Below are 56,030 nucleotides of genomic sequence, written 5' to 3'. Positions count from 1 at the left end.
TGGAGTAATCATGATGGCTATCGTCATTGCTACTTTGCCAACGGCTTTCGTTTTCTTTTTAATGCAAAAGCATTTCGTGGCAGGCATGATGGGGTCAGTTAAATAAAATGAAGTTAGGAGAATGAATAAATGAACTCACCGGAACTAAAATGGCTGAGTGATACATCTGTTTTTGAAGTCAACCGGCTTCCAGCACACTCAGATCACACATACTATGCAACGATGGAAGAAGCACGCCGTGAAGAAGCAATGGACTGGCGTTATTCATTGAACGGGAGCTGGAAATTTCACTATGCGGCAAATGTAGAAAGCCGTCCGCAGTCTTTTTACGAAATGGACACGGACTGTTCCGGATGGGATACAATTCAAGTGCCGGGGCATATTCAGCTGCAAGGATACGGGAAACCGCAATATGTGAATACGATGTATCCCTGGGATGGAATTTCTCCTGTTCGTCCACCTGAAATTCCACAAGACAGCAATCCGGTAGGCAGCTACGTAAAAACGTTTACTAAACCGGAGAAGATGAAAGGACAACCGCTCTTTATTTCATTTCAAGGCGTCGAATCAGCCCTTTATGTTTGGCTGAATGGTCAATTTGTCGGCTATAGTGAAGACAGTTTTACACCGGCTGAATTCGATTTAACATCGTTTGTTACCGACGGAGAAAACAAGCTGGCTGTTGAAGTGTATCAAAGAAGCACAGGCAGCTGGCTGGAAGATCAGGATTTCTGGCGGTTTTCGGGTATTTTTCGCGACGTTTATCTATACACAATGCCGGAAGTTCACATCTCTGATTTAAAAGTAAGAACAGAACTGGACGAATCCTTTGAAACAGGCGTCCTTCATGTAGATGCTGAAACAGAAGCGGATCTCCATTTTATTTTGGAAAATCGGAACGGGCAGGTTGTCGCGGAAGGAGCGTCGCCATTAACGATTAAGCGTCCTCATTTATGGAGCGCAGAATCACCATATTTATATCAATTGTTTATTCAAGTACGTAATTCCTCTGGAGAGCTCGTTGAAGTTATCCCGCAAAAAGTCGGGTTCCGGCGATTTGAAATGAAGAACAAAATCATGCATTTAAACGGTAAGCGAATCGTGTTTAAAGGTGTCAACCGCCATGAATTTAACTGCCGGAGCGGTCGTGCTATAACAAAAGAAGACATGATTTGGGATATTAAAACGATGAAGCAGAATAATATAAATGCGGTACGCACCTCTCATTATCCGAATCAGACAGAATGGTACAACCTTTGTGATGAATACGGCTTGTACGTTATCGATGAAATGAACCTTGAAACCCATGGATCGTGGCAGAAGATGGGGAAAGTAGATACAGCTTGGACGATACCGGGAAATAAGCCAGAATGGCAGGACATTGTTCTCGATCGTGCCAAATCAATGTATGAGCGGGATAAAAACCATCCGTCTATTTTAATTTGGTCGTGCGGCAACGAGTCGCATGCCGGAGAAGTTATTTTGAACATATCCAAGTATTTCAAACAGCAGGATCCATCCCGTCTTGTTCATTACGAAGGTGTTTTTTATGACCGTGAGTATAATGCAACAAGCGATATGGAAAGCCGGATGTACGCGAAGCCGGCTGATATTGAAGAATACTTATTCAGCGATCCTGACAAACCTTACATCAGCTGTGAGTATATTCATGCGATGGGCAATTCTCTTGGAGGCATGTATAAGTATACAGATTTAGAAGAAAAGTATCCGATGTATCAAGGCGGATTCATTTGGGATTTCATTGATCAGGCTTTGGTAAAAAAAGATCGTTTTGGCCAGGAATTTTTAGCATACGGTGGTGATTTCGACGATCGGCCGACCGACTATAATTTTTGTGGAAATGGCATTGTCACATCGGACCGGAAGCTATCACCGAAAATGCAGGAAGTAAAGTTTCTTTATCAAAATATAAAGCTGTTTCCTGATCAAAAAGGTGTGCTCGTGAAGAATGATCAGTTGTTTGAGGGAACTGAAGCTTACGAACTGGGATGGACTATTTTAAAAAATGGCCTTCCACAACAGGGGAATGTGGCAGATGTTCAATTAAATCCATTAAGTGAACAATACATTTCATTGGATATCCCCCATTTCGAAGAGCCGGGCGAATATGCAATTCATGCTTCACTTTGTTTAAAAGAAAAAACTATTTGGGCAGAGGCTGGACATGAAGTGGCGTTTGGACAGTACATTTATACGATTGAGCAAAAAGCAGCAGAGCCAGCAGGAAACGTAACCGTAGTGGAAGGAGATGTGATCATCGGTGTTCATGGCGACGACTTTCATGTTCTTTTTTCAAAAGCATCCGGCACTCTCATCTCGCTTCAGTATGCCGGCAGTGAAATGATTGCCGCGCCCCCGTACCCGTTGTTCTGGCGTGCTAGGACGGATAATGACAAAGGGAATCAGTTCGCGTTTAAATCGAGCGGATGGTATACATCAAGTCTCGTCAGAAAATGCACAAATGTTGAACTTACAACAGGAGAACACAGTGCTGCGATCGCTTTTGACTATGTGCTTCCAATAAGCGAAGCGGTTCAAGCGACGGTTACGTATACTGTCTACGGAGATGGCTCGGTGCATGTGAAAAACGACTACAAAGGAGCGGGACAGCTGCCGGATATGCCGATCCATGCCTTGTCTTTTAAAGTGCCAGCTGATTATAGCCAGCTGGATTGGTACGCAATGGGTCCAGAGGAAAACTACGAAGACCGTGCAAAAGGTGCTCGGCTTTGCCGGTTTCAAAACGCAGCGTCAGACAATGTTTCACCTTATCTTGCCCCGCAGGAGTCAGGCGCACGCACCGGTGTCCGATTTGTGAAAATAAGCAATGAAAACAAAAAGGGACTAGCCATTCACTTTATAAATGATCCGTTAACATGTACAATTTCCCCATACACCGCATTTGAGCTTGAAAACGCTGCTCACCACTATGAACTGCCGCCTGTTCACTATACAGTTGTAACAGTGGCGGGCCGTCAAATGGGTGTCGGCGGCGATGACAGCTGGGGTGCGCCTGTACACGATGAACACCGAATTCATTCAGAGAACGAGATGACATTCGAATTCATGGTGCAGCCGTTATAACAAGGGGGATGTAAAATGGTTAAAACAGCAGATTTGTGTGATGATCACGCGGATAAGCTGACGCTTGTCCGATTGGAGCTGAAATCGTATGGGGGAAAGAAACAGTTTGACGGTCCGATTTCAACGGTGAAGGTGTTTGAAGACAATGTGCTTGTGAAAAAAGCGCTGCAAACGATTCCGGAAGGGCATGTGCTCGTTGTGGACGGGGACGGATCGGAAAATTGTGCGCTTGTCGGGGATTTGCTTGGCGCGATTGCGGAAGAACGAAAACTTGCCGGCATTATTGTGAACGGCTGCGTGCGCGATACAGCGGAACTTGGTGCGCAGAATATCGGTGTACTGGCACTCGGCAGCAATCCATTTAAAAGCATAAAAAAAGGTGAAGGGGAAACGAATATTCCGGTTACCTTTGGCGATGCGGAGTTTGTGCCAGGTCATTACGTATATGCAGATGAAGACGGGATTGTCTTGTCAGTGGAAAAAATAAATTAACAAAAAGCACGCGGAGCCTCCGCGTGCTCATTTTTTATAATTTTTCGTCATGCGATGAGTCACGTGGATTTAAAAAGCTGTCATGATTATCTGGTACATTATCAATACGATGTGAATCAGTAGAATTAAAAGAGCCGCGAATAAAGTAAATGAAAATTAAGCCGATCACAACAATAATGGCAAAAAGCAAAAAGACTGTTAAACCTTCCACTTGAATCGCCTCCTTTATTAGTTTCCTTCCACTAATACTATACGATAAACTTGCTTTTAACCCCTTTTTAAAAACTGAATTTTCTAAAAAAACATTTTCTTTCTATTTTCGTGTATAATGAGCCCTGACGGAAAACATACATATTGAACGATCCGGGTGAAGCCGCTGTGTGCGGTTTCTTAAAAGGGAAGCTGGTGAAAATCCAGTGCGGTCCCGCCACTGTAAATGGGAGTAAACGACAGACTTGCCACTGTACGCTACGTGCGGGAAGGCGTCGTTTGCGATGAACATGAGCCAGGAGACCTGCCCGGACAATGCACCAAAAACCTGCGCGGATAGGTGGTGTGACAGACCGGATTTCCCTGTCTTTCACGCGCCTTTACTCCTGTAGAGGTGTTTTTTTATGTTCCGAAAAAAGGAGGAAATACATATGAAAAAAACATGGATGACGCTTGGATTATCGGCGGCGCTGCTTGCGGGCTGCGGGTCAGAGGAAGCAGATGCACCGGAAACAACAAACGAAGAGAACGCAACGGAAGAAACAGCAACAGAAAAAACAGCGGCTTTTCCGGTAACCGTAACGGGAGCAGACGATCAGGAAGTAGAGGTTGAAGCGGTCCCGAAGCGTATTGTGACGCTTGCACCGAGCAATACAGAGATCGCATATGAATTAGGGCTTGGCGAAGAAATCGTCGGTGTATCGGATAACGATACATACCCGGAAGATGTACAGAACAAAGAAAAAGTGGGCGGTATGGAATTTAACGTTGAAAAAATCATCAGCCTTGAGCCCGATTTGGTCTTGGCACATGATTCTGCCGGCGCCGCCGCAGAAACAGGTGTTCAGCAGCTGCGCGATGCAGGCATCGATGTTCTTATTATTAACAACGCTGACAGCATTGATCAAATGTACAAGTCGGTTGAATTAATTGGTGAAGCAACAGGTACAACAGCGGAAGCGGAAACAGAAGTAGAAGAATTGAAAGCCGGTTTTGCGGCGCTTGAAGAAAAAGCAGCATCGATTAAAGATGAAGACGTGAAAAGTGTGTTCTTTGAAGTCGATCCAACGCTTTACACAGCAGGAAATGGCACATTCTTAAATGAAATTTTTGATCTTGTAAACGTTGAAAATACAATGGCAGACCAGGAAGGCTGGCCACAAGTAACTGAAGAAGCGGTGATTGAAAAAAATCCGGATGTGATTTTGCTGAACTACGGTTCTTATGTGGAAAATGCGGTTGACGGCGTGTTGACGCGTGAAGGCTGGGAAAATGTTAATGCGGTGAAAAATAAAGAAGTTGTTGAAGTGAATGCGGATATTACGAGCCGAACTGGCCCGCGTCTTGTAGAAGGAGCTGAATCCATTGCGGAAGCGGTCTACCCGGACGTTTTTGCCCAATAAAAAAACGGCATACGCTTTTGCATTAGTGTTTCTGTTTGCCGCTGGCTTTATCGGGACAGCAGTAGGAACCATTCACGTTCCGTTCAGCCACATTGCCGCGATTTTAGCGCATCACTTATTCGGCATGAGTCTTGATCTTGATGCGTCGATTGACAACATCGTCTGGAAAATCCGTTTTCCGCGTGTTGTTCTGGCTGGATTGATCGGGGCGTCACTGGCAATTGCGGGAGCCGCTTTTCAAGGGCTTCTCCGCAATCCGCTGGCTGATCCGTATACACTCGGTGTTTCCTCCGGGGCATCAGTTGGCGCAGTGCTTGTGCTGTTTTTTCACGTGTCGATTCCATTTCTCGGCGGATTTACGCTGCCGGTTATCAGTGTGGCAGCAGCCATTTTAACAATTTTTTGCGTGCTGCTGTTTGCCCAGACCATTGAGCGGTCGATGAAGCTTGAAACGATTATTTTAACAGGCATTATTTTCAGTTCGTTTCTCGGTTCGTTTATTTCATTGATGATCGCGCTCACCGGGGAAGAGCTGCGGCAGATTATTAATTGGCTGCTTGGCAGTGTTTCAATGCGAGGCTGGCCTTATGTACAGCTAATGACGCCATTTTTCATCGCTGGCGCACTTATGCTCCTGTATATGGCACCGGAATTAAACGCGATGTCCTTTGGCGAAGAAAAAGCGAAGCATCTCGGCGTGAATGTCCAGCGAAAAAAAATGATGGTGCTCATTGCAGGCTCCGTGTTAACAGGTGCGGCGGTTGCGGTGTCCGGCACGATCGGTTTTGTCGGTCTTGTCGTCCCGCATTTTGTTCGTCTTTTGATCGGACCGGATCACAGGCACCTGCTGCCGTTGTCGATGATTACGGGCGCTGGTTTTTTGATTTTGGCGGATTTAACGGCGCGTACGATTATTTCACCGACAGAGCTTCCGATTGGTGTCATTACGTCATTAGTTGGGGCACCAGTGTTTGCGATTATTTTATTGAATAAAAAACGAAAAGGGAGCGTCGCGTGATGCTGCAAGTAAACGAGCTTTCAGGAGGATACGGAAGCGGACTTATTGTCCGTGGCGTATCCTTTTCTGTTAAACAGGGAGAACTATTCGGTATTCTCGGTCCAAACGGAAGCGGAAAAACGACTTTGCTGAATATGATCAGCGGGTTAACGAAACAAGAATCCGGCACGATTTTTGTGAAAGAAAAGCAGATCTCCACTTATACACCAAAAGAGCTGGCGCGTGTTGTGGCGGTTCTGCCGCAAATGACCTCAAGCCAGTTTGCGTATACCGTGAAAGAAACCGTATCACTTGGTCGGTACGCGCACCAAACCGGTTTTTTTAAATCATGGACAGATAAAGATGAAACGGCTGTACAGGAAGCGATGAATCAAACGGGTACGTCCTCATTTGCGGAAAAGCCGCTGTCTGCCCTATCCGGCGGCGAGCGGCAGCGCGTGTTTTTAGCTCAGGCACTGGCACAGGAGCCGGAAATTTTATTATTGGATGAGCCAACAAACCATTTAGATTTATCGTATCAAAAAGAGCTGCTTGATTTGCTGAAAAAAATGACAGCAGACGGCTTAACGGTTATTTCGATTTTTCACGATCTGAATTTATCTTCATTATATTGCGACCGGCTTTTATTGATGGATAAAGGCCAAATCCATACGATCGGCCAGCCTGCTGATATTATGATTGAGCAGCATATCCACGACGTATACGACACAGACGTTCAAAAGCAGCCGCATCCGGAAGTGCCAAAACCACAAATGAGCCTTCTGCCGGAAATGTCTTTGCAGGCAGAAGTCGACATTAATGAGGATTTAATAGAGCGTCACAGCGATTATATCGCGATCCGTCCGCCGGTGCCGCTTAAATCCCTGTCATCCGGGGTCATTGGTGCTGGTTGGGGGTGGCGGAGCGCTTTTGTGAACCGTCATGTCGATAAAAATTACAATATGGATAACTTTGAAGAAGAAGCTGCAGCTTATTTTTTGAAAAACGGTTTTGATTTGCATGAAACGGTCGGGATGATGACTGCGGTGAAGATAGAGGATGCTGCCTGGCGAAAAGAAGCGCAGGAAGATGTGTCGGTGTTTGTTGTGGCAACAGCGGGTGTTGGTAACGCAGTCGATGTGACACAGCCCCGCAGCAGCTGGAAGGAGAATCTCACACCGGGAACAATCAACATTTGGGTATTTGCGAACGGAAAGTTATCGGAAGAAGCTTTTGTACAAGGATTGATGACCGCAACAGAAGCGAAAGTAAAAGCGCTCGCGGATGCGGGCGTACAAGATCCGGAAACGGGCACAATCGCAACCGGCACATCGACTGACAGCATGTTGATTGCTGCCACACAGCGCGGTGCGTATCAGCAGTTCGCCGGTTCGATTACACCGCTCGGCATTGCGATCGGACGGGCAGTTTATGAATCCGTTACAGAATCACTTCAAAAGACGGCCCGCAGAAAGGCGCTTTTATGATTGTGCAAGCTGTGGCGATCACCGCTGCACTTTTTCTCGATCGGCTTATTGGAGATCCAAGGAATTGGCCGCATCCGGTTAAATGGTTCGGGTCTTTGATCGCATTTCTCGATAAAAAGTGGAACAAAGGCCGCCGGCGGTTTGAAAAAGGGCTGGCGATGCTTTGTGTGGTGCTTCTCGTCACAGGCACGTGTTCAGCTGGCCTTATTTTAATTGCATCCCGTATTCATCCGCTTCTTGCCGTGTTGATAGAAGCGATCATGATCTGGGCTGCTATTGCGCCAAGAAGCTTAAAAGAAGCGGGCATGGATGTGTACCAGCCGCTGATCGAGGGTGACCTAAAAGAAGCGCGTAAAAAGCTTTCATGGATTGTTGGACGGGATACTGAACGGCTGGACGAAAGCGAAATTACCCGCGGCGCGGTTGAAACCGTCGCGGAAAATACATCAGACGGAGTCATCGCGCCGCTGTTTTGGGCGGTAATTGGCGGCGGTCCAGCCGCACTTTTGTACCGTGCTGTCAATACGTGTGATTCAATGGTGGGCTACCGGAATGAACAATACAGCCAATTTGGCAAGGCATCGGCCCGGCTTGATGACATCGTCAATTTTGTTCCCGCCCGGATGACCGCGCTGCTGCTTATGGCAGCCGCGAAAAAGCCGGCAGCTGATCGCCGCTTCGCCTGGAGCATTGTACGCCGTGATGCAAAAAAACATCCGTCTCCAAACAGCGGATGGTGTGAAGCGGCAGTGGCCGGTCTTTTAAAAATTGAATTAGGCGGTTTGAATACATATAAAGGTGTTGTATCGGACCGGGCACGAATGGGTGACCCTATCCATTCGCGCCGGGCTGAACATATTATTGAAGCAGCTAAACTAATGGAACGGGCCACATATTTGTTTGTGCTGCTGTTCCTTGCAGGAGTGATTGTTTATGAATTTTCCATCGCATGGAGCCAATCCATCTCATTTATATAAAGCTTCTGGAGTGGTAAAGCCGTCATCGGTCATTGATTTTAGTGTGAATACGAATCCAGACGGTCCGCCAGGCTGGCTGAAAGACATGTGGCCTTCTTTTTTTAAAACGGTGGGAGACTACCCAGATCCGTCAGGCCAAACTGCGGCGGAGGCGATTGCCGGGCGTTTGGCTCTTTTATTTGAAAACATTCTGCTTGGCAACGGAGCGGCTGAAATCATTCATTTTATTGCCCGTTACGCCTCAGGTCAAAAAGCGGTCATTGTTACGCCGGCTTTTTCTGAATATGAAGAGGCGTGCCGCGCTTACGGGTGTCCGGTTGAGTATGTGCCGGTCGATTTGCAAAATTGGACACTGCCAATCAATGCACTTGTTGAGCGGGCAAAAGAAGCGGCGGTTTTGTTTATTTGTACGCCAAACAATCCTACTGGCCAAGTATTTCAAAAGAAAGAGCTTATTACGCTGCTCGAAAAAACAAGCAGCTTTGGGGCAATCATTGTCGTTGACGAAGCTTTTTATGATTTTGCTGGTGACGAGTCAATCACATCAGAAATAAAGTCGTTTGCTCATTTAGCGGTACTGCATTCGATGACGAAAATGTATGCGGTCGCTGGTCTGCGTATCGGCTATGTGGCGGCTTCAAAAGAGATCATCACCAAACTGAAGCCATACCGTCCGCATTGGAATGTAAATGCCATCGCGCTGCAAGTAGCCCAAAAAATTGCGTCGGATACAGAATATGCTGTCCGGACACGAAAATGTATTGATAAAGAGCGGGAGAGAATGATCAGAGAGCTAATGGTGATCGGTTTTGTCGTTCTTCCGTCGGCTGTTAATTTTTATCTGCTAAAAGATCCGGCTCTTGATAATCAAAAGCCGCTGCTTCAATTTTTGCTTAAACAGGGTATTGTGCTGCGACACACAGAAAACTTTCCTGGATTGGATGGACAATGGCTTCGAGCAGCAGTAAAAAAAGAACAGGACAATAATCAGCTCCTTTCTGCATTGAAAGAGTGGAAAAGTCGATGATGATTTTTATTTCAGGTGGTGTGAGGAGCGGAAAAAGCAGTGTGGCAGAAAAGCTGGCGATACGTTATCGGCATTCAAATGGCCGGCTTGTGTATGTGGCATGTGGATCTCGGACGGACCGGGAAATGGATGAGCGTATTGGGCATCACCAACAGCGGCGGACAGCATCTGGCTGCAGCTGGACAACAATTGAGAAATCAATCGATGTAGCGGCGATTGGAGTGGAAGCTTCCGATACGCTGCTAATCGATTGCGTGACCACCCTTTTAGCGGGTGAATACTTTCGCGAGGATAAGGCGGCTTTTGATGCAGACGAGCGGATTACAAAAGATATTTTAACGCTCGCAAAACAAGCACACGCTGTGATCGTTGTATCAAATGAATTATCATTTGATATGCCAGCCAGTGAGTTAACAGCCAATTATATGAAAAAACTTGGTCTGATCCACCAGCGGCTCGTGCAGGAAAGCGACGCAGCGGTTTTAGTGGAGCATGGTCTTCCAATCGTAAAGAAAGGCGTGATTTCATGCGGGGAATTATGATTCAAGGAACATCGTCCGATGCTGGGAAAAGTTTTGTGGCGACCGCTCTTTGCCGCCTTCTTTTACAAAAAGGCTACCGGCCGGTTCCGTTTAAGCCGCAAAATGTCTCGAATAATTCGTATGTTACAGCGGACGGAAAAGAAATTGGCCGGGCACAGGGATTGCAGGCGGAAGCGGCGGGACTGGAAGCGAGCCCGTTTATGAATCCCATCCTGTTAAAACCATCAGGGAACGGTTCATCTGAAATTGTCCTGTTTGGTGAGCGTCTTGAGGTTATGTCTGGTATGGCGTACAGAGAATCCTATTATGAGCGGGCAGTTGCTGCCATTCAAACCGGACTGAAAGAAACGGCGAAGCTCGGTGACACACTGGTCATTGAAGGAGCCGGCAGCCCAGTGGAAATGAATTTGAAAAAACGTGAAGTGGTCAATATGAAAACGGCGGAGCTTGCGGATATACCGGTGTTGTTAATTGCGGATATTGACCGGGGCGGCTTGTTTGCCTCCGTTGTCGGGACGCTTGCACTTTTAGAGGAAGTAGAACGGAAAAGAGTGAAAGGAATCATTGTGAATCGATTCCACGGCGACCCGGCTCATTTTGAAGATGGCAAGCGGTGGCTGGAAGAATATACGGGCGTTCCTGTGCTCGCTGTGCTCCCATTTTTGCCTGGACACGCGCTGGAAGGAGAAGACTCTCTTTCGATTCGTGATGTGCGCCGTGACCAAGCCGATCTTGACGTGGCGGTAATCCGGCTGCCGTACGTGTCGAACGGCAGTGACATCGAGCCGTTTGCGTTTGAAGAAGACGTGAATGTACGCTGGATACAGACGGAAAAAGCATTTGGCCAGCCGGACGCGGTGATCATTCCGGGAACGAAAAGTACATTGGCGGATTTGCATTTTTTAAAACAAACTGGGCTGGCTGAAAAAATAAGCACATACGCGGAAAATGGCGGCACGGTCATCGGCTTGTGCGGCGGCTTTCAATTAATGGGAAACATGCTTGTCGACCCTGACGGAAGCGATACTGGCATTGCTGGTTCTATCGAGAAAGGACTTGGGCTTATTCCGGCGGATACGATTTTTGAAAAAAACAAAACGATTATTCGGACGAAAGGGATGGCATCCGGCATTCCATTATCCGGTTATGAAATACACTTCGGTCAAACAATCGTGAATGGCACGCCTTTTTTAACGGACGGCGATCATCGAGATGGCTACCGTTCCCATGACGGCCGGATTTGTGGAACATACTTACATCATTTATTTTACAATGATCTGTTCCGAGCGGATTGGCTGAACCGGATTCGCCGCACAAAAGGGCTGGAAGAGCGCCTGCCGGCAGCGTTAAACCGAAATGGCACGTATGACGCGATTGCAGCGCATGTTGAAAAACATCTGGACTGGCCGGTATTCGAAGCCGTTTTGGAGAGACAGCGATGAGGTCATACGTATACGCCGCTGGAATCATCATTCAGTTTTTTACCGTTCTGCCGCTGCACCGGACATTGCCGATGGACAAAGCGGAATTGAAAGCGGTGCTGCATTTGTTTCCACTGCTTGGGATCGTGAAAGGGCTGCTGTACGCCACTGTTTTTTGGGGCTTAATCGAATGGAGTCCATTTTCACCGCTATCGATTGCATTTCTTGTCTGGCTGCTTCCAATTATTTTGACGGGCGGCCTTCATTTGGATGGCTGGATAGACTGGGCGGACGCTCATTTTTCATACCGGGATAAAGAAAAGCGCCTGTCTATTTTAAATGATCCGCGGGCTGGCGCGTTTGGGGTATTAGCACTCGTTATTCTGCTGGTCGCTAAATTTATTTTTATATATGAAACCGTGCAGGCGGGCAGTTTGTACACAGACATCATCGTCCTTATTCCGCTTTTTGCTCAAATACTAACCGGGCTGTTTTTACAATATGTGCCGCCAGCTAAAACGGAAGGGCTCTCTGCTTTTTTTCAAAAAGGTCATTCGAGGACATTGCCGTATGTTTACAGCTTTTTTCTCATAATCGCTGCGTTTTTTTACATATGGCAGCCGTTATTTTGGATCATGGCCGGCGCTTCATGGATGTATTTTGTGTTTGTTAAACAGGGGATGCAAAAAGAATTTGGCGGCACAACGGGTGACCTGCTCGGTGCGGCGCATGAAGGGGCGGAGCTTTTACTATGGATGATTGTGTGGCTGTCGGTCTCTTTCGCCACGGGCTGACCGATGCAAACCAAAATCGGCAGTTTTGCGGCTGGACAGATGTGTCGGTCAATGGAGAAGGGATTGCGGCGCTCAGGCAGCTGTCGGTTCCAGACTACGATTGGATTGTGGCGAGTGATTTAACAAGATGTGTACAGACAGCAAATGTTTTTTGGCCGCAAACTCATACAAAGTCCGAAAAGTTACGTGAGTTTCATTTCGGGGAATGGGAAAAGAAAGCCCACGCGGAACTTGAACAGTTGCCGGAATATATCGCTTGGCTTCACGATTATTCTCTTCAAGTACCCGGCGGCGATTCCTATGCGTCTTTTGCGAAACGGGTAGAAGAGGGATTTCGAGATGTCTTAAAAACGATGGCGGATCAAAATATACGCCGGGCTGCTATTGTCACGCATGGCGGTGTTATCCGTCATCTGTTATCGGTATGGGCACCGGAAGCAAAATCGTTTGGGGATTGGTCGTCGGAAAATGGGCATGGGTATGAGCTGTCCGGTAGTCTTTCAGCACTAAGGAGGGGAGAACGATGCACTTCGTTACAGGCGGTGCCTTCAATGGCAAAAAAAAATGGGTAACACACTTTTACGGGCTGGATCACACGCCGCATCAATGGCATTCGTTTTATAATGAAAAAGAGGTCCCAGATTTCACGGAGAAGGTCGTTGTGCTCGAAGGAATTGAACGATATGTCCGGACGCTGCTCGAAAAAGCGGAGACACCGGCTGGCGCCCGATTATTATTTAAAAAGAAATTAGCCCAGTGGCAGGCAGAAGACCGAACAATCGTTATGATCGGCACAGATATGATGAAAGGCATTGTGCCAATGAATGCCTTTGACCGGCATTTCCGCGATGCGGCCGGCTGGTGTTTTCAAGATGCAGCCGAAGCGGCAGAACGTGTGGATACGATTTGGTATGGGGTTTCAGAAACGATAAAGGAGGAGAAAAAATGAGACTATATACACGAACAGGCGACAAAGGTGAAACGAGCATTATTGGCGGACGCGTGGGAAAAGACGATATTCGCGTGGAAGCATACGGAACAGTGGATGAACTAAATTCGGTCGTTGGGATGGCGATTACAGAGCTTAATCCGGCGAAATTTGGAGATGTTTTGTCCGATTTAGAGACGATTCAGCACGAATTATTCGACTGTGGCGGCGACCTTGCCACGATTAATGGCAAGCGCGGATTTAAGCTGCAGCAGGAATCGATTGATGAAATGGAAACGAAAATTGATGTATACATTCAGGAAGCGCCGGAGCTTGAACGGTTTATTTTGCCGGGCGGTTCAAAAGGGTCAGCTCATATTCACCTTGCACGGACAGTTGCGCGCCGGGCTGAGCGTCTTGTCGTTGCGTTAATGCGGACAGGGGAAGAAGTTCATCCGCTCACATTAAAATATTTAAACCGCTTGTCCGATTATTTCTTCGCAATTGCCCGCGTTGCTAACTTCCGTGAAGGTGTAAAGGATGTTGAATATGTACGCAGCGCGAACGTGTTTCGCGGTGGCAAACGGAAAGAGGACAGCCAATGAATGTAAGAAAAATAAGCTGGCTAGCGCTGTTTGTTGCGTTATCGGTTATAGGAGGCATGATCAAGGTGCCAGCGCCTATCTCAAGTGTAGCGCTTGATTCGTTTCCAGCACTTGTGGCTGCGGTTTTATTAGGACCGGCAGCAGGTGCGCTGACCGGCGCATTTGGCCACCTTGTTTCTGCGTTAATGGGCGGTTTCCCGATGGGACCTTTGCATATCATTGTCGCGATTGAAATGGCCGGGGTTATTTGGTTGTTCGGAAAGCTTTATACAGCAGGAAATAAATGGAGTGCGAGTCTTTTTTTCATTTTATTAAATGGACTTGTATCTCCCGCGCCGTTTATTCTATTCCTGGGCATACCGTTTTACATAAGTGCTGTGCCGGCGATTACGATAGCGGCGGCTTTCAATGGAATTGCAGCTTATGTTCTGATCCCCCGTATTGCACCAGTGTTTGCCAAACGATATGGCCGTCTGCATGCGTGATGTGATCCGGACGAACGGGCTGATCATTGCCGCGGATAATAGCGGCTCAATAGGAGAGAAAGAGCAAGACGCTGTTCAGGCACCATACGAAGTGGTCGGCTATTTTTCCGCCCGGGTTGCGTTAATGGAGTGTATAGCCGCTGGAGGGGAGCCTTTTGCGGTGGTGCTGCAAAATTTTTCAGGTGAAGCGGCGTGGAAATCGTTGTATAAAGGAATTCAGAAAGCGGCCGCTGAACTTGGCTGTGAGCTGGAGCTGACCGGCAGCACCGAGTCGAATTTCACCATGCAACAGTCAGCATCCGGTGTTGTGGTTATTGGCCGGCACGTCCGTGATACCGATCGAATTGAACAGGGGCGGGCAAAATTCGGAATTATCGGAAAACCGCTTGTTGGTTCTGAAGTGATGGCGCATCCGAATGACATCGCACCACTTTCTGTTTTTCGGCAAATTGCTCATATGAATGGCGTATATGCGGTTCTCCCCGTCGGTTCTAAAGGGATCGCTTATGAACTGATGCAGCTTACTGGAAGAAGCGGACACTGTGAACTTGATATGACAAAATCTGCAGGGCCATCCACTTGTTTTATCGCAGCGGTCAATGAAGAAGTCTATAAACAAATAGAAGAAGTGACCGATCAGCTGTATTGGCTCAAGATGCATGAATAACTCTTAGTGCTCCACTGGCGTATGTGCCACGTGGAGTTTTTTACTTGTGAAATTAAGGGACCTTCTTTTTGGAGATTCGATAGTAAGATAAAGATAGGAATAATGAAGGAAACGACAAAGGTGATGAGGACAGAATGAACATACATCAAGGGATCCAATCAATTATTGATTCTTTTCACAATCAAATTGTAATCGTAGATAAACACGGCATGATCGCAGTAGTAAACAAAGCATGGGAAAAGTTTGGGTTAGAAAGCGGTCAATCCAGATCTACAATAGGTACTAATTATCTAGCAGTATTGCATAACGAACAAAACAGCGAAGCGCTGCAGGCAATGCTGCGTATTCTTAATAAGAGATCCTCCTATGAGGAACTGTCCTATCCATGCCATTCACCAAATGAAGAGCGCTGGTTTCAGATGGTTATTGGTGCTGCGCTGAAAAAATGAATCCATTTGTCTCTGTTTTTCGTATACAAAGTATAGAACGAATAGGAGGAAATGACATGATCATAAAATGGACCGCAGCAGTTGGATTATCCGCCATTATTTTGAGTGGATGCAGCTTGCTGGATGAAGCGAATAATACGTTGACATATGCAACTGATATGACAGAATTTTTAAATGAAACACAGCAATTTGCCACTGATATACCCGCTTTGCTTGAAAATGCCGCTTCGAATCCGGACATCATTCCAGACGTTCAAACTCAGCTTGAAAGCTTGCAGCAGGACATTGATGAAGTTCAGCAGATGGAGGCGCCGGTAATTGCAGAAGGCGTGCACGATAAGCTGCTTGATTACAGCACACAGCTTGAATCCGGCGTTAATGATGCGATGACCAAAATAGAAAATGGCGTGCTTGATCCAGCGGCTATTTTTGAAAACACAGAATTGATGCAAACGGTACAGGAACTGCAGCAGCTTCGGACGAAAATTGAACAGCTTGGACAATAAAACAGACGCGGCAATCACAGCCGCATCTGTTTTTTATTATAGTACGTACAAAAAGACACTTAAAAAGTGAGACAGGCTGCCAAGTAAAATGAAAATGTGGAAAATTTCGTGAAAACCCATTTGCTTTATTTGCATCCAAGAAGGCTTCAGCGCGTAAATCACACCGCCGATTGTATATAAACCCCCACCAGCAACAAGCAAGACGAGTCCGCCAGTTTCGAGACTTCCCGCAAGCGGTGAAAAAACAAAAACAGCCATCCAGCCCATAAAAATATACAAAGCCGTCGACAGCCATCTCGGACAGTTAAACCAAACCATTTTAAAGGCAATGCCCAGCAAGGCTATGAGTGATACGATAATAAAAAGTGTCCATCCGGTTTTATTATTCAAGCTGATTAAGCAAAAAGGTGTATACGATCCTGCAATCAAGACGAAAATCATCGAGTGATCCAGCCGTCTGAAAAAAGCAATAACGGAATCACGGGCTATGACCGAATGGTAAAGAGTAGAAGCAGAGTATAAAAGAATTAAGCTGACACCAAAAATGCACACAGCGGTAACGGAAGCTGCTGAAGCGGCAGACCCAGCTTTGATAATCATGGCAACAAGCGCTGCAACAGACAAAATGGCACCGATCAAGTGAGTTAAAGCATTAATGGGTTCTCGGATGATTTGATTCATGTAAATACCTCCAAGTTGATAAGTGGTTTTTATAACTACTTATTATGATATGTCCATAACCTGATATAGTCAAGTTTTACATGTAAACAATATTCCCCTATAATAAAAGGAACATAACTATGTGAAAAGCAGGTGTTTATGTGGGGAAATTGCCAGGCATTTTAAAAGAACTTCATCTTGATAACCAGCTGACACCGGATAACATACCAAATATTGACTTATACATGGACCAAGTTATTCAATTGTTTGAACACACATTTGAAAGTTCAACCCGAAATGCGGAAGAAAAAGTGCTGACGAAAACAATGATTAATAACTATGCAAAAGGAAAATTGTTATTTCCGATTAAGCAAAAAAAATACTCAAAAGAGCATTTGCTTTTGATCAGCCTCATTTATCAGCTGAAAGGAACACTGTCTATTAATGATATTAAAACGACATTGACAGACATTAATGAGCAAATCGACGATATTAATTTGGATTCATTTTATGAAGAATTTTTAACAGTAGCAGCTGATAATGTGGAACATGGGAAGAAGGATATCACTGAGCGCATAAATGAAATGACAGCAGATACTGATGAACTCGGTGATGTTCTACAAATTTTGGCACTCGTTCATATGAGCAATATATACCGGAAAGCAGCAGAAAAACTCGTTGATCAATTGGCAGAAAAAAAGAACCTCTCCTGAAAAAAGAGGTTCTTTTTGAGTTTTATTGGGCTGCCATCCCGCCGTCAACACGGTATTGGCTGCCTGTGATAAAAGCACTGTCGTCTGAAGCAAGGAACAAAACAAGCTTGGCGGTATCATCCGATTCACCGTAGCGGCCAAGCGGGATCGTTTTCGCAAATGCTTCTTTTGCTTCCTCGCCGCGGCCCGGGTTAATGCCTTCTTCAAGAGACTGCATCATTTGTGTATTGACCGGTGACGGATGAATCGAGTTAACTCGTATGTTCGCAGCTGCCGCTTCAAGCGCGGCCGTTTTCGTTAACCCAATCACCGCGTGTTTGGAGGTTACATAAGGTGCGATGCCGGAGCTGCCAATAAAACCGGCTACAGATGACGTGTTAATGATGCTGCCGCTCTGTTGTTCTGTCATAACTGGGATGACGTGCTTTAAACCTAAAAAGACACCGCGTACATTAACGGCTTGGACTTTGTCGAAGTCTTCCACATCCTGTTCTACAAGAGGCGCTACTTTGCCTTCAATGTCCGCATTGTTAAAAAAGACATCGATCCGGCCAAATTTACTGACTGCTTTTTCAACATATTTTTTTACATCTTCTTCTTTCGAGACATCCGCTTGGACAGCAATAATGGATCCAAATTGCTCAAGTGCACCAGCGGCTTCATCTAATGCATCATCAAATAAGTCGACGAGCACAACATTTGCGCCTTCCTTTAAAAAAAGCTCCGCTGTCTTCTTGCCGATTCCATTCGCTCCACCTGTAATAACAGCTGTTTTTCCCTGCAATTTTGCCAAAATTTCTCCTCCTCATAATGAAACAACAATGATGAGAGTCTTAGGTGAATACTGCACTTTCACTTTTATCGTACGCTTTATTCATAAAACGTCAACTCCTCCGGTTGCTAAAAACAATAAAAAACCAGGAACGCCGCTTAGCGGACATTCCTGGTTTGTGTTATTTTACGCTTGATGCGCCAACGAGCGATTCAGGAGACCGGCCAAGGGCAAGCAAGCTGATTTTTGCATAGCCTGTTTCTTTGAACGAGGTAAAAAGCTGCTTTAACATGGCGATATGCTCGTCATTTTTTAACGTTTGCACTTCTTTTTTGTAAAGACGAAGCACAGAGCTGTACGGGATATTCGGCAGGCAGTCTGCCGAATCTTCATCCATAATCAAGCAGCCCATATACTGATATTTCAACTGTAATGCCCGTGTTAAACCCGCGATATGCACCATTTTGTCGAACAAATGAGGATAAGAATCCTGCAATTGATCGATGGCTTTTTTCGCTTCTTTTAACTCATCAATGCTGCACAATGTAGCAATCATTCTGTTTCCTCCTTTATCTGTCCCATGGTTTTTTGAGTGTCATGTATTCCGCAAGCTCTTTGCTTTTTGTTCTGCGATGCTTACGCACTTCCGCCCGGTCTTTCGCTGTTTCAAACAAAAACTTCTCTTCCTCTGTTTCTGGAATTACCCCTGGCACTTCTACCGGCTTTTTATTTTCATCCAATGCAACAAATGTTAAAAAGGCTGTAGCGGCAATCCGGCGGTTTCCAGTTGCAATATCTTCAGCAATGACCTTGCAGAAAATTTCCATCGATGTCCGTCCCGTAAAAGACACGAACGATTCAACACAAACTGAGTCGGTTTCACGAATGGCATCTAAAAAGTCGATCGAGTCTGTTGAGGCTGTTACACATTGCTTTACGCGAGAATGGCGTCTTGCAGAAAGACAAGCGACGCTGTCAATTTTTTTCATCAGCACGCCGCCGAATAAGGTTTGATAATTATTTAAATCGCATGCTAACACTTGATCGGTGTGAACAATGCGGCTTTCACGTGTTTTAATTGCTTCTTTTAAGACAGTCATATTGGATCATTCCTTCCATACCGTCAGTGTACGCCCGTTCGAAAAGGAAGTAAAATGGTTGTTTTTTATTCTAAATATAGCTTTTATCTATGTAAATGCTTCCATGTATGAATAGCTGGCATGGGAAAACGGCTCTAATCGAGGAGAGCCGTTTTTGAAAAATGTTCTTTTGTAAAATGAAGCCACTCTTTAGCGGCATAGGATAAATATTGATTTTTCCCCCAAATGATTGCCAAATGCCAGTTGATGGACGGATTAACCACTTTCACTGCACACACGTGATCATGCAAGTGCCGGCAAATGCTTTCCGGCAAAAGAGAAATGCCGAGTTTTGACGCGACCATTTCTTCGATAAAGGACCACTGCGAGCTTTCAGAAATAACGTGTGGATGGAACCCCGCATCGTTACAGGAAGAAATGATCCGGTCATTTAAGGCAAAGTCTTTGTTGAACAAAATAAACGATTCAGAAGACAGCTCTGCCAAGTCAACTTCCGTCCGTTTTGCGAGCGGGTGGGAGTTTGGCAAGATCAGCATTAAATCTTCTTCCATAAACGCGAAGTGATTGAATACATCGTCCTGTGTTGGGAGAACGATGACGCCGACGTCCAGCTCGTTTTGTTCAACGGCTTCTTCAATCGATTTCGAGCCTTCTTCTTTGAGCTGAAACGTAATGCCAGGGTACTTTTCGTGAAACAGGCCGACGACTTTTAAAAAAAAGTGTGCGTCAAAAATAGGCGGCAGTCCGATCCGGATGTGGCCGGTTTTTAATTCAAGCAAATTGTCGAGCTCTGTTTCCAAATTATGAAATGCCTTGTCTACGAGCTTCGCCTGCTCTAATAAAATTCTGCCCGCGTCGGTTAAAACGAGCTTTCTTTTTGAGCGGTCAAACAATTCCACGCCAAGCTCCGTTTCTAAATTTTTAATCATTTTGCTTATGGTCGGCTGGGTAATAAACAAATGATCGGCCGCTTTTGAAAAGCTGTTGAAATTTGATACTTCAATAAAATACTGCAAATGTTTAATGTCCATTTCCTACACCTTTTTTTACTCTCATTATACACATGATGCCTTTTTTAATGAAAAATGATCCATCTATTTTTCGTTTTTCTGCTATAATGACAGAGTATTCAGACTGAAATGGAGGAATAACGATGGCGTTTTATGCTGCCCTTTTACACATGATTGATCCTGAAAAAAACCAGGAAGTACGTCCGCTTCATCTTGACTATTTAGCGGAACTGGGAGATAAGGTATTTGCGAAAGGGCCTTTTACGGACGGCTCTGGCGGCCTTGTTGTGTATGTAGCCGATACATATGAAGAAGCACTTGAATTAGCCGAAAACGATCCGGCCGTGACTCATAAAGTACGCCGGCTGGAATTAAAAGAGTGGAATAAGAACTGAATTTGGTGCCCGGACCAATCCGGGCATCTTTTTTTTTTTTTTTTTGAGTAAATAGTACTAATATGGTGAAAAGAGGGTATGTAAATAAAAAAGAGGGATTTCCATGGAAAAACTGCTTGTATTGAATGATTTTTTTATAAAAGATCAATTAGAAGCAGCTGAAATGTTTTATGAATGAGGTGCTTCTTCCTGCGTCTATTATCATCTGTGCAAACTGGAAATGGAACGAGACTCCCATTTTGTAATAGAAAATGCGGCTTATATCCATTTATATGAAACAGCGTAAGATTTTTATACTGTCCCAAAGAGCTCTTTGGGGCATTTCTTTTGGCTTATTAATCAGATCTTAACAGGGATGAGGGACGTTGTATGGTGAATGTAAAAGAATTTATTATTAATGCATCTTTACTGATCGCGATTGTTTCAGTAAGTGGTCTTTTATACAAACAATTTTTAGTGAATGCATCGCCGCGTTTGAAAAATACTTTGCTTTTGGCGCTCGCTATTTTTTCTGGATGGATATCAATGTTTTTTGGTATTCATTTGGATGATGAAGTCATTTTTGATCTTCGTTTCGTTCCGGTCCTTATTGCCGCACTGTTCGCTAAAAACACCTTTTTTATTTTCGTTGTCGGATTTGGGATTGGCCTCGCGCGCTTAACGTTTGGAATAAGTGAAGCAGCGATTGTAGGATTGTGTAATATGGTCGTGTTGTCTACTGCAGGAATGTTTCTTCACTTGTTTTTTCCAAGGTTGACACGGATGAAACGTATTCTTTTGTCCGTTTTCACACTTAATTTTATTAATGTTTTATTCGTCGCATTTTTCGGCGTCATTTCTTTTGTAGACTATTTATCACTTATTATGCCTATCGTTCTCCCAATGAACATTTTACTCAGTTTCCTAATCGTTTGGATGCTTAACGATTTGTATCACGAATATGTATCGAAACGAAAACTGATTGAATCTGCCAGAAAAGACCCACTGACTCAATTATATAATCGACGTGCATTCATGAACTATTTTCAAAAATTCTCATCAGGTGAGCGTGGAGACGAACCGTTCGTTCTTGCATTTATTGATATCGACTACTTTAAAAAAGTAAACGATACATATGGACATATTGTCGGGGATCGTGTTCTCGAGACCGTAAGTGCACGGCTGCTTCATAATTTACGCAGTATTGATATTGTTGCCCGCTACGGTGGTGAGGAATTTGTTGTAATTTTACCGGATTGCACAAAAGAAAACGCAATAGAGGCGATCGAACGAATCCGTGAGATGATCGCCACGCAGCCCGTTTGTGTGAATGACTTAGAAATTCCTATTACGTTTTCCGCCGGACTGGCTGCGTCAAGCGAGTTCACCGCGGAACAATTATTAAAACTAGCAGATGATGCGCTTTATGAAGCGAAGCAAAAGGGACGGAACAAAGTCATCTGTGCGGCGGCAGAAGCAATTTGTTCTTAAATTATTTCTTTAATTTCACATAGCCAATGTCCTCAATAAGCTGCTGTCCCTGATTGCCTTGCATCCAGTCAAGAAAAGGCGTTAAGGACGGCTTTTTGTTTTCTTTCAATGTAATGGCATACAACGTTGCAGTGAATGGGTAAAGTTCATCTGATATATTTTCCGGAACAGGTGTGACGCCGTTGACCGATAAAAACCGCAACTGTTCACTGTCACGCATGCCGGCAGCGAAAAAGCGAAAGGAAAAGCCAATGGAGTTTTTGTAATTACGGTAATCTGCCACTTGTTCCAAAATGCCGCCCATTCCTTCCGGGACCTCTTCCTTCACAGGTGTCATAATGGTGTGGCCGGTCATGATTTTTTGCAGCCACGTTTGGCTCCCTGAATTTTCAGGGCGCTGAAAAGCAAGAATCCTTTTGTTTTTTCCGCCGACTTCGCTCCAATTGGTCGTTTCGCCGCTGTAAATCGATTTGATTTGCTCCACCGAAAGGTCAAGAACCGGGTTGTTTTCATTTACAAAAAAGACAAATGCTTCTTTGCCGATCGGTGTCATCACAAGTTCAACCCCTGCTTCATCGGCCATTTTCAGCTGTGCTTTTGACGGCTCAGCGCCAAAATAAATATCTACCTCTTTATGAACTAATCGCTCATAAGCAAAAATGGTGTTTGTGAACGTAATAAAGTTACTATTTTGTGCCGCATTTTTATAAACGGCCTGCGCAAAAGCCGAATAAACAGGAAAAGCGGCTTCCGCTCCATCCATCACAAGCATGTTTTGCCGTGTATCAATAGAAAACCTTGCTTCCTCAGCCAGCTTCGGCAGTATGTTGTTTGGGTTTGTTACATTATAGGGGGTTAAATCTGTACTGGAATTGCCGCCCTCATAGTCAAAACCATGCGAGGGAAGTACAGTCTGAATCCGTTCCCATGTAATATATAAGCCAATACAAGCAAAAAACAGCACAGCCATAAGCATCAAAGCTGTTTTTCTTCCTGATTGAACGTTCAGCTTTTGTTTTCTGACGAGAAAACCAATGAAAAAAGCAAGCTCGTACAATACGGGAATGAAAATAAAAAGATAGCCGACTCCGTAAAGCGAAGAGAAAAAATACACCGGTGCAAGTGGAATATGTAAAATGGTAAACCAAAACCAGGCATCTGCCCCGTAAAAGCCCCCGCTTATTATCATAAACAGAGTCCATAACCCAAGCGTATAAAAAAGTGGATAAAGGAATGCGTGTAACGGTCTATCTGTCTTCCGGCCAGCCCAAATACCTGAAGCTAAACCTCCCACTACAAAAACAGTTGAAAAAACGATCGTTAACTGATCATAAACAGAAAGGCCTGCCGCCGCTATAAAAGCAAGCAAAAATGGAACGAGCCCATAATTGAAAAAATAAAAGGCTCCTTTGTTTGTGTTCATCAATTTGCACCCTTTCATTAATCCTGAGTTTTTCTATCAAATCTTTCTGCCTTATGCTTCAACATTTGTTCAAACCCTTATTGTCTTTACTTTTAGAGAGAATCCTTATTGTCTCCTCCGTATTCAGAAAAACTTCTATTGTTAATTGTGTTAATATCGGTGTAATATTACACTATTTGTGTTTATGTGACAAGGGAGATTATTTATTGCATCATTTTTTTGTGTGCAAAAGAATAAAAGCAATTATTTTTAAAAATACATTCTTTGAAAATAGGATAGTATTAAAAAGCTATGCTAAACATATCGCAGTGGTGAACCATGTTTTTCCATGAGAAAACAAAACGAATCATTCAAATGTTTGGTATAATGAAAAATGTTTGAAAAGGAGGGAATGTTAAAAAGTGAATCCATATACAAAAGCGGCATCTGGCCTATATATCAATTATTTTTTGCTTGGAATGGTCAATATTATGCTCTCATCTAATATGGCCTCATTGTCTGAAAAATGGGACACAGACAAAGCGGGCATCAGTTACATTATTGCCGCGATTGGGATCGGGAAGCTGCTTACATACGCATTATCCGGTTATTTGTCTGACCGGTTCGGGCGGAAGCCGCTCGTTATTTTTGCGGCGCTCGCCATGGGGATTTTTCTCGTCGGCATTCCGCTGTCACCGATTTATCAAGCAGCTTTTATGTTTGCACTTTTAGCGGGTGTGGCCAACTCGGCAATGGATGCGGGTTCCTATCCGGGGCTGATTGAAATCTTTCCAAAATCAAGCGGATCGGCAAGTGTCCTGGTCAAAGCATTTATGTCTGTCGGCGCAGCAATTTTGCCGTTTATGATTTTGTTTTTTGCTAATCAGGGATCATCGTACAGCTATGCATTTTTCGTACCGGCTGCGATTTTCTTTTTAAACATGCTGTTTCTCATGACGGTTAAATTTCCGGATCACCGTGCGATTGTAGCCAGCCAGGCAGCCGAAAATGCCGGGCAGTCGAAATTTGCCATTGAGCCAAAATTTTCACGCGAAGGAATTGCGCTTGTCATTATTGGGTTTACATCAACCGGTCTGTTCACAGTCGCACAAATATGGCTGCCAAGCTATGGAGAAGAAGTGCTCGGTATGGCGGCAGAAAGCGCAGTGAAATTGCTTAGCTACTATAGTATTGGGGCGCTTATCTCTGTATTATCCTTGTCAATTTTACTGAAAAAAATGCTTCGTCCAGTAACGGTTATTGTCATTTATCCAATCATTACATTTGTGGCAATCACAACAATTTTAACAGTGGAAATTCCAGAAGTTGCGGTTGTAACAGCCTTTTTTATCGGCTTTTCGACAGCAGGTATTTTCCAGCTGGCGATTACGATTATGACCGAGCTGTTTTGGCAGAAAAAAGGAACTGTAACAGGTATTGTCGCAACAGCAGCAGGACTGGCATCGATCGTCATGCCGCTCGTGACCGGTCTTTTATCCGAAACAGGCAATATCGCCATCATCTTTATTTTTGATGCATTTTTAGCTGTAATCGGCTTTGCAGCAGCTGCATTTGTTTACTATCGGTATGGCAAGATTGTAAACACGTCAAAAGATGCAGATGCCGAACGAAAAGCGCTCTAGTAATCTAGATATAAAGTTTTGTTTTTTAAAATAAGATTGACTGAATAGAAGTTCATTTACTATACTTTTTTTGAAAAGAAGGAATGAACTTCTTTTTTTGTCTTGTAATGAAAGCGTTTGCATAAAATGCGAAAGGGGTTATGCTGGATGAAGAAAACAGCATACGTGTTTATGGCACTATTATTACTCATTGTGTCAGCAATTGGGGGAGGAACTCCGGCTCAGGCGGAAGTTCAGAAGGACTACAAGCTTTATGTGATGGCGCCGCTGACAGAAATTACGGACTGGAATGCATTTGAAGCAAAGCTTAAAACGATGAAAGAAAACGGCGTATATGCACTGACGACGGATATTTGGTGGGGCATGGTTGAAGGAAAAGCGGACAATCAATTCGATTGGTCTTATTATGAAAAGTACGCAGATGTTATAGAAGCGTCTGGACTAAAATGGGTGCCGATTATGTCGACGCATCAATGCGGCGGCAATGTAGGAGACGATTGCAATTATCCGATCCCGTCATGGCTGTGGAAAAAAGATAATATTGAAAATATGGCATTCGAAAGTGAAAGCGGTTATCTGAATAAAGAAGCATTAGCACCTTGGTGGAAAGGGGCTGCCAAGCAATACGAAGAATTTTACCGCTCATTTGCTAAGCAGTTTGCGGATGAAGAAGACTTGATTGCGAAAATTTATTTAAGCGGCGGACCGGCGGGCGAACTTCGCTATCCGTCTTATCAATTTGCGGATGGATGGGACTGGCCGGAACGTGGACAACTCCAGGCTTATACTGATGGAGCGAAGAAAGATTTTCAAAATGCGATGAAAAAGAAGTACAAAAATGTGGAAAAGCTGAACGCGGCATGGGGCACAGCTTATAAAAAATGGCATGAAATTGGGCCGCCGGCGAACGGAGACGAATTTTTCACAAGCGGCACAGCTTATGAAACCGCATATGGACAAGATTTTATGAGCTGGTATCAAGGCGCACTCGAAGTACACATGAAGAACATTTCAAAAGCTGCACACAAACAGTTTGACCGTACGTTCGATGTGCCAATCGGGGTGAAAATGTCAGGCGTACATTGGAAAATGAATGATCCGGAGATGCCGCATGCGGCCGAGTATAGTACAGGTTATTATAATTATGAAAGACTGCTGGATGGAGTGAAAAAAGCAGATCTGGCCCTTACATTCACATGCTTAGAAATGGATGACAACAATGCGCAAGCTGCTCCTTACTACAGCGCACCGAAAACGCTTGTGACCCAAATCGCCACTTTGGCCAATGAACGGGGTATTTCACTGAACGGAGAAAACGCGCTGGCGATGATCAATAATGAGTGGGGCTTTGACAATTCAGCGGAGATGACATTCAACTATGGATTCGATGGTTTTACATTGCTGCGCATGAATTACTTGTTTGATGAAGCTGGGAACCCAACGAATGAATTTAACATGATGGTGGATAAGCTCGCACTGACACAAATGCCGGTGACCATGAATATATCAGAAGTTCCTATATCGGCTGAGAAAGTATACATCATTGGCGACCGCGGCGAAATCGGGTGCTGGAATCCGGATGCGTATTCATATGAATTAATGAAAAAAGGAGATGGAACATGGAGTGGCACGTTTGATCTTGCAGCAAACCGTTCCTATTCATTTAAATTTTTATATGAAACCGCATCAGGAGAGCGTGTTTGGCAGAACGGGGAAAATAATCAGTATACGACACCAGTATCAGGGAAAGCTATATATGATGGAAGCTGGTAAATTGCTAAAAACGATCAGGATTCTTCCTGGTCGTTTTTTATTTTTCTTGCCTTTTGTTTTTCTGATAATTATAATAATTCTATATTCCGAAATAAAGAATTATAGTTCCAATATTCGGAACAAGGGCGGTGAGAAAGATTCAAATGATGAAAAAAAACTTAGAAGAAATCCAAATGAAACCGTTAGGAGAGGCGGCAATAACCGTTCAATTTGGAACAGAAATCAATTCGTTCATTAATAAAAAAGTAAAAGCCCTAGCAACAAAACTTCAGCATGAATCATTCTCCGGTTTCATTGAATGTACACCTGCTTTTGCCAGTGTAACGATTTTTTTTGACCCATTTATTGTGAAGCAGGCATATGGCAAAATAGAGAAATCTTCTTTTCAAATTGTCCAGGCCATTCTTGAACGGATGTTGGAGACACTTGTGGAAGAAGAAGAAAGCACTCCGCGGATTGTGGATATTCCTGTCTGCTACGGCGGTGATTTTGGGCCGGATCTCGATTTTGTGGCAGGACACAACCATCTTTCGACCGATGAAGTGATTCATTTGCATGTATCCGCCCGGTATCCCGTTTATATGATTGGGTTTGCACCGGGATTTCCTTACCTTGGCGGCCTTTCAGAAAAAATAAATGCCCCGCGCCGTCCGTCCCCGCGCACGTCTATTCCGGCTGGAAGTGTTGGAATAGCAGGCAGTCAAACAGGCGTATATCCGATTTCCACACCGGGTGGATGGCAGCTGATCGGCCGGACACCGATGGCTCTTTTCCGGCCGGATCGTGACCAGCCAAGCTTGTTGTCGGCGGGGGATATCGTGAAATTTGTACCAATTACAGAGGAAGAATTTGAACAGTATCAGGAGAGATTGCAATGAGTGTACATATCATCCGCCCGGGGCTCTTGGCAACGATTCAAGATTTAGGGCGATATGGATTTCAACAGTACGGGGTTGTTGTGGGCGGTGCCATGGATTCATTTTCACTTCGCCTCGCCAATGTATTAGTTGGAAATGAAGAGGGAGAAGCGGCAATTGAAGTGACGATGATGGGTACATCTCTTCAGTTTAAAGAAGATACATTGATTTCCATTACAGGCGGAAACTTAAACCCGGTCATCGACGGGAGCCCCGTTCCTTCATGGCGGCCCGTTTTTGTGAAAAAAGATGCCGTTCTTTCTTTCGCCGGCGGTAAATTCGGATGCCGCGCATATGTCGCTGTGGCAGGCGGTTTTTCGATTCCAAATGTAATGAACAGCAAAAGTACGTATATACGCGGAGAAATTGGCGGCTTCAAAGGACGTGCCCTTAAGGAAGGTGATGTGATTCCACTGGCAGAGGAAAACAGCTTTTCTATGAAAGCAAAAAGAGCACTTCAAAAGAAGCTAAAACATGATTCATTTGCGGCCACTGACTGGTATGTGCCATTTGAATCTAATTTGAATGGGAAAGTTGTCCGTGTAGTAAAGGGAGCGGAATTTGAGGAATTTTCTGAATTGGCTAAAAAGCAGTTTTTTGAACAGGAATTTCAAATTACACCGCAATCTGACCGGATGGGATACCGGCTTTTAGGTCCATCTCTTCAATTAAAACAGTCATTTGAATTATTATCTGAAGCAGTAGCCAATGGAACGATTCAAGTACCGAGCGATGGGAATCCGATTGTGCTGCTTGCAGACCGGCAGACAACCGGCGGTTACCCGAGAATCGGACAAATTGCAGCAGCTGATTTACCGATAATAGCTCAGATGAAGCCGGGAGATTACGTCCGCTTTAAAGAGATAACACTTGATGAAGCAGAACAGCTTTACATGGAACGTGAAAAGGAAATGAAACAAATTCGCACCGCTCTTTTGTTAAAAGAATGGTCATTTGAATGAATATGTAAGGAGATATCACATGATTAAAATGAGTGACTTTCAAGAAATGGTGAACATTATTGACCGGTCTAGTGTCAATGTTTTCACTTTTGAATATGAAGGAATGAAAATGAAGCTTGAGAAACAGCCTGTCCTTCAAGATAAAGATCAAAAGCAAGAGTTCAATGTGTCAATGCCTAATCAGCCAACATCACATGAACAAACAAATGAAGCATCAAAGGATGAGGTCATGTCAAAAGATGAAGTCATTACTTCTCCGATGGTGGGCACCTTTTACGCGCGTGCAAATGAAGATGAAGACCCGTTTGTTCAAGCTGGGGATGCTGTTGAAAAAGGACAAGTTGTCTGCATTGTAGAAGCCATGAAGCTGTTCAACGAAGTTCAGGCCGATATGGATGGAGAAATTGTGGAAGTACTGGTGCAAGATGGAGATGTTGTGGAGTACGGACAGCCGCTTTTTAAGCTGAAGAAGCGATCGTAAAAGGAGCATTCATATGTTTAAAAAAGTATTGATTGCAAACAGAGGAGAAATTGCGGTACGTATTATTCGCGCTTGTAAAGAAATGGGCATCCAAACGGTTGCGGTCTATTCAGAAGCGGACCGTGAATCACTGCATGTAAAGCTTGCGGACGAGGCGCTTTGTATCGGGAAAACACCTGCTAAAGACAGTTATTTGAACATGCATAACATCATGAGTGCGGCGGATGTGACACAGGCAGACGCGATTCATCCGGGATATGGTTTTTTAGCTGAAAACGCCGATTTTGCAGAGATGTGCCGCGCGTGCAACGTTGTGTTCATCGGACCGGAGCCGGAAGCAATCCGCAAAATGGGGGAAAAAGCGGTGGCACGCTCAACGATGAAAGAAGCAGGAGTGCCAACAGTGCCTGGTACAGAAGGCGTCATCGAAAATCAAGCTGAAGCCTTGAAAGTGGCAAAAGAAATTGGCTATCCGGTTATTGTCAAAGCGACAGCGGGAGGCGGTGGAAAAGGGATGCGCCTCGCGGCAACAGAACAGGACTTGCAGCAGGCGATTCATCAAGCTCAGTCTGAAGCGGAAAAAGCCTTTGGCAATGCTGCTGTTTATCTTGAGAAATATATCGAGGAACCACGCCACATTGAAATTCAAATTTTAGCGGACCGCTTCGGGCATGTGATTCATCTTGGCGAACGAGACTGTTCCATTCAGAGAAGGCATCAAAAACTGGTGGAAGAAGCTCCTTCCCCGGCGTTAAGTGAACAACTCCGCCGTCAAATGGGTGAAGCGGCAGTGAAAGCAGCCAAAGCCGTTCAGTATCACAGTGCGGGAACCATTGAGTTTTTGCTTGATAAACACGGCCAGTTTTACTTTATGGAAATGAACACCCGTGTTCAAGTCGAACATCCTGTGACGGAACTTGTGACAGCAGTGGATATTATTAAAGAGCAAATAAAGGTCGCAGCCGGCCGGCCGCTTTCGTATAAACAAGAAGATATCACCATTTCGGGCTGGGCTATTGAATGCCGGATTAATGCGGAAAGCCCTGAACATGACTTCCGGCCGTCTCCGGGACGCGTGATAGAATATCTTCCGCCAGGCGGTTTTGGGGTGAGGGTGGATAGTGCGGTTTACGCTGGGTATACGATTCCTCCTTTTTATGATTCAATGACTGCAAAAGTCATAGTTTGGGGAGAAACAAGGGAAGAAGCGATACAAAAAATGAAACGGTCATTAAATGAAATGGTCATCACAGGAATTGAAACAACGATTCCGTTTCATTTGCGGCTGCTTGATCAGGAACTGTTCCAAAAAGGAACATTTACTACACGTTTTTTAGAAAAGGTTGATCTTTTTTCAATAGAACAAAAGGAGGCGTAAAAATGGAAACATCTTTAGAATGGGTTCGCAAGCAGATTCGGGAAAACAAATGGACGACGCCAACAGCGGGACTGGCCCCTGGGTATACACAAGCCAATCTTGTGATTTTGCCAAAAAAACAGGCATATGACTTTTTGCTGTTTTGCCAGCGGAACCCAAAAGCGTGTCCGCTTCTTGAAGTAACGGATGCAGGCTCACCGGTTCCGCGACTAACTGCACCAACAGCTGATTTGCGGTATGACACACCAAAATACCGGATTTACCGTCATGGGGAGCTTGTTGAAGAAGTAACCAGTCTCGAATCCTACTGGCAGGAAGATTTGGTTTCCTTTTTAATCGGATGCAGCTTTACATTTGAACATGCCTTGCTTGAAAATGGCCTTTCAATTCGCCACATCGAGGAACAGCGAAATGTACCGATGTATATCACGAACAAGCCGTGTGAACCAGCTGGCGCGTTTCATGGGAATCTCGTGGTCAGCATGCGGCCGTTTCAATCGAAAGATGTGATACGCGCGGTCGAAGTAACTTCCCGCTTCCCGGCGGTGCACGGTTCACCGGTACATATCGGCATGCCGGAGCAAATTGGTATAAAACAGATTGACCGGCCGGATTTTGGCGATGCTGTGACGATAAAAGAAGGAGAAACTCCTGTTTTCTGGGCTTGCGGTGTGACACCACAATCCATTGCAATGTCAAGCAAGCCGGCATTAATGATTACACATGCGCCTGGCCATATGTTTATTACCGATCAAAAAGACAGCCAGTATTCTATTTTATAAAATGGACTGTTTCCCTTTTCATTGTTTCATATATAATGGAACAAAACGGTAAATGGACAAATCGTTCCATTTATTGGAACAGGGGGAAGGCAGAAAAATGAATAAAACCGTCCTTAAATCAATGGAAATCATTAAACTGTTTTTTACGGAAGAAAAATTAACATTGGTGCAAATGATAGAAAAAACAGGGCTGCCGAAAACATCTGCTTATCGAATGGCGGAATCACTGGTTGAACTCGGATTTCTGGAGAAAGACCGAGAAGGTGCTTACCATTTAGGGCTTGTTTTCCTGGCACTCGGTAATCTTGTCGCAGAACGGCTGGATATCCGGTCGGTCGCATTGCCTCATATGCAAAGACTTCGGAAAGAAACAGGAGAAGCCGTGAATCTTGTGATCCGGGACGGAAATGAAGCAGTTTACATTGAGAAAGTTGATACGCAGGAGCGAGTCCGCGTTTATACACAAATCGGCCGCCGTGCCCCGTTATATGGAGGAGCATGCCCGCGGATACTGCTGTCTTTTATGGAAAAAGCTGAACGGGAGCGGTTCATTGAATCATTTCAAATTGTACGATACGCAAAGGGAACACCAGAAAATAAAGAAGAACTGCGAAAGCTCATTGAGAGTACACGGAAGAATGGCTGGTCGATCAGCCATTCTGAATTAGAGGACCATTCCTCCGCTATTGCTGCCCCCATTTTTAATCATAAGGGGGATGTGATAGCCGGGATCAGCCTGGTCGGTCCTGAAGTCCGCTTTCAGGATGAAGCGCACGCAAAAGAGATGATTAAAAAATTAACAGAAGCATCACGGCAGATTTCTATTGAATTAGGAGCCGATGACCGCTGATTTTGGAGGTGCTGCTTGTGAAGATTGATATTAACTGCGATATGGGAGAAAGCTTTGGCGCATACTCAATTGGCCATGATCAAGAAATTATGCCATACATTACGTCGGCGAATATTGCCTGTGGATTTCACGCTGGCGATCCGGATGTCATGAAAAGGACCGTTCATTTAACGATGGAGCATGGTGTGAAAATGGGTGCCCATCCAGGCTTTCAAGACTTAGCCGGTTTTGGGCGCCGAAATATGGCACTTTCACCGGAAGAAGTGTATTCACTTGTTGTGTACCAAATCGGTGCCCTTCAGGCGTTTGTCAACATAGAAGGAACTGCGCTGCATCATGTAAAGCCGCATGGAGCACTTTATAATATGGCAGCTTCAAATGAAGAGATGGCGTCTGCCATCGCGGCAGCCGTTAAAGACGTGGACACGTCCCTCATTTTGTATGGCCTGGCTGGAAGCAAACTGATTGAAGCCGGCCAAAAAGCAGGATTGAAAACAGCAAGTGAAGTTTTTGCAGACCGTACATACACACGGGAAGGGATGCTGACGCCGCGCCGTTTGCCAAATGCATTGATTGAAAACACGGAAGAAGCAGCTGCGCAGGTTGTCCGCATGGCAAAAGAAAAGAAAGTACGGGCAATTGATGGAATAGATGTCGAGATACAAGCTGACACAGTCTGTATTCACGGTGACGGACCCCATGCGCTGTCTTTTGCCCGGCTGATCCGGACAAAGTTGCAGGAAGAAGCGATTGAAGTGTGTTCAATCGCAATGGAGGAATAGAAATGTCAAAAAAACAACAGCTTCAACAGCAAGAAAAATCAAATTGGAGTATTCTTTTAGGCGCTGCCTTTTTAATGGCGACTTCCGCTATCGGACCAGGATTTTTAACGCAGACCACGGTCTTCACCGAACAGCTGGCCGCCAGCTTCGGTTTTGTTATTTTAGTTTCAATCTTACTTGATATTGGCGCTCAGACGAACATCTGGCGAATTCTAGTGGTAGCGGAGAAACGGGCACAGGATATTGCGAATCTTGTATTCCCGGGTTTAGGCTATGTACTTGCCACACTTATTGTTCTTGGCGGAATTGCCTTTAATATCGGCAACATCGGCGGAGCGGGCCTTGGTGCCAACGTGATTTTCGGTATAGATCCGGTGACGGGCGCCATTATCAGTGCTGTGATTGCCATTGCGATCTTTCTTGTGAAAGAAGCGGGTTTGCTGATGGATAAGTTTACACAGATAATGGGATTTGTCATGATTGCCCTTACCCTTTTTGTGGTATTTAAAGCAAGCCCGCCAGTAGGGGAAGCGGTTGTTAAAACATTTGCCCCGGATACGATTGATCTCCTTGCCATCGTCACTCTTGTCGGCGGTACCGTTGGCGGCTATATTACATTCGCTGGAGGACATCGTCTTTTAGATGCGGGAATAAAAGGTATCGACGCAGTTCCACAAGTAACAAAAAGCTCAGTGTCTGCTATTGGGATCGCTTCTATTATGCGTATTTTCCTATTCCTCGCTGCACTCGGTGTTGTGGCGCAGGGCTTGCCGATTAACCCGGAAAACCCGCCGGCGTCTGTGTTCCAGCAGGCTGCAGGAAACATCGGATACCGCTTGTTTGGTGTGGTCATGTGGGCTGCGGCAATTACGTCTGTTGTCGGAGCGGCTTACACATCTGTTTCATTTATCCGCACGTTCCACCCAATGATTGCAAAATATGACAAGGCTATTATTGTCGGGTTCATTTTAGTATCGACTGGTATTTTTACGATAATTGGTAAACCAGTGAAAATGCTTATTTTAGCCGGAGCATTAAACGGCCTGATTCTGCCGGTTGCGCTTAGCGTTATGCTGATTGCGGCTTATAAAAAATCAATCGTTGGTGAGTACCGTCATCCGATCTGGATGACAATCGCAGGGATTATTGTTGTGGTATTAATGGCTTTTATGGGCGGCTACACATTAATCAATCAATTGCCAACATTATTTTAATAAAAAAATTATTTTAATAAAAAACAGGGCTTTCAATCTGAAAGCCCTGTTTTTTTGTGAAGTGGTGGTTATTGGAACCGGATTATGTCGTCAAACTGGATTCATTAAGGAATTCATGCATCTTTAATGATGGATTTAGATAAATTTAAAAAGGTAAACGATCAATTTGGCCACGAAGAAGGAAATCGTATGCTTGAAAAGACCGCTTCGATTATAAAAAGCATTATCCCGGAAGATTCATACGAATTTCGGTTTGGCAGGGATGAATCTGGCGTCTCGTTTATGAACCGATCCGTACAAGAGGCGCGTACATTGGCAGAAGAACTCGTGAAAAAAAGCGCGGCATTTCAAAATGGTCGAGTAAATGGAATCTGCTTGTCAGCTGGTCTTGTGGATACGAAAGAAGTGCCGGTTGATAAGCTTATGAGAGAAGCAGGCCGTTTATTATACCGTTCAAAAAACAAAGGCCACTGATTCAAATTTCACGATGGATTTATCCATTTAAAGAAGAAATTCTATGCCTATTAGTATCATGACCAAGCAAATGAGACAAAAAATTTACCAGTTTGAGCAAAAATGAAAAGCGGGAATAGAATAGAAAGAATAGGAATACGAGGAGGGATATAAGATGCCAATGAAAAATGAAATTGCTTCAAAAGCCCACGAAGCAAAACCATGGATTCGACGGTTCGGCCGATTTGGCCATATGGCAAAAGGGACTGTTTATGCGCTAGTTGGCATTTTTGCAATGCTCGCAGCGGCCGGAATGGGCGGGGGAACGACAGGAACGAGCGGCGCGCTGTCAACCGTTGCACATGAACCGTTCGGTAACTTGCTGCTCTGGCTGATTAGCATTGGATTGATCGGGTATGTGGTATGGCAGCTGCTAAAATCAATCAAAGATGTTGAACATAATGGCTCAGATGCAAAAGGAATTGTAAAGAGAGTTGGTTATTTAGTCAGTGCCGTTATTTATGGAAGTTTAGCGTTGACAGCTTTCAAACTTGCCATGCAAACAGGCGGTGGCGGCAGCTCCGAAAAAACCATATCAGCGAAACTGCTTGCCCAGCCATTCGGACAATGGATTGTCGGGCTGATCGGACTGATTATTATCATTTATGGACTGATTGAATTATATCGAGGTTTCAAAGAAAAATTCATGAAATACTTTAAAACGCATGAAATGAAGAATAAAGAAGTCCGTCTTGCACGGAATGCTGGAAAAGCGGGGTTGATGGCGCGCGGAGTTGTTCTTGCAATGACCGGATTTTTCTTTATTCAGACGGCAATCACGGCGAATCCAGATGAAACGAAAGGGTTTGGAGGCGCACTCGCAGAACTCGCCTCTCAGCCGTTCGGACAGTTTTTGCTTGGTCTTGTCGCAGCGGGACTTATTTTATATGGCGTATACGAAGTTGTTCGCGGGCGCTATCAGCGGATGGACTTTGGCAGAAGGTAAAGCACCCACTAACGGGTGCTTTTTTCTTTGAGAAGAAATCTCAATGTGCTACATTTGATCTATTAACATTCGGAGGTGCCTGATGCTTTTTATTGATAATAAAGGAATTACAGATCCGCGGCTGAACCTTGCAATTGAAGAGTATGCGGTTAAGCATTTAGATATCGAGGAGTCTTATTTGCTTTTTTATATTAATGAGCCATCGATTATTATCGGCAAAAATCAAAATACAATTGAAGAAATAAATATTGATTACGTGGAAGACAATCATATTCATATTGTTCGAAGATTGTCAGGCGGCGGGGCTGTGTATCATGATCTTGGCAATTTAAACTTCAGTTTTATTACAAAAGACGACGGAGACAGCTTTCATAATTTCCGTAAATTCACCGAACCAGTTGTGGAGGCGCTGAACAAACTCGGGTTAAATGCGGAGTTAAGCGGACGCAATGATCTGACAGCGAACGGATTTAAAATTTCCGGAAACGCTCAATTTTCAACAAAAGGGCGAATGTTTACACATGGTACGCTTTTATTCGATACCAATATGGATGAAGTTGTTTCAGCTCTTAAAGTACGCAAAGACAAGATTGAATCGAAAGGCATTAAATCGATTCGAAGCCGCGTCGCAAATATTTCGGATTTGATTAATTCAAAAATGACGATTGAGGAATTTCGCCTATTTGTGCTGCAAAATATTTTTGGCGGTGAATCGAAAATCGAAGAATATGTACTGACTGAAGCAGATTGGGCAGCGATTCATCAAATATCGAAAGAACGGTATCAAAACTGGGAATGGAATTATGGCAAATCGCCAGCCTTTAATGTTGAGCGCTCTCATCGTTTTCCAGTCGGGCTCATTGATATCCGTCTTGATGTGAAAAAAGGAAAAATCGAAAAAACACGTATTTTCGGTGATTTTTTCGGTGCGGGTGATGTACATGAGGTCGAAAAAGCGCTGATCGGCGTTAATCACGAAAAAGAGGCAATCCGCCGGTCACTGGACTCATTAAATATGCAGTACTATTTTGGAAATGTAACGCTGGATGACATCGTTGAACTAATTTATTAAGACTAAAAAGCGCCGGGATAAAAAAACCGGCGCTTTTTGGTGTTAATATGTGAAATAGGAAAGCAGCCCGTCGCGAATACCAGCTGCAGCCTTTGCTTGATACGCAGCTGAAACGATGGATGATTCCTCGTTTGGGTTTGTTAAATAACCGAGTTCTAATAAAATAGCTGGCCGGTGATTTTCACGAAGAACAAAATAGTCCCCTGTTTTTATTCCCCGGTTAGAAGACGATAACGTCCCATCTAATCCTTGATTAACGGAACGGGCCAGCTGTTTGTGCCCGGAATGATAATAATAGGTGGTGAAGCCGGCTGCTTTTTGGCTGTGCGCCCCATCATAGTGAAGACTGATAAAAGCATCCGCACCGTGCTGTTGTGCATCTTCTGTCCGCGCAGGAAGCGGGACAAACTGGTCATCAGACCGCGTTAAAATAACTGTAGCACCGCTTCTTGTTAACTCATCAGAAAGCCTCTTAGCTGTTTGAAGCGTCACGTTCTTTTCGATCGTGCCGAGGGAACCGGATGTCCCTCCGTCAACGCCGCCATGGCCGGGATCAAGAACAATGACTTTGCCTTGCAGAGTGGATGCAACAGCTTTTGCAGAAGAAACCACCCAGTCTGCTACATAGGCTTCATTTCCACTTGCGAGACGGATTTTAATCCAGTCGCCACTGCGGCCGACGATCGGGTAACGCTCTCCAACAGACCCTTTAACAACTACAGCGGACGAAGTAGAAGGATCGCTCCGCAAATTAGTTCCCTCTGTTTGTATATGGACAAATTGATTGGATGAAGCCGGCCGTTCGTTTTTACCTGTGCGAATATATTGCCCGCTCACCCAGGCCGTTTCGTTTCCATAGGCTATACGAATCCAGCCATTTTGAGAAGAAAGAATGTCAATGCGTTCACCCATACTTATTTGTCCAAGCACAGAAGCCGTAAGTGATGGTGATTCCCGCACGTTAACGCGATCCCCTGTAATCGTGCCTGTTTGTGAATGAGCAAAAGCCTGGTGTTCTTGTACTCCCATTACAACAAAGCTCATTAAAAAGATAAATAAAATGCCCAATCTTTTATTTTCCATAATCCACCGCCTATTTGATAATTTCACTTTCATTGTATCATTTGGAAGAAACGGCCACATCCGCAAAAATAATGATTAATTTTGTAAGAAAATCGATCGGAATAAAAGGGAAATTCCCCTAATTATTTTTGATTTTCAAAGAATTTGTTGGAAAACGTGCTTTGAAGTAAAACAAAATCCATGAAATTAGCCCGAATTTTAAAATGATTCTAAATTAATTGTTTTGTCCCTCTGAAAAAGTGGTACGTAATGTAAGAATGAGTTTTAACTTAATTATTAAAGAGGGGGCTGCCACATGGCAATTAATGAAAACAGCAAGGATAAACAGCTTGACGAGTTTCGTGTAAAGGATCAAGGGGAAAAAATGACTACTAACCAAGGACTTCGTGTATCAGAAGATGAGCACTCTTTAAAAGCAGGAGAACGCGGACCTACGCTAATGGAAGATTTTCATTTCCGTGAAAAGATGACCCATTTTGACCACGAACGTATCCCGGAACGAATCGTCCATGCACGTGGTTATGCGGCGCATGGTTATTTTGAAGTATATGAATCAATGAAAGAATATACAAAAGCAGGCTTCCTGCAGGACCCTTCTAAAAAAACACCTGTATTTGTCCGTTACTCAACGGTGGCTGGTTCTCGCGGATCAGGTGATACAGTACGCGACGTACGCGGCTTTTCGACGAAATTTTACACAGAAGAAGGAAATTATGACCTTGTAGGAAATAACATTCCCGTCTTTTTTATTCAAGATGCCATTAAGTTTCCTGATTTGATTCATGCAGTGAAACCAGAGCCACATAATGAAATGCCTCAGGCGGCTAGTGCACATGATACGTTTTGGGACTTTGTTGCCAATAACCAGGAATCCGCTCATATGATTATGTGGCACCTGTCCGATCGCGCGATTCCGCGTAGCTACCGGATGATGGAAGGCTTTGGTGTACACACATTCCGCTTTGTGAATGAGCAAGGGAAAGCACGCTTTGTTAAGTTCCATTGGAAGCCGGTGCTGGGCATTAAATCGCTCGTTTGGGATGAAGCACAGAAAATCGCCGGGAAAGATCCGGATTTCCACCGCCGCGATTTGTGGGAGTCAATTGAGATGGGCGACTATCCTGAATTTGAGTTTGGCGTACAGATGATTGACGAGGAAGATGAATTTAAATTCGACTTTGATCTCCTGGATCCGACAAAAGTGTGGCCGGAAGAAGATGTACCGGTTAAAATAATTGGGAAAATGACGTTAAATCGTAATGTGAATAATGTATTTGCCGAAACAGAACAAGTCGCCTTCCATCCGGGCCACGTTGTACCGGGGATCGATTTCACAAACGATCCACTTCTGCAAGGAAGACTTTTCTCTTATACAGATACGCAGCTGATCCGCCTTGGCGGTCCGAACTTCCATGAGCTGCCGATTAATCGTCCGGTTTGTCCGTTCTTTAACAACCAGCGGGATGGGTATGGACGTCAAACAATCAATGTCGGACAAGTGAGCTACCATAAAAACTCGCTGGCTCAAAATACTCCGGCACCGGCGACGGAAGAAGACGGCGGATACGTTCATTATCAGGAAAAAGTAGAAGGGCGTAAAGTGGCCCGCCGCAGTGACAGCTTTAAAGACCACTTCTCTCAAGCAACCATGTTTTGGAACAGCATGACAGACGTGGAAAAAGAACATATTATTGAAGCATTTAGCTTTGAGCTTGGTAAAGTAAACAGCAAAGACGTTCGTCAGCAAGTCGTGAATATGTTTGCGAATGTAAATGTAGAATTGGCAAAAACAGTGGCGGAAGCGATTGGTGTACAGGCGCCAACGGACGTACCAGAATCAACGGTGACAAAATCCTCTGACGCATTAAGCCAGGAAAAAAATCCGGTAAAAGGTGTGGCGACACGTAAAATTGCAGTGCTCGCGGGTGAAGGATTCTCAGGAAAAGAAATGACAGAAATTTATAAAGCCTTTGAAAAAGCGGGCACCCGTCCTGAAGTCGTGAGTACGAAGCAGGGAACGCTGAAAGGCGACGACGGAGCAGAGCTTGAAGTGGATCATACATTTTTGACTGCGGATTCCGTTTTGTTTGACGGTGTGTACGCAGCAGGCGGGTTAGCCGCTGATCCGAAAGCGAAAAAGCAGGCAAAAGCCTTTTTGACAGAAGCGTACGAGCATTTTAAAACGGTTGGTGCAACAGATGACGGCGTTGATTTAATCGCAAATCTTCCTGCAGATCAAGGCGTTGTCTCGGAAGCATCCCCTTCAAAAGAATATGCAGATACGTTTTTAACTGCATTGGCCGAGCATCGTCATTGGAATCGACAAGTGTAAAGAAGTGAAGAGCATCAGTGGCAACACTGGTGCTTTTTCTTTTTTCAAAAATCATTTTTACTGTGATTATTCATATTATGGTATACTCAAAATGTATTGTTATAGAACAAGGGGGGGAGAAAAGATGAGCGTTCAATTTAGCCAGGAGATGGCCGCACTGCCGGAAGATGCTAATTTACGCGATTACAAGAAAGCGGTTACAGAGGCGGATTGGGGAAAAGTATCAGAGCATTTTACTTGGTTCAAAACAGGCAAAGTGAACATGGTCCATGAAGCGATTGACCGTCATGTGGAAGAAGGAAAAGCAGACAAAATCGCTCTTTACTTTACAGACGGAAAACGCGATGAGCAGTATACATATGAAGAAATGAAAGTGAATTCGTGCAAATTTGCCAATGGCTTAAAACATATTGGCATTGAAAAAGGGGATCGCGTCTTTATTTTTATGCCGCGCAGCCCAGAGCTCTACTTTGCGATGCTCGGCATTATCCGAATTGGCGCAATTAGCGGGCCATTATTCGAAGCGTTTATGGAAGAAGCCGTGAAAGACCGTTTAGAAGACAGCGGTGCAAAAGCAGTCGTAACGACACCTGAGCTGCTGGAGCGTATTCCGTTTCACGACTTGCCGGATCTTGAAAAAGTGATTGTTGTTGGTGGACAAGAAACAGACGAAGAACACATCATCTCATTTGACAAACTGATGAGTCACTCAGATGAGTATGTCATCGAATGGGTGGATCGTGAAGATGGGATGGTCATCCATTATACATCTGGCTCAACCGGTAAGCCAAAAGGGGTATTGCAAGTGCATGATGCGATGGTGCATCAATATTTGGCCGGCAAGTGGACGTATGATTTGCATGAAAATGATGTATACTGGTGCACTGCCGATCCAGGCTGGGTAACAGGGACGTCTGCCGGCATGTGGTCCCCGTGGCTGAATGGTGTGACGAATGTACTTCGCGGCGGCCGCTTCCGGGCAGAAGAGTGGTTTGAAACGCTGGAAAAATACAGGGTAACTGTCTGGTTTAGTGCACCGACTGCGTTTCGCCTGTTAATGGCATCCGGCAACGAGCTGCCAAAACAATATGACCTGTCAAAATTGCGTCATCTTTTATCAGCAGGCGAACCGCTTAACCCGGAGGTCATTCGCTGGGGAGCAGAAGCATTAAACATGCGCATTCACGATAACTGGTGGATGACCGAAACCGGTTCATCGGTTTGTGCCAATTTCCGCTGTAACGTCATGCGTCCCGGCTCAATGGGCAAACCGCTTCCCGGCATTGAAATGTCGATTATTTCGGATCAAGGTGATGAGCTGCCGCCAAACCGGATGGGCAACTTAGCGATTAAACCGACGTGGCCGGCCATGATGCGGAAAATTTGGAACAATGATGACAAATATGAAAGCTACTTTTTAAACGGCTGGTTTGTGACCGGTGACTCTGCTTATAAAGACGAGGATGGCTTTTTCTGGTTTGAAGGACGCGTCGATGACGTCATTAACACGTCAGGAGAACGAGTTGGGCCGTTTGAAGTGGAAAGTAAATTGGTGGAGCATCCGGCAGTTGCGGAAGCTGGTGTAATCGGAGTTCCAGATCCGGTCCGTGGAGAAGTGATCAAAGCTTTTATTACATTGAGACCGGGTTATGAAGAAAGCAAGGAGCTGCTTGAAGAGATTCGCCAGCACGTAAAAACAAAGCTTGCTGCTCATGCGGCGCCAAAAATGGTTGAAGTACGCGATTCGATACCGAAAACGAGATCCGGCAAAATCATGCGCCGCGTATTAAAAGCATGGGAGCTCGGACTGCCCACAGGTGACCTGTCCACAATGGAAGAGTAAATAGAAAAGAGAATCCTGCTTGAGCGGGATTCTCTTTTTTATGCATAAAACAATATATTCTTTCCTTATTTCACAAGGCCTTGAGTTGTCTGTGCAGTAGCAGCATCGATTTTTGCCTGCTCATCTAAGTTATAGGGATGGTAGTATTCTTTTTCCATCATATACTTGCTGATGCCTTCATGAGTGGAAACAGCTGCCATCAGCTGCTCACGCAGGGCTGACCTCAATTCAGGCGTTACGGCTTCTGTGAGCGCATATGCATATGCTTTTACACCGGATTTGGAAGAAATTAAAAAGTCGGATGCAATAACCTGGTCCGTCAAGCCGCCCATTCCTGTCATGTTTTTAAATAAATCATTCATTGGTTGCTTTCTCCTCCCGGTAAAAATTGCTTCAGCTGCTGAAGCTGCTGCTGGCCTGACTGTGCATCTGCATCCAGCAGTGCTTTTAATTCAGGATCCTGCGCCAGCGAACTCATCGTGAAAGATTTTGTTGTACATACGCTTTTAAACATGGCTAATTCATGTACCTCTAGCACTTCATGCTGTCCTAAACCGTTTTGCATATTTATCACCCTTCCAGTTATTCATATACGCTTCTTATTGTGGCTTTTTGCTTTCTGCTTATTCAACAATTAGCGAATTTCATTTCTGTGCATAAAACGGAAAAGGAAAAGGAAAAATGAATAGTGTGACTAACTATGGGGGTGATAAATATGGATCAAAACGGACTGGCTTTTCATGAAACAATGGAGCTGCATGAAATGGTGAACTTTAAAACTATTTGTTTGCTACAGTCAAAATTAATGCAGGGTGTCTGCTTTGACAGCGATTTAAAAATGATGATGGAAAAAGATGCACAGCAGTCGATTCATCAAATGAACGAATTATTAGAGCTTTATAAGGGAGCCAGAGCATTTTAATTTTTGGAGGTGGAAAATGTGAATGATTATTTAGATCCGATTAATTCAGTGGGAATGCCGGAACTGGCGGATTCCGCTATCGCACTTCAATTTTTACTGTCTGTGAAAAATGGAGTTAGGAACTGTGCCGCTGCGATAACGGAATCTGCTACGCCAGAAGTCCGGTCAGTACTTATCAAACATCTGGAGCAGGGCATTGATCTTCACGGGGAAGTAACAGAGTTAATGCTGCATAAAGGCTGGCTCCATCCCTATAACGTGGACAAACAGGTTCAAATGGATATAAAGTCTGCCGAAACAGCTGTAGATATCGGCCGGCTGCCGCTCTTCCCGAATAATACAAATCGAAAAGGGTTATTTCCAACCCCGCCAAAATAAACACTACTACCGTGGAGGAGGCTTAACAAATGAAAGCTGTCACATTTCAAGGCGTAAAAGAAGTTGTTGTAAAAGAAGTAAAAGCGCCCACTATTCAAAAACCGGATGATATTATCGTCAAGCCTACATTAACGGCAATCTGCGGTTCTGATTTGCATTTGATTCACGGCATGATCCCGAATCTTCAAGAAGATTATATTATCGGACATGAACCGATGGGAGTCGTAGAGGAAGTAGGCCCGGCTGTCACAAAGGTGAAAAAAGGGGACCGTGTGATTATTCCATTTAATATTAGCTGTGGGGAATGCTGGTTCTGTAAGCATGAGCTTGAAAGCCAATGCGACAATTCCAATGATAACGGCGACATGGGTGCTTATTTTGGATATACCGGCACGACAGGAGGATATCCCGGCGGGCAAGCAGAATATATGCGCGTACCATATGGGAATTTTACACCGTTTAAAATCCCGGAAGACAGTGAAGTCGAGGATGAGAAGCTCGTTCTGCTTGCGGATGCCGCTTCAACCGCACACTGGAGTGTTGACAATGCCGGTGTAAAAGCAGGCGACACAGTCATTATCCTAGGCTGTGGACCGGTGGGATTGCTTGCCCAAAAATTTGCCTGGTTAAAAGGGGCAAAACGCGTGATTGCGGTCGATTATGTCGGTTACCGCCTTGAACATGCGAAGAGAACAAACAAAGTGGAAATTGTAAACTTTGAAGATGAACAAAATATTGGCAATCATTTGAAAGAAATGACAAGCGGCGGAGCAGATGTGGTTATTGACTGCGTTGGAATGAGCGGGAAAATGACGCCAATTGAATTTCTCGCCACCGGAATGAAACTTCATGGCGGCGCTATGGGCGGTCTTATTATCGCCAGCCAGGCTGTTCGTAAAGGCGGTACCGTTCAAGTAACCGGTGTATATGGCGGTGCATACAATGGATTTCCAATGGGGGATATCTTCCAGCGGAATGTTAATGTTCGAACAGGCCAGGCGCCGGTTATCCACCGCATGCCTCATTTGTATCAGCTGATCGCGGAAGGAAAAGTAGATCCGAGCGATGTAGTCACGCATATTTTACCGCTTGATGAAGCAAAAAAGGGCTATGAAATGTTCGACACAAGAACACATGACTGCATAAAAGTTGTGCTGAAACCATAAAAACAAAAAGAAGCGCCTTATAGGGCCGCTTCTTTTTTGTATCCATCAACAACAAGATCCAGTTTGCCCGTTGAAGGGTTAATAACAAGCCCGTGTACCGGGATAGAATCCACCATTAATGGATGGGACTTTACCATTTCTACGCTGTGCTGGACACTTTCTTCTACGCTGTTAAAGCCACTCAGCCATTTGTCTACATCAATTCCGGCGTGACGAAGTGTGTCTACTACTTCCTGCTGAATGCCTCGTTCCTTCATCGCATCGATCATCACATCGCTTGAAAGAGATCCCATGCCGCAATCGTGATGGCCGACAATTAATATTTCATCCGCTCGCAGCTGATACACCGCAACGAGAAGGCTGCGCATAATCGATCCGAATGGATGATTGACGATCGCGCCGGCATTGCGGACAATTTTCACGTCCCCGTTTTTGAAGTTCATTGCTTCCGTTACAAGCTCGACTAAGCGTGTATCCATACACGTTAAAATAACTACACGTTTGTCCGGGAATTTATCTGTCGCAAATTTTTCGAATTCCTTATTTTCTACAAACGTTTCATTAAACGATAAAATATCAGTCAGTAATGTCACTATTCTCTCTCCTTTCAGTTCTCACTTATTATTTTGAAGGATTTTATGTTTTTTTGTCAAACTATTTTCACGGCATCGGCAATACTTTTTCTTAAGCCCCCGATTGGAACAAAGCGCGCCACGCGGAATAATTCCTTGCCTTTTGCAAAGAAAAGTACAGCGGGCACGGAAAAAACAGTCAATTGGCCGGCAATGTCCGGCGCTATTCCCGTATTTGCATAAACAGATGTCACACTGGGAAACTCCTGCATAAGCGCTTTAACCTGCGGCAGCAGGGCATGACAAACGGAACAGCCAGGGCTTGAAACATAAAGCAACACTGCTTCGCTGGATGAAAGAACGTCTGAAAATTCCGTATATGAAGTTACGTGCTGCATTCGTACCACTCCTTTTTCTCATTGTAAACTGTCTCTGCTATAATGAAAAAGAATATGATTTATAAGGAGGCTCCGGCATGGCTGGACGAAAAGAAGAGGAACTGAAAGACATTACGCTGCTCGGCAATCAAGGCACAAAATACGTATTTAACTACGACCCATCCGTCCTGGAGACGTTTGACAATAAACATCAAAACCGCGACTATTTCGTAAAATTCAACTGTCCGGAATTCACGTCGCTTTGCCCGATGACCGGACAGCCGGACTTTGCGACCATTTACATCAGCTACATCCCGGATGTGAAAATGGTCGAAAGCAAATCGCTGAAACTATACTTATTTAGTTTCCGCAATCATGGCGACTTTCATGAGGACTGTATGAACATTATCATGAATGACCTCATTGAATTGATGGACCCACGCTACATTGAAGTATGGGGCAAATTCACGCCGCGTGGCGGCATTTCGATTGATCCGTACACAAACTACGGCAAGCCGGGGACAAAGTACGAAAAAATGGCGGAGTACCGGATGATGAATCATGATCTGTATCCGGAAACGGTGGATAATCGGTAAGGAAAAGGGAAAGAGCCTGGTCACACGAAATGTGACCAAATGTGTGACCACAAAAACAAAAAATATTGCAGGGTGTGACCACGGTAATCTGCGTAGAAAAAGAGGGATCTTTCAATAAGATTCCTCTTTTTTGTTAGCGTTGTATTCACCTACGATCACAACACACGATCACACTCTACCGCTTACTAGTCGGCTTTTTTATAATGTGCTACGATCAAATACATAAGTAACTAGAAAGGAGAAATGTTGTGAACTTGTCATTTGAACAAAAGGTCTCCATTTTTGAAGACGCTCAGTACAGTATGACTAGATATACGATCAAGCCAGGCAAAACCAATTTCAAATACAAAGGCAAGGTTATTGTGCGGGAGATGCGAGAAGGAAGCTCCGTTGCCTATGTATGGGGCAAAGACATTCAATTGTTTACGAATAACTACAGGGTTGATCCAAGAGGCTGGATATATGTTCACGAGTTTTCTGAAGAGGAGATTAGAGAGCTGCTACAACAAGTATTAACTAGAAGAGACCAACTACAGGATCAAAGGAGGAGCAGAAAATGAGTCACATATCAAAGTATTATCCACTTAGCCAGTACCTTCTACAACAAGAGAAAGATGGTAACAAGGGAACTTTTAAACGGTAATAGACCTAATTTGTTTTTTTATTGCCCTCATTTTTTAATCTTAACAATTATTTTCCTCCGTACACGAAGCGTTCATTTCTTTGCTTCAAACTGACATGCGGAATGTCAGTTCATAAAGTGTGACCATCGCTTTTATACGTAAAATAAGAGGCATTCCCATCTGGGGATGCCTCTTATTTATGGATTTGTTAAATATGAATGTTGATATTTCATCAAAAAGAAAAAGGGCTAAGTTTGGTCCTTTTGTATGTTTTATTTCCCTAACGCACCCCGTTAGAAAACTTCTCTCCCTGTGCATTGTGAAAACATAAAGCGAAAAAGTTAAATAGCTTTGGATTTCCCTTTTTTCATGGTTTCACTATTTATTTTTTGTGCTTTTTTAGCCCAATATGTTGCAATAAGAGGACCTGATATATTATGCCAAACACTAAAAATCGCACTCGGTACTGCCGTAATCGGAGAGAAATGGGCGGTGGCTAAAGCTGCAGCCAGTCCTGAATTCTGCATCCCAACCTCAATAGCAATTGCCTTTTGATCGGCATAAGGGAACTTGAATAATTTTGAAATCATAAAACCCAAGAACAATCCAATTAAATTATGTATAATAACTACTCCTAAAACTAGAAGCCCAAAGCCACTTTTATTCAAATTAGATTAATTATACTTTATATTCAGAATTTATTAAATGGCAAAATAAGAAAAAGCGAGGTTATGACCCGCTTTTAGCTGACTTTCTCTTTTTCTTTTGCTATATATTTTAGAATTAAATCCACTTTTATCGAGTTTAACACTTATTTGATCTTCTTTCTCTGCTAACGCATGCCGCGTTCTTGCGGCGAATAAGGTGAAGCCGAAAATCATTCAGGAGCGGCTTAGTCATAAAATTGTGACGGAAAAAGACGATGCTGGCGGCAGCGTCTTTTTTGCCGCAAGTATTCAAAGAGTGGAAGGCTTTGTTCACGCATGATAGAATAAGAAGCCTGCTGATTTGAAAAAAAGTTTAGCATTGAGAGAAGAGATATGTTGGTGAAGAAGGTGGTTTAATGACCGTTAGTCAGTTTATTTTATTTACAGCAGCCGCTGTCATATTGATTTATATCCCTGTGGCCGGGAAGTACTTCCGCCTTTTGAATACACTGCTGCATGAAATCGGCCATATGCTGGCCAGCCTTATGTCAGGCGGCGGCATTTATCATGTTCACCTTTTCCAGGATACGAGCGGTGTAGCTTATACGACTACTTCTAATCGTTTTACTTCAATTTTTACAACGCTTGCCGGTTATCCTTTTGCATCGGCGGCGGCTTTTACGGCTTATTGGGCATCGTCACATGGTTACACGGAGTGGCTGTATTATGCGCTGTTTACTGTTTTAGCGGTCAGTTTGCTGTTCTGGATACGCAATTGGTTCGGTTTTTTCTGGATTGTTGCTTTTTTGGCGGGGACAGCAGCCGTATACCGTTACGCGCCTGAGACGATTGGGCAAAAGTATATGTATCTTATTACAGCCGTTTTGCTGGTGGAATCGATCCGGAGCAGCTGGGTGATCTTGTATTTAAGTATCGTTTCCCCTCAAAAAGCGGGAGACGCATCGGCGTTAAAAAGGTTTACCGGGATATCGAGCCGCCTGTGGGGACTGGTCTTTTTTATCCAAGCCCTGTATTTTGGTGTTTATTTGACCGGCAAGTTTTTAGCAGGATAACGAGCTTATCCGCATTTTAAATGATATGACGAAAAAGAGCAGAGAAATATTTTATCCACTCTTTTTGCTATGTTAAACAAATAGCTGTTAAAAAACATACGGAGACAAGGCGCTCGTTTCGTCGATGTGAATAAACGCATCATACCGTTCAGAAAGGCGGGAAGGGACATAGTTGCCGAAGCGCTCCATTTCCGGGTGGTAGACAACACCGATGGCACGATGTCCAATGGTTTCTTGAAACAACTCCCGGTTTTCCGGCGTAAACATCATGTATTTATTAAAGTCACCCGCCTGATGAACCATATCCTCCCAGCTGCCTGGCATCGCTTTTGGGACAGGCATGACTTCTATCGCTTCTCCCCATTTACCAGCTGCAATGACAGTGCCGCAGTGGGTGCCGAAACCAATTGCATAAACCTGATCCTGTCCATACTTTTCACGGGTAAGCTGTCCGACATTCACCATTCCTTCCTGCGCCATATCGGTCGCGCGGGCATCTCCAATATGGGTATTATGTTCCCAAATCACCCCTTTTGATTCTGGCCCGTAATACGTACCAATGTAATCCAAGGCTTCAACCATATGGCGGTCCCTTATGTTCCATGATTCATTTCCGTTTGTCACCATTGCGTGGTAATAAGCCTCTGCGTTACTTGCCACAAGAGCATTCACCTGCATGTTAAGGGAAGACTCGGGATTGTTGTCATAGGTTTTTCGATTTTGCTGAATCGTTTCCAATAGATCCATCACTTCGCTCATGCAGCTTTCCCCATAAAAGGCGGCCGAAATACCGTATTGCTCCGGCTGCCGGTGAAAAGGTTCAAAGCATTCAAATGCTTTCTTCGCTTTATCGACGGCTGGAGAATTTATTTTTTCCAAATATTGAACAACGGCTTCCATGGACTCCCAAAGGCTATAAACATCCATGCCATAAAAGCCGACTTGTTTGTTTTGATTGCGGTTAAAGGCACGAAGCCACTCAACAAGGCGGGTGACCTCCTCATTAGCCCACATCCAAGCAGGCCAGCGGTGAAAGGAATGCAATGCTTCCACTGCATTTGAGTACTCGGGAGCATTTCCCTTAATATAGCGGTTTACTTCAAAACAGGCAGGCCAGTCTCCCTCAACCGCTACGAAAGAAAACCCGTGTTCTTCAATCAGCTTTTTCGTAATTTCAGCCCGGGTTGTGTAAAATTCAGATGTTCCGTGTGAAGCTTCTCCAAGTAATACATATTTAGCATTAGCGGCCGCTTTAATGAGCGGTTCCAAATCAGCCGTGTTGGCAAAACGAACAGCGTGCTGTTTAATGTGTTCTACGTATTGAACTGTTTTAATCATTTTTTCACCTCTAATGTTTTTCTTAGTATGACCATAATAAACACCTTAATTGCTTTTCACATGTTTTCTGTAGAATAGTCCGTCGTACCTTCTGTTTTCTAAAACCTTCACACATTTATATGTTTATTATTGGCTATAAGGGTAATAATAACTGCGAAGTGGCGAAAGGAGGTTCAGAAAATGAGATCGCTTGATTCCATTGCTCTTATATTGTTAATTATCGGCGGCGTTAACTGGCTGCTGGTTGGCTTGCTCCAATTTGATTTAGTGGCTTCCATTTTCGGTGGACAAGATGCTCTTCTAGCAAGAATTGTTTATATACTTGTTGGATTGTCTGCATTGTATTCGCTAAAATTCTTGCCGTTAATTAACCGTGATGAAGTCCGCCATACTTAACTCATTATGATTCACTGAAAATGCATACGAAGACAAAAGGCACCTCTAGCAAGGGGTGCCTTTTCTTTTTGGCTAAAGTACTGGAACAAGAAAGAGAGCTAGTCAAAAGTTGTTGTTATTAAAGTATATATTTACTATAATTAGCATTTAGCAATTAATTGAATTTAAGAGAAAGGTAGGAAAGAGATTTGAGTAAAATAAGAAAGGCGGGCATCGTCTTTATTGTTATGCTCCTTGGACTGACTTTACTGAATGGACAATCTGATTTTGTAAAAGCAGAAAACAAGGGCGGGCCGCGGCCATTTACAGATGTGACATCCGCTTATCAGGATGCCGTCTCATTTGTGTTTGAAGAAGGAATTGCAAATGGTGTAAGCAGCACGCATTTTGGCGTATCTGCGCCGCTTAAACGGGCCGATGCCGCCATTATGATTGGCAAGTACATAGATGTGGAAACGGATTACCCTAATCCGGGCACAGCGCCATTTACAGATATGCCGGATCGTGCGGTTTCGGTTATTTCTTCCCTTCATCAAGCAAAAATCGTACAGGGAAAAACGAAAACAGCATTCGGCTCGTATGATACGGTGAAACGGGGAGAAGCGGCGATCATTCTTGCTAGAATTTTACCGGTGGTGACAGAACAGAAAGAAACAGTATTTACAGATGTTTCGGACCGGTATAAAGAAGCCGTGAATACGCTGACGGCTCACGGCATTGTACAGGGAAAAACAAACTCCCGTTATGGAACGAATGATCTTTTAACGAGAGGCGAGCTCGCTTTAATGATCTATCGCATTCATCTTTTAGAAGAGAAGCCTGCTCCAGAAGTTATCGCTTTTGGCGATAGTAATACAGAAGCGGATTATTTAAAAGGAGAATTTCCTGATTATCCGGAGCATAGATGGGCAGACCTTGTCGGCGCATTGAATAAAGGAGAAAGCGGACAGACAACCGCCGGCGCAATAAAGCGGTTTAAGCAGGATGTGCTGGACTTAAAGCCGGAAACAGTAGTTATTATGTTTGGCATAAATGATGCGCTCATCAGAGTGGATGGAAAAATTCAAGTGAGCAAAGAGGAATTTGAAAAAAACATAACGAGTATGGTTACACAATCCAAACGAGCAAATATCGATGTAATTCTTATGACAAATCCGCCAGTCATCGAAAATCTTTATTATAAATCCCAGCTTGAAAGAGACCCGAACATCGAAGGGCACTATACGGATAAAGGCGGCTTGCGGAATTGGGTGAACAGCTATAATGACATTATTCGAAATATAGCCAAAGAACAAAACGTGCCACTTGTTGACAATTATGCGAATGCGATATTGAAAGCAGGAGGTTCAACAGATACGCTTATTTCTCAAAGCAGTTTGGTTGATCCGCTGCTCGGCATCCATTGGACACCGAAAGGGCACAGCATGGTGGCTTATTCTGTGGAGCATTATTTGGCGAAATAAGAAATAGAAGATGGCGCAATTCACTTGAAAAGCCGCGCGTTTTCTTGTGGAAATGGTGCGATAACGTATATATTGCGCCATTTTGCTGCTTAATCGCGCCGAAATGACCGGAAAATCCGCCATGATCTTGGGGAATTGCGCCAATCTTTTTTTGCTTTAGGCTTGTAAAAATTCCTTTTTTCATTTGTCTGAAAAAATGGCAGTAAATCAAAAACCGCGCGAAGGGTTAAATTCCTTGCGCGGTTTTTGATTTCACAGCATAATAACGGTACAAAATAAAGGCAATCGCTGATAAGAGAATGCCGAGAATATACGGCAGACCGGCTGCGATCGAAAAAAGCCAGCCGCCGAGCGGCGGACCGGTAATTCTTCCGAGTGAATCAAAGGAGGAAAGAAGACCAGTTGCACTGCCATGACCAGCAGTCGATATTTTTGTAATAAGCGATGAGACACTTGGCCGGATAAAGCCATTGCCAATGCCGAAGATGGTTAAAAAAAGAGCGGCTGTTGCAAAGTCGTCTGTGAGGAGGATGAGCGCAAAACCAATAGCCGAAATGGCGATGCCAAGCTGGATGGTGAAACCCTCGCCGCGTTTTTTCGTCAGGCGTCCGACGAGACCACCTTGTACAATCGCGCCGGCAAAGCCCATAATCATAAAAATATAACCTAGTTCAACGGTCCCCAGCCCCGCTTTTTGTGCTGCAAAATAAGCAAATGTCGCTTCCAGGCCGGCCAAGGAAATCGAGACAAATAATTGCAGAAGAAATAAAATGGCGGATGGTCCGCTAAATGCCAGCCAGCGTGAAGTTCCTGATTCGTTTGATGTCTTTCTTTTTTCTTTCGGCAGCGATTCTTTTAAGAAAAAAAGCACAACAAAAAAGGTCAATAAAGACGAGAAGCCGGCGATGTAAAACGGTACGGAGAGATCAGCTTTTGAAAAAATACCGCCAATCGCTGGGCCGAAAATAAAGCCTAGGCCGATCGCCGCGCCAATGATGCCCATTCCTTTGCCTCGATCTTCAGGTGTGGTTACATCCGCCACGTAGGCCATGACAGTCGGCATGTTGGCGGCAGAAAGAAACCCGCCGATGATACGGGCAGCAAACAGCATCCAAAGCGAAGAAGAGACTGCCATTAAAAAGAATGACAAGGCAAGGCCAATGATGCCGATCATCATGACCGGCTTGCGTCCGATTCGGTCGGACACACGTCCCCATACAGGCGCGAATAAAAGCTGCATAACGGAGTAGACCGCCATAAGCCAGCCGAGTTCCGCCGGCGATGCGCCTATGTTTTCAGCGTAAAATGGCAAGACGGGAATAATGATGCCGAAACCGACCATCACAAGAAACATGACAGCGAATAAAATAGGCAATGGTTTTTTTGCTTTCAAAACAAGCCTCACTCCATTTCTGGTCAAACGGTTTGAGGAAAGTGTATCATATATAGGGATGATTAAAGCAAAACAATGAAAAAAATGATACACTATAAAAAAGAAATGTGGAGGGAAATAAACATGACTGAAAAAAAAATGACACTTCAAGAAGCGATGATGAAAAAATTGGAAGAGAAAAAAGCACAGAATGCAGGCGGCAAAGCGAATGGAAGCTTTAATAATTCAACGAAAAAACTGCAAAGCCAGCAAACAAAAAAAGTAAGTAACTCACGCCGGAAGATGGGCGTATAATTCGCCGCTTGAAAATAAACGCACTATGAAAAAGATATTGTGGTATACTCAATGTACCATTTAACAATCCATGTTGATGCAGCCCTCTGTTTATTCAAAACAGAGGGCTTTCCGTTTTTAAACATAAAAAAACAGACTCTGTAAGGAGTCTGTTTTTTTATGTTTAAAAAAGCGAAATTACGCTTTTTCTACGTTTGTTGCTTGTGGTCCACGTTGGCCTGCTTCAACATCAAATGTTACAGCTTGACCTTCGTCTAAAGATTTGTAGCCGTCGCCTTGAATAGCTGAGAAATGAACGAATACGTCATCTCCAGATTCGCGTTCGATAAAACCAAAACCTTTTTCTGCGTTAAACCATTTTACTTTACCTTGTTCCATGTGTGTTTCCTCCTCGTGTGCTGTGCACACATTGTGTTACTATCCTTGCTCAATACTTCGAGATGGAAAGTGTATCACTTAACAACTTTTTTCCGAACAAAAATAATTCTTCATTATCATAACAGGAATTTTAAAATAAAGCAAGCCGATCAATGAGGAAAGAAAAAGAAAATACGCAATTAAATAAATTCAATATTCAGAAAGTTTGTCAACCTTTCTGACAAATGTTAAGACAGACAGATTTTTATCATATATGCTGTATCCAGAAGAATCGAAATGAAAATAAGTTGAAAGGAAGATGGAAATGGACATCGCTGCAATCGCAAGTCAACAAGCCGGTGCTGTGACATTGGAGACAGATATATGTATTGCAGGAGACGGGCCGGCTGGAATGATAATGGGGCTTTTTTTAGCGAAGCAGGGTATGAACGTTATCGTTTTGGAGAAGAGCACGGATTTCCATCAGCCACACCAGCAAATGAGCGATCCATCGTTCATGCAGCTCATGTACGAGCTCCAGCTGCTCGACAATGTCGACCGGCATATTAAGCCGGCGATGCAGGAACTTTTATTATTTCTCCAAGAGGAGAAGATACAGCAGCTGTTAATGAAACCGCTATATAGACAAGATGGACATATGAATCGGATGGTATTACTGGCCCTTTATCAGCAGACGGACCAATTTCCGAATTTGAAGCTGCTGAAAGGTGTTTCTGTAAAAGGTGTTTTATACGATGATGATCTCATCGCTGGTGTGTTTGCCGAAACGGATCAGCAGGATCGCTATTTTATCCATTCAAAAATTACGATTGGAACGGATGGAGAACCACAGGCGCAAATCGATAGGAAGATATTCTCGGATAACATGCTTTGGGTGTCAGATGACATTCAAGGTGCTGTCTAGGAAGCGATGTGAAGAATAAAGAAAAGACCTGTCCATGCAGATCTCAGAGTGTAGACAAAGTTAGAAAGCAGGCTGATTGAAAACGGTCGGCTTTCAAGAAACGCCGCCGAGTGGGAAGCGGAGTGACTTTTTTAGGGGTCATGAGCATTCACGCTCGGCAAGTGACGTCGAAAGCGAGCGTTTGTCAACCGCCTGAGACCTGTCCCCGCAGGTCTTTTCTTATGGGAAAAATCCATTGTAGAATGAATGAGCCCCCCGTGATACACTTGTGGGAACAACAAGTCAAAGGAGCGGGTCGCCATGGGGCGAAAACGGGCGTTTACAGAAGACGAGCTGCTTGATACAGCTGAATCGCTCATCGTACAGCACGGCTACAGCACCTTCCATTTAAAGCTGCTGGCGAGCCATTTGCCGGGTGCGCGCAGCACTATTTATCAATATTATGCAAACAAAGAAGAAGTAGCCGCAGCCGTAATGAAGCGGGCGATGGTGCGGGCGCTGGTTAAGGCGGGATCCGTTGATGAAACGGATCCAATTAAAGCGCTGCAGCAGCTGCTTCATGTGTATATGGAAGAAGCAGATCTTCATTACTTTTTAGGCGATGCCCGAAAAGTAGATGTGGCACAATCGAAAAAAGCGGCGCAAAATGTCAATGAAGTGCTGTCAATGCTGAAACACTTGCGTGGACAGCTGGACCGGATTTTTGATGCCGCGCAAAAACAAGGTACTATTCGGTCGGATATACCGGTCTTTGTATTGGCAAGCCTATTTTTTCAACTTATTAATACACCAAATACATTGCAGCTGCCACCGCATGAATGGGCGGATTATTTATTTGCATTATGGTATGAAGGAAGCGGAGCACATTGACGCTTCTTTTTTTACACTTCGAATTTGACATAAGTGTCAGGAATAGAATTAAATGAGGTTATAACGTAAGGTTTAGGAGGAAATTATAATGAAAAAAGCGCTCTGGCCATTAACGGATTGGGTCGCAACGAAAAAAGGAATGTGGACGGTGCTGGCTGCCTGGCTGGCCGCTATTGTGCTCCTGAGTTTGTTTGCACCGGCAGCGAGGGATTATGGAGCAAATGCATTCCAGCCGCTTCCGGATGATGCTGCGTCCATTGAGGCTTCGAAAAAAGTAGAGGAATATTTTCCGAATGATGGCGGTACATCTGCAATTATTGTTTTTAATAATAAAAATGGCGAGGTGAATACAGATGATATTTCCAAAGCACTGGCCGCCATTGAAGAAGAAGTAGATGGACTAACGAGCATTGCGCCATTCGCTCAGCTGCCGCCGCCTGCACAAGCCGAAT

General features: G+C 44.3%; 64 protein-coding genes, 1 pseudogene and 1 riboswitch (2 of these 66 cut by a window edge). Of the genes and pseudogenes, 49 read left to right on the top strand and 16 right to left on the bottom strand.

What is annotated here, in order from left to right:
* The 3 genes in view from NLX67_RS07430 to rraA are tightly spaced (at most 23 nt apart) and all read left to right on the top strand, a layout consistent with a single transcriptional unit that may run on beyond the window.
* Positions 1–106, top strand: the 3' portion of a protein-coding gene (locus NLX67_RS07430; protein WP_254310999.1) for a carbohydrate ABC transporter permease. It extends 719 nt beyond the left edge of the window; 106 of the gene's 825 nt are visible here — the last part of the coding sequence; its start codon lies beyond the left edge, outside the window; the stop codon is at positions 104–106.
* A 23-nt stretch (positions 107–129) separates the two neighbouring features.
* Complete coding sequence (lacZ, locus tag NLX67_RS07425; protein ID WP_254310997.1) at positions 130–3,105, top strand: beta-galactosidase, LacZ type; 2,976 nt, start codon at positions 130–132, stop codon at positions 3,103–3,105.
* Positions 3,106–3,120: 15 nt separating this feature from the next.
* A complete protein-coding gene (gene rraA / locus NLX67_RS07420) occupies positions 3,121–3,597 on the top strand; it encodes a ribonuclease E activity regulator RraA (RefSeq protein ID WP_254310991.1) in 477 nt (158 codons plus the stop codon).
* A 34-nt stretch (positions 3,598–3,631) separates the two neighbouring features.
* Here rraA and NLX67_RS07415 read toward each other — a convergent pair whose 3' ends face one another.
* Positions 3,632–3,808 carry a hypothetical protein gene (locus NLX67_RS07415; RefSeq protein WP_254310990.1) on the bottom strand — a complete coding sequence of 59 codons (177 nt, stop codon included), beginning with the start codon at positions 3,806–3,808 and terminating at the stop codon, positions 3,632–3,634.
* A gap of 137 nt (positions 3,809–3,945) precedes the next feature.
* A riboswitch (cobalamin riboswitch) is annotated at positions 3,946–4,133 on the top strand.
* A 105-nt stretch (positions 4,134–4,238) separates the two neighbouring features.
* On the opposite strand from NLX67_RS07415, the gene NLX67_RS07410 reads away from it, so the two are divergent.
* From NLX67_RS07410 to NLX67_RS07340, 15 genes are all read left to right on the top strand, one after another.
* Positions 4,239–5,210 (top strand): ABC transporter substrate-binding protein, encoded by a 972-nt coding sequence (locus tag NLX67_RS07410; RefSeq protein ID WP_046179392.1) that lies wholly within the window; start codon positions 4,239–4,241, stop codon positions 5,208–5,210.
* A complete protein-coding gene (locus NLX67_RS07405) occupies positions 5,173–6,228 on the top strand; it encodes a FecCD family ABC transporter permease (RefSeq protein ID WP_254310988.1) in 1,056 nt (351 codons plus the stop codon). Before NLX67_RS07410 ends, NLX67_RS07405 begins: the two co-directional genes overlap by 38 nt.
* Complete coding sequence (locus tag NLX67_RS07400) at positions 6,228–7,694, top strand: adenosylcobinamide amidohydrolase (RefSeq protein WP_254310986.1); 1,467 nt, start codon at positions 6,228–6,230, stop codon at positions 7,692–7,694. Before NLX67_RS07405 ends, NLX67_RS07400 begins: the two co-directional genes overlap by 1 nt.
* Positions 7,691–8,671 carry an adenosylcobinamide-phosphate synthase CbiB gene (gene cbiB, locus NLX67_RS07395; RefSeq protein WP_254310984.1) on the top strand — a complete coding sequence of 327 codons (981 nt, stop codon included), beginning with the start codon at positions 7,691–7,693 and terminating at the stop codon, positions 8,669–8,671. The genes NLX67_RS07400 and cbiB overlap by 4 nt, the downstream gene beginning before the upstream one ends.
* A complete protein-coding gene (gene cobD / locus NLX67_RS07390; protein WP_254310982.1) occupies positions 8,628–9,698 on the top strand; it encodes a threonine-phosphate decarboxylase CobD in 1,071 nt (356 codons plus the stop codon). Before cbiB ends, cobD begins: the two co-directional genes overlap by 44 nt.
* Complete coding sequence (locus tag NLX67_RS07385; protein ID WP_254310980.1) at positions 9,695–10,240, top strand: bifunctional adenosylcobinamide kinase/adenosylcobinamide-phosphate guanylyltransferase; 546 nt, start codon at positions 9,695–9,697, stop codon at positions 10,238–10,240. The genes cobD and NLX67_RS07385 overlap by 4 nt, the downstream gene beginning before the upstream one ends.
* A complete protein-coding gene (locus NLX67_RS07380) occupies positions 10,225–11,682 on the top strand; it encodes a cobyric acid synthase (RefSeq protein ID WP_254310978.1) in 1,458 nt (485 codons plus the stop codon). The genes NLX67_RS07385 and NLX67_RS07380 overlap by 16 nt, the downstream gene beginning before the upstream one ends.
* Positions 11,679–12,455, top strand: coding sequence for an adenosylcobinamide-GDP ribazoletransferase (gene cobS / locus NLX67_RS07375; protein WP_254310976.1), 777 nt, complete (start codon positions 11,679–11,681; stop codon positions 12,453–12,455). The genes NLX67_RS07380 and cobS overlap by 4 nt, the downstream gene beginning before the upstream one ends.
* Positions 12,413–13,027, top strand: a complete 615-nt coding sequence (locus tag NLX67_RS07370; RefSeq protein ID WP_254310974.1) for a histidine phosphatase family protein — start codon at positions 12,413–12,415, stop codon at positions 13,025–13,027. The genes cobS and NLX67_RS07370 overlap by 43 nt, the downstream gene beginning before the upstream one ends.
* Positions 12,979–13,404, top strand: coding sequence for a bifunctional adenosylcobinamide kinase/adenosylcobinamide-phosphate guanylyltransferase (locus NLX67_RS07365; protein ID WP_254310971.1), 426 nt, complete (start codon positions 12,979–12,981; stop codon positions 13,402–13,404). Before NLX67_RS07370 ends, NLX67_RS07365 begins: the two co-directional genes overlap by 49 nt.
* Positions 13,401–13,988, top strand: coding sequence for a cob(I)yrinic acid a,c-diamide adenosyltransferase (locus NLX67_RS07360; RefSeq protein ID WP_254310970.1), 588 nt, complete (start codon positions 13,401–13,403; stop codon positions 13,986–13,988). The genes NLX67_RS07365 and NLX67_RS07360 overlap by 4 nt, the downstream gene beginning before the upstream one ends.
* A complete protein-coding gene (locus NLX67_RS07355; protein ID WP_254310968.1) occupies positions 13,985–14,473 on the top strand; it encodes an ECF transporter S component in 489 nt (162 codons plus the stop codon). The genes NLX67_RS07360 and NLX67_RS07355 overlap by 4 nt, the downstream gene beginning before the upstream one ends.
* On the top strand, positions 14,466–15,140 hold the full coding sequence (locus NLX67_RS07350) for an AIR synthase related protein (protein ID WP_254310966.1): 675 nt from the start codon (positions 14,466–14,468) through the stop codon (positions 15,138–15,140). The genes NLX67_RS07355 and NLX67_RS07350 overlap by 8 nt, the downstream gene beginning before the upstream one ends.
* A gap of 134 nt (positions 15,141–15,274) precedes the next feature.
* Positions 15,275–15,589 (top strand): PAS domain-containing protein, encoded by a 315-nt coding sequence (locus tag NLX67_RS07345; RefSeq protein WP_254310964.1) that lies wholly within the window; start codon positions 15,275–15,277, stop codon positions 15,587–15,589.
* 56 nt (positions 15,590–15,645) lie between these two features.
* Positions 15,646–16,095 carry a DUF6376 family protein gene (locus tag NLX67_RS07340; protein WP_254310962.1) on the top strand — a complete coding sequence of 150 codons (450 nt, stop codon included), beginning with the start codon at positions 15,646–15,648 and terminating at the stop codon, positions 16,093–16,095.
* 36 nt (positions 16,096–16,131) lie between these two features.
* Here the strand turns inward: NLX67_RS07340 and trhA are convergent, their stop codons facing one another.
* A complete protein-coding gene (trhA, locus tag NLX67_RS07335; protein WP_254310960.1) occupies positions 16,132–16,776 on the bottom strand; it encodes a PAQR family membrane homeostasis protein TrhA in 645 nt (214 codons plus the stop codon).
* A 140-nt stretch (positions 16,777–16,916) separates the two neighbouring features.
* Between trhA and NLX67_RS07330 the strand changes: the two genes are divergently transcribed.
* The gene (locus NLX67_RS07330; RefSeq protein ID WP_254310954.1) at positions 16,917–17,468 is read left to right on the top strand and encodes a DUF1836 domain-containing protein; all 552 of its coding nucleotides are present in this window, start codon (positions 16,917–16,919) and stop codon (positions 17,466–17,468) included.
* Positions 17,469–17,490: 22 nt separating this feature from the next.
* On the opposite strand, the gene NLX67_RS07325 is transcribed toward NLX67_RS07330, so the two are convergent.
* The 4 genes from NLX67_RS07325 to cidR all read right to left on the bottom strand — a co-directional run bounded on the left by NLX67_RS07325 (position 17,491) and on the right by cidR (position 20,371).
* On the bottom strand, positions 17,491–18,261 hold the full coding sequence (locus tag NLX67_RS07325) for an SDR family NAD(P)-dependent oxidoreductase (RefSeq protein WP_254310952.1): 771 nt from the start codon (positions 18,259–18,261) through the stop codon (positions 17,491–17,493).
* Between the two features lie 160 nt (positions 18,262–18,421).
* On the bottom strand, positions 18,422–18,796 hold the full coding sequence (locus NLX67_RS07320) for a hypothetical protein (RefSeq protein ID WP_254310946.1): 375 nt from the start codon (positions 18,794–18,796) through the stop codon (positions 18,422–18,424).
* 13 nt (positions 18,797–18,809) lie between these two features.
* Positions 18,810–19,340 (bottom strand): acyl-CoA thioesterase, encoded by a 531-nt coding sequence (locus NLX67_RS07315; protein WP_254310944.1) that lies wholly within the window; start codon positions 19,338–19,340, stop codon positions 18,810–18,812.
* Positions 19,341–19,474: 134 nt separating this feature from the next.
* Positions 19,475–20,371 carry a cidABC operon transcriptional activator CidR gene (gene cidR, locus NLX67_RS07310; protein ID WP_254310943.1) on the bottom strand — a complete coding sequence of 299 codons (897 nt, stop codon included), beginning with the start codon at positions 20,369–20,371 and terminating at the stop codon, positions 19,475–19,477.
* 122 nt (positions 20,372–20,493) lie between these two features.
* On the opposite strand from cidR, the gene NLX67_RS07305 reads away from it, so the two are divergent.
* Both NLX67_RS07305 and NLX67_RS07300 read left to right on the top strand, forming a co-directional pair.
* On the top strand, positions 20,494–20,745 hold the full coding sequence (locus NLX67_RS07305; protein ID WP_046179412.1) for a YciI family protein: 252 nt from the start codon (positions 20,494–20,496) through the stop codon (positions 20,743–20,745).
* Between the two features lie 369 nt (positions 20,746–21,114).
* Complete coding sequence (locus NLX67_RS07300; protein ID WP_254310941.1) at positions 21,115–22,215, top strand: diguanylate cyclase; 1,101 nt, start codon at positions 21,115–21,117, stop codon at positions 22,213–22,215.
* 1 nt (position 22,216) lies between these two features.
* On the opposite strand, the gene NLX67_RS07295 is transcribed toward NLX67_RS07300, so the two are convergent.
* Positions 22,217–23,638 (bottom strand): PstS family phosphate ABC transporter substrate-binding protein, encoded by a 1,422-nt coding sequence (locus tag NLX67_RS07295; RefSeq protein ID WP_254310939.1) that lies wholly within the window; start codon positions 23,636–23,638, stop codon positions 22,217–22,219.
* A 401-nt stretch (positions 23,639–24,039) separates the two neighbouring features.
* Here NLX67_RS07295 and NLX67_RS07290 point away from each other — a divergent pair, with 401 nt between their 5' ends.
* The 13 genes from NLX67_RS07290 (at position 24,040) to lplA (ending at position 36,930) form a co-directional block, all read left to right on the top strand.
* Complete coding sequence (locus NLX67_RS07290; RefSeq protein ID WP_309143115.1) at positions 24,040–25,260, top strand: MFS transporter; 1,221 nt, start codon at positions 24,040–24,042, stop codon at positions 25,258–25,260.
* 147 nt (positions 25,261–25,407) lie between these two features.
* A complete protein-coding gene (locus NLX67_RS07285; RefSeq protein ID WP_254310937.1) occupies positions 25,408–27,033 on the top strand; it encodes a family 14 glycosylhydrolase in 1,626 nt (541 codons plus the stop codon).
* Between the two features lie 173 nt (positions 27,034–27,206).
* Entirely contained in the window at positions 27,207–27,911 is a 705-nt protein-coding gene (pxpB, locus tag NLX67_RS07280; protein ID WP_305882025.1) for a 5-oxoprolinase subunit PxpB, read from the top strand.
* Positions 27,908–28,912: a 5-oxoprolinase subunit C family protein gene (locus NLX67_RS07275; protein ID WP_254310929.1), complete on the top strand. Its 1,005-nt coding sequence runs from the start codon at positions 27,908–27,910 to the stop codon at positions 28,910–28,912. Before pxpB ends, NLX67_RS07275 begins: the two co-directional genes overlap by 4 nt.
* A 19-nt stretch (positions 28,913–28,931) precedes the next feature.
* On the top strand, positions 28,932–29,393 hold the full coding sequence (gene accB / locus NLX67_RS07270) for an acetyl-CoA carboxylase biotin carboxyl carrier protein (RefSeq protein ID WP_254310927.1): 462 nt from the start codon (positions 28,932–28,934) through the stop codon (positions 29,391–29,393).
* Between the two features lie 13 nt (positions 29,394–29,406).
* Complete coding sequence (gene accC / locus NLX67_RS07265; RefSeq protein WP_254310925.1) at positions 29,407–30,771, top strand: acetyl-CoA carboxylase biotin carboxylase subunit; 1,365 nt, start codon at positions 29,407–29,409, stop codon at positions 30,769–30,771.
* 2 nt (positions 30,772–30,773) lie between these two features.
* Positions 30,774–31,553 (top strand): putative hydro-lyase, encoded by a 780-nt coding sequence (locus NLX67_RS07260; protein ID WP_254310923.1) that lies wholly within the window; start codon positions 30,774–30,776, stop codon positions 31,551–31,553.
* 97 nt (positions 31,554–31,650) lie between these two features.
* Positions 31,651–32,403 carry an IclR family transcriptional regulator gene (locus NLX67_RS07255; RefSeq protein WP_254310922.1) on the top strand — a complete coding sequence of 251 codons (753 nt, stop codon included), beginning with the start codon at positions 31,651–31,653 and terminating at the stop codon, positions 32,401–32,403.
* Between the two features lie 11 nt (positions 32,404–32,414).
* Positions 32,415–33,185: a LamB/YcsF family protein gene (locus tag NLX67_RS07250; protein WP_256519722.1), complete on the top strand. Its 771-nt coding sequence runs from the start codon at positions 32,415–32,417 to the stop codon at positions 33,183–33,185.
* Between the two features lie 2 nt (positions 33,186–33,187).
* Positions 33,188–34,399: an NRAMP family divalent metal transporter gene (locus NLX67_RS07245; protein ID WP_254310920.1), complete on the top strand. Its 1,212-nt coding sequence runs from the start codon at positions 33,188–33,190 to the stop codon at positions 34,397–34,399.
* A 126-nt stretch (positions 34,400–34,525) separates the two neighbouring features.
* A complete protein-coding gene (locus NLX67_RS07240) occupies positions 34,526–34,873 on the top strand; it encodes a GGDEF domain-containing protein (protein WP_254310918.1) in 348 nt (115 codons plus the stop codon).
* A 154-nt stretch (positions 34,874–35,027) separates the two neighbouring features.
* A complete protein-coding gene (locus tag NLX67_RS07235) occupies positions 35,028–35,858 on the top strand; it encodes a DUF1206 domain-containing protein (protein WP_309143114.1) in 831 nt (276 codons plus the stop codon).
* A gap of 82 nt (positions 35,859–35,940) precedes the next feature.
* Positions 35,941–36,930: a lipoate--protein ligase gene (lplA, locus tag NLX67_RS07230; protein WP_046179425.1), complete on the top strand. Its 990-nt coding sequence runs from the start codon at positions 35,941–35,943 to the stop codon at positions 36,928–36,930.
* 42 nt (positions 36,931–36,972) lie between these two features.
* Here lplA and NLX67_RS07225 read toward each other — a convergent pair whose 3' ends face one another.
* Positions 36,973–38,013 (bottom strand): N-acetylmuramoyl-L-alanine amidase family protein, encoded by a 1,041-nt coding sequence (locus NLX67_RS07225; RefSeq protein WP_254310916.1) that lies wholly within the window; start codon positions 38,011–38,013, stop codon positions 36,973–36,975.
* Between the two features lie 295 nt (positions 38,014–38,308).
* On the opposite strand from NLX67_RS07225, the gene NLX67_RS07220 reads away from it, so the two are divergent.
* Entirely contained in the window at positions 38,309–40,345 is a 2,037-nt protein-coding gene (locus NLX67_RS07220; RefSeq protein ID WP_254310915.1) for a catalase, read from the top strand.
* A 124-nt stretch (positions 40,346–40,469) separates the two neighbouring features.
* Complete coding sequence (gene acsA / locus NLX67_RS07215) at positions 40,470–42,188, top strand: acetate--CoA ligase (protein ID WP_046179427.1); 1,719 nt, start codon at positions 40,470–40,472, stop codon at positions 42,186–42,188.
* 65 nt (positions 42,189–42,253) lie between these two features.
* Here the strand turns inward: acsA and NLX67_RS07210 are convergent, their stop codons facing one another.
* Together NLX67_RS07210 and NLX67_RS07205 are read right to left on the bottom strand one after the other, a co-directional pair.
* Positions 42,254–42,550 (bottom strand): spore coat protein, encoded by a 297-nt coding sequence (locus tag NLX67_RS07210; RefSeq protein ID WP_254310913.1) that lies wholly within the window; start codon positions 42,548–42,550, stop codon positions 42,254–42,256.
* Positions 42,547–42,753, bottom strand: a complete 207-nt coding sequence (locus NLX67_RS07205) for a hypothetical protein (RefSeq protein WP_254310911.1) — start codon at positions 42,751–42,753, stop codon at positions 42,547–42,549. The genes NLX67_RS07210 and NLX67_RS07205 overlap by 4 nt, the downstream gene beginning before the upstream one ends.
* Before the next feature lie 150 nt (positions 42,754–42,903).
* On the opposite strand from NLX67_RS07205, the gene NLX67_RS07200 reads away from it, so the two are divergent.
* From NLX67_RS07200 to NLX67_RS07190, 3 genes are read left to right on the top strand one after another with little or no spacing between them, the layout of a single operon-like run.
* Complete coding sequence (locus tag NLX67_RS07200) at positions 42,904–43,110, top strand: spore coat protein (protein WP_254310910.1); 207 nt, start codon at positions 42,904–42,906, stop codon at positions 43,108–43,110.
* Positions 43,111–43,128: 18 nt separating this feature from the next.
* On the top strand, positions 43,129–43,488 hold the full coding sequence (locus NLX67_RS07195; RefSeq protein WP_254310908.1) for a spore coat protein: 360 nt from the start codon (positions 43,129–43,131) through the stop codon (positions 43,486–43,488).
* Between the two features lie 29 nt (positions 43,489–43,517).
* Complete coding sequence (locus NLX67_RS07190) at positions 43,518–44,654, top strand: alcohol dehydrogenase catalytic domain-containing protein (RefSeq protein ID WP_046179432.1); 1,137 nt, start codon at positions 43,518–43,520, stop codon at positions 44,652–44,654.
* Positions 44,655–44,671: 17 nt separating this feature from the next.
* On the opposite strand, the gene NLX67_RS07185 is transcribed toward NLX67_RS07190, so the two are convergent.
* Positions 44,672–45,247, bottom strand: a complete 576-nt coding sequence (locus tag NLX67_RS07185) for a beta-class carbonic anhydrase (protein WP_046179433.1) — start codon at positions 45,245–45,247, stop codon at positions 44,672–44,674.
* A 56-nt stretch (positions 45,248–45,303) separates the two neighbouring features.
* Complete coding sequence (locus tag NLX67_RS07180; RefSeq protein ID WP_046179434.1) at positions 45,304–45,624, bottom strand: thioredoxin family protein; 321 nt, start codon at positions 45,622–45,624, stop codon at positions 45,304–45,306.
* A 77-nt stretch (positions 45,625–45,701) separates the two neighbouring features.
* Here NLX67_RS07180 and queF point away from each other — a divergent pair, with 77 nt between their 5' ends.
* Complete coding sequence (queF, locus tag NLX67_RS07175) at positions 45,702–46,199, top strand: preQ(1) synthase (RefSeq protein WP_254310906.1); 498 nt, start codon at positions 45,702–45,704, stop codon at positions 46,197–46,199.
* Positions 46,200–46,453: 254 nt separating this feature from the next.
* Positions 46,454–46,759, top strand: coding sequence for a hypothetical protein (locus NLX67_RS07170; protein WP_254310904.1), 306 nt, complete (start codon positions 46,454–46,456; stop codon positions 46,757–46,759).
* 404 nt (positions 46,760–47,163) lie between these two features.
* On the opposite strand, the pseudogene NLX67_RS07165 reads toward NLX67_RS07170, so the two are convergent.
* A pseudogene (locus tag NLX67_RS07165) lies at positions 47,164–47,472 on the bottom strand (bile acid:sodium symporter family protein); the annotation flags it as partial.
* A gap of 214 nt (positions 47,473–47,686) precedes the next feature.
* On the opposite strand from NLX67_RS07165, the gene NLX67_RS22755 reads away from it, so the two are divergent.
* Complete coding sequence (locus NLX67_RS22755; protein WP_256519670.1) at positions 47,687–47,809, top strand: hypothetical protein; 123 nt, start codon at positions 47,687–47,689, stop codon at positions 47,807–47,809.
* Positions 47,810–47,885: 76 nt separating this feature from the next.
* Complete coding sequence (locus tag NLX67_RS07160) at positions 47,886–48,542, top strand: M50 family metallopeptidase (protein ID WP_254310902.1); 657 nt, start codon at positions 47,886–47,888, stop codon at positions 48,540–48,542.
* A gap of 87 nt (positions 48,543–48,629) precedes the next feature.
* On the opposite strand, the gene NLX67_RS07155 is transcribed toward NLX67_RS07160, so the two are convergent.
* Positions 48,630–49,880: an erythromycin esterase family protein gene (locus NLX67_RS07155; RefSeq protein WP_254310900.1), complete on the bottom strand. Its 1,251-nt coding sequence runs from the start codon at positions 49,878–49,880 to the stop codon at positions 48,630–48,632.
* Between the two features lie 180 nt (positions 49,881–50,060).
* Here NLX67_RS07155 and NLX67_RS07150 point away from each other — a divergent pair, with 180 nt between their 5' ends.
* Positions 50,061–50,276: a DUF378 domain-containing protein gene (locus NLX67_RS07150; protein WP_046181194.1), complete on the top strand. Its 216-nt coding sequence runs from the start codon at positions 50,061–50,063 to the stop codon at positions 50,274–50,276.
* Positions 50,277–50,464: 188 nt separating this feature from the next.
* Positions 50,465–51,739: an S-layer homology domain-containing protein gene (locus tag NLX67_RS07145; protein ID WP_254310898.1), complete on the top strand. Its 1,275-nt coding sequence runs from the start codon at positions 50,465–50,467 to the stop codon at positions 51,737–51,739.
* A 226-nt stretch (positions 51,740–51,965) separates the two neighbouring features.
* Here NLX67_RS07145 and NLX67_RS07140 read toward each other — a convergent pair whose 3' ends face one another.
* The gene (locus NLX67_RS07140) at positions 51,966–53,132 is read right to left on the bottom strand and encodes an MFS transporter (RefSeq protein ID WP_375143356.1); all 1,167 of its coding nucleotides are present in this window, start codon (positions 53,130–53,132) and stop codon (positions 51,966–51,968) included.
* A gap of 123 nt (positions 53,133–53,255) precedes the next feature.
* Here NLX67_RS07140 and NLX67_RS07135 point away from each other — a divergent pair, with 123 nt between their 5' ends.
* Positions 53,256–53,426: a hypothetical protein gene (locus NLX67_RS07135; protein ID WP_172645595.1), complete on the top strand. Its 171-nt coding sequence runs from the start codon at positions 53,256–53,258 to the stop codon at positions 53,424–53,426.
* Positions 53,427–53,603: 177 nt separating this feature from the next.
* On the opposite strand, the gene NLX67_RS07130 is transcribed toward NLX67_RS07135, so the two are convergent.
* Positions 53,604–53,804: a cold-shock protein gene (locus tag NLX67_RS07130; RefSeq protein WP_046181114.1), complete on the bottom strand. Its 201-nt coding sequence runs from the start codon at positions 53,802–53,804 to the stop codon at positions 53,604–53,606.
* Between the two features lie 304 nt (positions 53,805–54,108).
* Between NLX67_RS07130 and NLX67_RS07125 the strand changes: the two genes are divergently transcribed.
* The 3 genes from NLX67_RS07125 to NLX67_RS07115 all read left to right on the top strand — a co-directional run.
* Positions 54,109–54,708, top strand: coding sequence for an FAD-dependent monooxygenase (locus tag NLX67_RS07125; RefSeq protein WP_254310894.1), 600 nt, complete (start codon positions 54,109–54,111; stop codon positions 54,706–54,708).
* Positions 54,709–55,008: 300 nt separating this feature from the next.
* A complete protein-coding gene (locus NLX67_RS07120) occupies positions 55,009–55,578 on the top strand; it encodes a TetR/AcrR family transcriptional regulator (protein ID WP_254310891.1) in 570 nt (189 codons plus the stop codon).
* Positions 55,579–55,666: 88 nt separating this feature from the next.
* Positions 55,667–56,030, top strand: the 5' portion of a protein-coding gene (locus NLX67_RS07115) for an MMPL family transporter (RefSeq protein WP_254310889.1). Its footprint extends 1,718 nt past the window's final position; 364 of the gene's 2,082 nt are visible here — the first part of the coding sequence; it begins with the start codon at positions 55,667–55,669; the stop codon falls past the right edge of the window.

It is taken from the genome of Domibacillus sp. A3M-37, from assembly GCF_024213455.1.
Classification (GTDB): Bacteria; Bacillota; Bacilli; order Bacillales; family Domibacillaceae; genus Domibacillus; species Domibacillus tundrae.
This window is presented reverse-complemented; position numbering and strand designations above follow the sequence as displayed.

Bases quoted from the DNA above. Each gene is read 5' to 3' on its own strand.
- acsA (WP_046179427.1), top strand. From the start codon at position 40,470: ATGAGCGTTCAATTTAGCCAGGAGATGGCCGCACTGCCGGAAGATGCT.
- NLX67_RS07365 (WP_254310971.1), top strand. From the start codon at position 12,979: ATGCACTTCGTTACAGGCGGTGCCTTCAATGGCAAAAAAAAATGGGTA.
- NLX67_RS07380 (WP_254310978.1), top strand. From the start codon at position 10,225: ATGCGGGGAATTATGATTCAAGGAACATCGTCCGATGCTGGGAAAAGT.
- NLX67_RS07125 (WP_254310894.1), top strand. From the start codon at position 54,109: ATGGACATCGCTGCAATCGCAAGTCAACAAGCCGGTGCTGTGACATTG.
- NLX67_RS07410 (WP_046179392.1), top strand. From the start codon at position 4,239: ATGAAAAAAACATGGATGACGCTTGGATTATCGGCGGCGCTGCTTGCG.
- NLX67_RS07190 (WP_046179432.1), top strand. From the start codon at position 43,518: ATGAAAGCTGTCACATTTCAAGGCGTAAAAGAAGTTGTTGTAAAAGAA.
- accB (WP_254310927.1), top strand. From the start codon at position 28,932: ATGATTAAAATGAGTGACTTTCAAGAAATGGTGAACATTATTGACCGG.
- NLX67_RS07285 (WP_254310937.1), top strand. From the start codon at position 25,408: ATGAAGAAAACAGCATACGTGTTTATGGCACTATTATTACTCATTGTG.
- NLX67_RS07200 (WP_254310910.1), top strand. From the start codon at position 42,904: ATGGATCAAAACGGACTGGCTTTTCATGAAACAATGGAGCTGCATGAA.
- NLX67_RS07245 (WP_254310920.1), top strand. From the start codon at position 33,188: ATGTCAAAAAAACAACAGCTTCAACAGCAAGAAAAATCAAATTGGAGT.
- accC (WP_254310925.1), top strand. From the start codon at position 29,407: ATGTTTAAAAAAGTATTGATTGCAAACAGAGGAGAAATTGCGGTACGT.
- NLX67_RS07295 (WP_254310939.1), bottom strand. From the start codon at position 23,638: ATGAACACAAACAAAGGAGCCTTTTATTTTTTCAATTATGGGCTCGTT.
- cidR (WP_254310943.1), bottom strand. From the start codon at position 20,371: ATGGACATTAAACATTTGCAGTATTTTATTGAAGTATCAAATTTCAAC.
- NLX67_RS07260 (WP_254310923.1), top strand. From the start codon at position 30,774: ATGGAAACATCTTTAGAATGGGTTCGCAAGCAGATTCGGGAAAACAAA.
- NLX67_RS07340 (WP_254310962.1), top strand. From the start codon at position 15,646: ATGATCATAAAATGGACCGCAGCAGTTGGATTATCCGCCATTATTTTG.
- NLX67_RS07385 (WP_254310980.1), top strand. From the start codon at position 9,695: ATGATGATTTTTATTTCAGGTGGTGTGAGGAGCGGAAAAAGCAGTGTG.
- lplA (WP_046179425.1), top strand. From the start codon at position 35,941: ATGCTTTTTATTGATAATAAAGGAATTACAGATCCGCGGCTGAACCTT.
- NLX67_RS07220 (WP_254310915.1), top strand. From the start codon at position 38,309: ATGGCAATTAATGAAAACAGCAAGGATAAACAGCTTGACGAGTTTCGT.
- cbiB (WP_254310984.1), top strand. From the start codon at position 7,691: ATGATTGTGCAAGCTGTGGCGATCACCGCTGCACTTTTTCTCGATCGG.
- NLX67_RS07240 (WP_254310918.1), top strand. From the start codon at position 34,526: ATGATGGATTTAGATAAATTTAAAAAGGTAAACGATCAATTTGGCCAC.
- lacZ (WP_254310997.1), top strand. From the start codon at position 130: ATGAACTCACCGGAACTAAAATGGCTGAGTGATACATCTGTTTTTGAA.
- NLX67_RS07400 (WP_254310986.1), top strand. From the start codon at position 6,228: ATGCTGCAAGTAAACGAGCTTTCAGGAGGATACGGAAGCGGACTTATT.
- queF (WP_254310906.1), top strand. From the start codon at position 45,702: ATGGCTGGACGAAAAGAAGAGGAACTGAAAGACATTACGCTGCTCGGC.
- NLX67_RS07360 (WP_254310970.1), top strand. From the start codon at position 13,401: ATGAGACTATATACACGAACAGGCGACAAAGGTGAAACGAGCATTATT.
- cobD (WP_254310982.1), top strand. From the start codon at position 8,628: ATGAATTTTCCATCGCATGGAGCCAATCCATCTCATTTATATAAAGCT.
- NLX67_RS07235 (WP_309143114.1), top strand. From the start codon at position 35,028: ATGCCAATGAAAAATGAAATTGCTTCAAAAGCCCACGAAGCAAAACCA.
- NLX67_RS07155 (WP_254310900.1), bottom strand. From the start codon at position 49,880: ATGATTAAAACAGTTCAATACGTAGAACACATTAAACAGCACGCTGTT.
- NLX67_RS07180 (WP_046179434.1), bottom strand. From the start codon at position 45,624: ATGCAGCACGTAACTTCATATACGGAATTTTCAGACGTTCTTTCATCC.
- NLX67_RS07210 (WP_254310913.1), bottom strand. From the start codon at position 42,550: ATGAATGATTTATTTAAAAACATGACAGGAATGGGCGGCTTGACGGAC.
- NLX67_RS07275 (WP_254310929.1), top strand. From the start codon at position 27,908: ATGAGTGTACATATCATCCGCCCGGGGCTCTTGGCAACGATTCAAGAT.
- NLX67_RS07150 (WP_046181194.1), top strand. From the start codon at position 50,061: ATGAGATCGCTTGATTCCATTGCTCTTATATTGTTAATTATCGGCGGC.
- NLX67_RS07315 (WP_254310944.1), bottom strand. From the start codon at position 19,340: ATGACTGTCTTAAAAGAAGCAATTAAAACACGTGAAAGCCGCATTGTT.
- NLX67_RS07320 (WP_254310946.1), bottom strand. From the start codon at position 18,796: ATGATTGCTACATTGTGCAGCATTGATGAGTTAAAAGAAGCGAAAAAA.
- NLX67_RS07205 (WP_254310911.1), bottom strand. From the start codon at position 42,753: ATGCAAAACGGTTTAGGACAGCATGAAGTGCTAGAGGTACATGAATTA.
- NLX67_RS07355 (WP_254310968.1), top strand. From the start codon at position 13,985: ATGAATGTAAGAAAAATAAGCTGGCTAGCGCTGTTTGTTGCGTTATCG.
- NLX67_RS07305 (WP_046179412.1), top strand. From the start codon at position 20,494: ATGGCGTTTTATGCTGCCCTTTTACACATGATTGATCCTGAAAAAAAC.
- NLX67_RS07130 (WP_046181114.1), bottom strand. From the start codon at position 53,804: ATGGAACAAGGTAAAGTAAAATGGTTTAACGCAGAAAAAGGTTTTGGT.
- NLX67_RS07160 (WP_254310902.1), top strand. From the start codon at position 47,886: ATGACCGTTAGTCAGTTTATTTTATTTACAGCAGCCGCTGTCATATTG.
- NLX67_RS07255 (WP_254310922.1), top strand. From the start codon at position 31,651: ATGAATAAAACCGTCCTTAAATCAATGGAAATCATTAAACTGTTTTTT.
- NLX67_RS07350 (WP_254310966.1), top strand. From the start codon at position 14,466: ATGCGTGATGTGATCCGGACGAACGGGCTGATCATTGCCGCGGATAAT.
- cobS (WP_254310976.1), top strand. From the start codon at position 11,679: ATGAGGTCATACGTATACGCCGCTGGAATCATCATTCAGTTTTTTACC.
- NLX67_RS07120 (WP_254310891.1), top strand. From the start codon at position 55,009: ATGGGGCGAAAACGGGCGTTTACAGAAGACGAGCTGCTTGATACAGCT.
- NLX67_RS07135 (WP_172645595.1), top strand. From the start codon at position 53,256: ATGACTGAAAAAAAAATGACACTTCAAGAAGCGATGATGAAAAAATTG.
- NLX67_RS07345 (WP_254310964.1), top strand. From the start codon at position 15,275: ATGAACATACATCAAGGGATCCAATCAATTATTGATTCTTTTCACAAT.
- pxpB (WP_305882025.1), top strand. From the start codon at position 27,207: ATGAAACCGTTAGGAGAGGCGGCAATAACCGTTCAATTTGGAACAGAA.
- NLX67_RS07300 (WP_254310941.1), top strand. From the start codon at position 21,115: ATGGTGAATGTAAAAGAATTTATTATTAATGCATCTTTACTGATCGCG.
- NLX67_RS07225 (WP_254310916.1), bottom strand. From the start codon at position 38,013: ATGGAAAATAAAAGATTGGGCATTTTATTTATCTTTTTAATGAGCTTT.
- NLX67_RS07370 (WP_254310974.1), top strand. From the start codon at position 12,413: ATGGATGATTGTGTGGCTGTCGGTCTCTTTCGCCACGGGCTGACCGAT.
- rraA (WP_254310991.1), top strand. From the start codon at position 3,121: ATGGTTAAAACAGCAGATTTGTGTGATGATCACGCGGATAAGCTGACG.
- trhA (WP_254310960.1), bottom strand. From the start codon at position 16,776: ATGAATCAAATCATCCGAGAACCCATTAATGCTTTAACTCACTTGATC.